Source organism: Pseudomonas sp. GM74 (assembly GCF_000282455.1).
Classification (GTDB): domain Bacteria; phylum Pseudomonadota; class Gammaproteobacteria; order Pseudomonadales; family Pseudomonadaceae; genus Aquipseudomonas.
This window is the reverse complement of sequence record NZ_AKJG01000064.1, coordinates 1-56,501: the sequence shown is the minus strand read 5'-3', so window position 1 is coordinate 56,501 and position 56,501 is coordinate 1. Positions and strand designations below refer to the sequence as shown.

At 61.3% G+C, this 56,501-nt stretch carries 53 protein-coding genes and 1 riboswitch (1 of these 54 running past the window's edge); of the genes, 31 read left to right on the top strand and 22 right to left on the bottom strand.

The genetic code is table 11. The features are described 5' to 3' along the window. The 9 genes in view from mdcA to madM are tightly spaced (at most 57 nt apart) and all read left to right on the top strand, a layout consistent with a single transcriptional unit that may run on beyond the window. On the top strand, positions 1–1,558 hold the 3' portion of the coding sequence (mdcA, locus tag PMI34_RS13225) for a malonate decarboxylase subunit alpha (RefSeq protein WP_008050304.1). It extends 113 nt beyond the left edge of the window; 1,558 of the gene's 1,671 nt are visible here — the last part of the coding sequence; the start codon falls outside the window, past its left edge; the stop codon is at positions 1,556–1,558. Next, positions 1,558–2,433 (top strand): triphosphoribosyl-dephospho-CoA synthase, encoded by an 876-nt coding sequence (locus PMI34_RS13230; protein WP_008050302.1) that lies wholly within the window; start codon positions 1,558–1,560, stop codon positions 2,431–2,433. Before mdcA ends, PMI34_RS13230 begins: the two co-directional genes overlap by 1 nt. After that, positions 2,433–2,732, top strand: coding sequence for a malonate decarboxylase subunit delta (locus PMI34_RS13235; protein WP_008001147.1), 300 nt, complete (start codon positions 2,433–2,435; stop codon positions 2,730–2,732). The genes PMI34_RS13230 and PMI34_RS13235 overlap by 1 nt, the downstream gene beginning before the upstream one ends. After that, positions 2,725–3,576, top strand: coding sequence for a biotin-independent malonate decarboxylase subunit beta (locus tag PMI34_RS13240; RefSeq protein ID WP_008050298.1), 852 nt, complete (start codon positions 2,725–2,727; stop codon positions 3,574–3,576). Before PMI34_RS13235 ends, PMI34_RS13240 begins: the two co-directional genes overlap by 8 nt. After that, complete coding sequence (gene mdcE / locus PMI34_RS13245) at positions 3,573–4,376, top strand: biotin-independent malonate decarboxylase subunit gamma (protein ID WP_008050290.1); 804 nt, start codon at positions 3,573–3,575, stop codon at positions 4,374–4,376. The genes PMI34_RS13240 and mdcE overlap by 4 nt, the downstream gene beginning before the upstream one ends. Beyond that, complete coding sequence (locus tag PMI34_RS13250; protein ID WP_008050289.1) at positions 4,370–4,990, top strand: malonate decarboxylase holo-ACP synthase; 621 nt, start codon at positions 4,370–4,372, stop codon at positions 4,988–4,990. The genes mdcE and PMI34_RS13250 overlap by 7 nt, the downstream gene beginning before the upstream one ends. Then, a complete protein-coding gene (gene mdcH, locus PMI34_RS13255) occupies positions 4,987–5,898 on the top strand; it encodes a malonate decarboxylase subunit epsilon (RefSeq protein WP_008050287.1) in 912 nt (303 codons plus the stop codon). Before PMI34_RS13250 ends, mdcH begins: the two co-directional genes overlap by 4 nt. A 57-nt stretch (positions 5,899–5,955) precedes the next feature. After that, positions 5,956–6,372, top strand: a complete 417-nt coding sequence (madL, locus tag PMI34_RS13260) for a malonate transporter subunit MadL (RefSeq protein WP_008050285.1) — start codon at positions 5,956–5,958, stop codon at positions 6,370–6,372. Between the two features lies 1 nt (position 6,373). Further along, positions 6,374–7,138, top strand: a complete 765-nt coding sequence (gene madM, locus PMI34_RS13265; protein WP_007987763.1) for a malonate transporter subunit MadM — start codon at positions 6,374–6,376, stop codon at positions 7,136–7,138. A 111-nt stretch (positions 7,139–7,249) separates the two neighbouring features. Here the strand turns inward: madM and PMI34_RS13270 are convergent, their stop codons facing one another. After that, positions 7,250–8,164, bottom strand: coding sequence for a LysR family transcriptional regulator (locus PMI34_RS13270; RefSeq protein ID WP_008050284.1), 915 nt, complete (start codon positions 8,162–8,164; stop codon positions 7,250–7,252). Between the two features lie 131 nt (positions 8,165–8,295). Here PMI34_RS13270 and trhA point away from each other — a divergent pair, with 131 nt between their 5' ends. Beyond that, positions 8,296–8,913: a PAQR family membrane homeostasis protein TrhA gene (gene trhA, locus PMI34_RS13275; RefSeq protein ID WP_008050283.1), complete on the top strand. Its 618-nt coding sequence runs from the start codon at positions 8,296–8,298 to the stop codon at positions 8,911–8,913. A 121-nt stretch (positions 8,914–9,034) separates the two neighbouring features. Here the strand turns inward: trhA and PMI34_RS13280 are convergent, their stop codons facing one another. Further along, positions 9,035–9,952 (bottom strand): LysR family transcriptional regulator, encoded by a 918-nt coding sequence (locus PMI34_RS13280; protein WP_008050282.1) that lies wholly within the window; start codon positions 9,950–9,952, stop codon positions 9,035–9,037. 109 nt (positions 9,953–10,061) lie between these two features. Here PMI34_RS13280 and PMI34_RS13285 point away from each other — a divergent pair, with 109 nt between their 5' ends. The 3 genes from PMI34_RS13285 to PMI34_RS13295 are packed head-to-tail and all read left to right on the top strand — an operon-like array spanning position 10,062 to position 12,613. Further along, positions 10,062–11,303, top strand: a complete 1,242-nt coding sequence (locus PMI34_RS13285) for a D-amino acid dehydrogenase (RefSeq protein ID WP_008050281.1) — start codon at positions 10,062–10,064, stop codon at positions 11,301–11,303. Between the two features lie 27 nt (positions 11,304–11,330). Then, positions 11,331–11,681 carry a RidA family protein gene (locus PMI34_RS13290; RefSeq protein ID WP_008050280.1) on the top strand — a complete coding sequence of 117 codons (351 nt, stop codon included), beginning with the start codon at positions 11,331–11,333 and terminating at the stop codon, positions 11,679–11,681. Positions 11,682–11,710: 29 nt separating this feature from the next. Then, positions 11,711–12,613, top strand: coding sequence for a transporter substrate-binding domain-containing protein (locus PMI34_RS13295; RefSeq protein ID WP_008050279.1), 903 nt, complete (start codon positions 11,711–11,713; stop codon positions 12,611–12,613). A gap of 57 nt (positions 12,614–12,670) precedes the next feature. Here PMI34_RS13295 and PMI34_RS13300 read toward each other — a convergent pair whose 3' ends face one another. Both PMI34_RS13300 and PMI34_RS13305 read right to left on the bottom strand, forming a co-directional pair. Continuing rightward, entirely contained in the window at positions 12,671–13,390 is a 720-nt protein-coding gene (locus PMI34_RS13300; protein WP_008050278.1) for a 16S rRNA (uracil(1498)-N(3))-methyltransferase, read from the bottom strand. A 145-nt stretch (positions 13,391–13,535) separates the two neighbouring features. Further along, entirely contained in the window at positions 13,536–14,942 is a 1,407-nt protein-coding gene (locus PMI34_RS13305; RefSeq protein ID WP_008050276.1) for an adenosylmethionine--8-amino-7-oxononanoate transaminase, read from the bottom strand. Between the two features lie 223 nt (positions 14,943–15,165). Between PMI34_RS13305 and PMI34_RS13310 the strand changes: the two genes are divergently transcribed. The 3 genes from PMI34_RS13310 (at position 15,166) to PMI34_RS13320 (ending at position 18,351) form a co-directional block, all read left to right on the top strand. Next, a complete protein-coding gene (locus tag PMI34_RS13310) occupies positions 15,166–16,914 on the top strand; it encodes a flavin monoamine oxidase family protein (protein WP_008050275.1) in 1,749 nt (582 codons plus the stop codon). Positions 16,915–17,179: 265 nt separating this feature from the next. After that, complete coding sequence (locus tag PMI34_RS13315) at positions 17,180–17,731, top strand: cytochrome b (protein WP_008050274.1); 552 nt, start codon at positions 17,180–17,182, stop codon at positions 17,729–17,731. A 32-nt stretch (positions 17,732–17,763) separates the two neighbouring features. Further along, entirely contained in the window at positions 17,764–18,351 is a 588-nt protein-coding gene (locus tag PMI34_RS13320) for a YceI family protein (RefSeq protein ID WP_008050272.1), read from the top strand. 245 nt (positions 18,352–18,596) lie between these two features. On the opposite strand, the gene PMI34_RS13325 is transcribed toward PMI34_RS13320, so the two are convergent. The 4 genes from PMI34_RS13325 to ahcY all read right to left on the bottom strand — a co-directional run bounded on the left by PMI34_RS13325 (position 18,597) and on the right by ahcY (position 24,133). Continuing rightward, positions 18,597–20,456, bottom strand: coding sequence for a DEAD/DEAH box helicase (locus tag PMI34_RS13325; protein ID WP_008050271.1), 1,860 nt, complete (start codon positions 20,454–20,456; stop codon positions 18,597–18,599). 222 nt (positions 20,457–20,678) lie between these two features. Continuing rightward, positions 20,679–21,497 (bottom strand): substrate-binding periplasmic protein, encoded by an 819-nt coding sequence (locus PMI34_RS13330; RefSeq protein WP_008050266.1) that lies wholly within the window; start codon positions 21,495–21,497, stop codon positions 20,679–20,681. Between the two features lie 191 nt (positions 21,498–21,688). After that, entirely contained in the window at positions 21,689–22,534 is an 846-nt protein-coding gene (gene metF / locus PMI34_RS13335) for a methylenetetrahydrofolate reductase [NAD(P)H] (RefSeq protein WP_008050265.1), read from the bottom strand. 189 nt (positions 22,535–22,723) lie between these two features. Then, positions 22,724–24,133 (bottom strand): adenosylhomocysteinase, encoded by a 1,410-nt coding sequence (ahcY, locus tag PMI34_RS13340; RefSeq protein ID WP_008050264.1) that lies wholly within the window; start codon positions 24,131–24,133, stop codon positions 22,724–22,726. Between the two features lie 23 nt (positions 24,134–24,156). After that, a riboswitch (S-adenosyl-L-homocysteine riboswitch) is annotated at positions 24,157–24,256 on the bottom strand. Positions 24,257–24,446: 190 nt separating this feature from the next. Here ahcY and PMI34_RS13345 point away from each other — a divergent pair. Together PMI34_RS13345 and PMI34_RS13350 are read left to right on the top strand one after the other, a co-directional pair. Then, entirely contained in the window at positions 24,447–24,851 is a 405-nt protein-coding gene (locus tag PMI34_RS13345; RefSeq protein WP_008050263.1) for an acyl-CoA thioesterase, read from the top strand. 175 nt (positions 24,852–25,026) lie between these two features. Then, a complete protein-coding gene (locus PMI34_RS13350) occupies positions 25,027–25,923 on the top strand; it encodes a formate/nitrite transporter family protein (protein WP_008050262.1) in 897 nt (298 codons plus the stop codon). 3 nt (positions 25,924–25,926) lie between these two features. On the opposite strand, the gene PMI34_RS13355 is transcribed toward PMI34_RS13350, so the two are convergent. Further along, complete coding sequence (locus PMI34_RS13355; protein WP_008050261.1) at positions 25,927–27,096, bottom strand: MFS transporter; 1,170 nt, start codon at positions 27,094–27,096, stop codon at positions 25,927–25,929. 317 nt (positions 27,097–27,413) lie between these two features. Here PMI34_RS13355 and PMI34_RS13360 point away from each other — a divergent pair, with 317 nt between their 5' ends. Continuing rightward, a complete protein-coding gene (locus tag PMI34_RS13360) occupies positions 27,414–28,247 on the top strand; it encodes an EamA family transporter (RefSeq protein WP_008050259.1) in 834 nt (277 codons plus the stop codon). A 31-nt stretch (positions 28,248–28,278) separates the two neighbouring features. Further along, on the top strand, positions 28,279–28,662 hold the full coding sequence (locus PMI34_RS13365) for an MAPEG family protein (RefSeq protein WP_008050258.1): 384 nt from the start codon (positions 28,279–28,281) through the stop codon (positions 28,660–28,662). A gap of 146 nt (positions 28,663–28,808) precedes the next feature. On the opposite strand, the gene mltA is transcribed toward PMI34_RS13365, so the two are convergent. Continuing rightward, positions 28,809–29,993, bottom strand: coding sequence for a murein transglycosylase A (gene mltA / locus PMI34_RS13370; protein ID WP_008050257.1), 1,185 nt, complete (start codon positions 29,991–29,993; stop codon positions 28,809–28,811). Between the two features lie 128 nt (positions 29,994–30,121). Between mltA and PMI34_RS13375 the strand changes: the two genes are divergently transcribed. Beyond that, positions 30,122–30,571, top strand: coding sequence for a c-type cytochrome (locus tag PMI34_RS13375; protein WP_008050255.1), 450 nt, complete (start codon positions 30,122–30,124; stop codon positions 30,569–30,571). A 158-nt stretch (positions 30,572–30,729) separates the two neighbouring features. On the opposite strand, the gene PMI34_RS13380 is transcribed toward PMI34_RS13375, so the two are convergent. The 4 genes from PMI34_RS13380 to PMI34_RS13395 form a co-directional block, all read right to left on the bottom strand. Beyond that, on the bottom strand, positions 30,730–31,125 hold the full coding sequence (locus PMI34_RS13380) for a DUF1090 domain-containing protein (RefSeq protein WP_008050254.1): 396 nt from the start codon (positions 31,123–31,125) through the stop codon (positions 30,730–30,732). 96 nt (positions 31,126–31,221) lie between these two features. After that, positions 31,222–32,901: an NAD-dependent DNA ligase LigB gene (ligB, locus tag PMI34_RS13385; protein WP_008050252.1), complete on the bottom strand. Its 1,680-nt coding sequence runs from the start codon at positions 32,899–32,901 to the stop codon at positions 31,222–31,224. Between the two features lie 285 nt (positions 32,902–33,186). Next, positions 33,187–34,377: a methionine adenosyltransferase gene (gene metK, locus PMI34_RS13390; RefSeq protein ID WP_008050251.1), complete on the bottom strand. Its 1,191-nt coding sequence runs from the start codon at positions 34,375–34,377 to the stop codon at positions 33,187–33,189. Between the two features lie 18 nt (positions 34,378–34,395). Beyond that, entirely contained in the window at positions 34,396–35,391 is a 996-nt protein-coding gene (locus tag PMI34_RS13395) for an ArsR/SmtB family transcription factor (protein WP_008050250.1), read from the bottom strand. A 261-nt stretch (positions 35,392–35,652) separates the two neighbouring features. Here PMI34_RS13395 and tkt point away from each other — a divergent pair, with 261 nt between their 5' ends. The 6 genes from tkt to fba all read left to right on the top strand — a co-directional run bounded on the left by tkt (position 35,653) and on the right by fba (position 41,967). Next, positions 35,653–37,650 carry a transketolase gene (gene tkt / locus PMI34_RS13400; protein ID WP_008050249.1) on the top strand — a complete coding sequence of 666 codons (1,998 nt, stop codon included), beginning with the start codon at positions 35,653–35,655 and terminating at the stop codon, positions 37,648–37,650. 180 nt (positions 37,651–37,830) lie between these two features. Then, positions 37,831–38,883 carry an erythrose-4-phosphate dehydrogenase gene (gene epd, locus PMI34_RS13405; RefSeq protein WP_008050248.1) on the top strand — a complete coding sequence of 351 codons (1,053 nt, stop codon included), beginning with the start codon at positions 37,831–37,833 and terminating at the stop codon, positions 38,881–38,883. Between the two features lie 12 nt (positions 38,884–38,895). Further along, positions 38,896–40,059, top strand: coding sequence for a phosphoglycerate kinase (locus tag PMI34_RS13410; protein ID WP_008050246.1), 1,164 nt, complete (start codon positions 38,896–38,898; stop codon positions 40,057–40,059). 34 nt (positions 40,060–40,093) lie between these two features. After that, positions 40,094–40,315: a hypothetical protein gene (locus PMI34_RS13415; protein ID WP_008050244.1), complete on the top strand. Its 222-nt coding sequence runs from the start codon at positions 40,094–40,096 to the stop codon at positions 40,313–40,315. A gap of 56 nt (positions 40,316–40,371) precedes the next feature. Next, positions 40,372–40,704 (top strand): MliC family protein, encoded by a 333-nt coding sequence (locus PMI34_RS13420; RefSeq protein WP_008050243.1) that lies wholly within the window; start codon positions 40,372–40,374, stop codon positions 40,702–40,704. Between the two features lie 198 nt (positions 40,705–40,902). After that, positions 40,903–41,967: a class II fructose-bisphosphate aldolase gene (gene fba / locus PMI34_RS13425; protein ID WP_007981624.1), complete on the top strand. Its 1,065-nt coding sequence runs from the start codon at positions 40,903–40,905 to the stop codon at positions 41,965–41,967. Positions 41,968–42,161: 194 nt separating this feature from the next. Here the strand turns inward: fba and PMI34_RS13430 are convergent, their stop codons facing one another. Then, positions 42,162–42,830, bottom strand: coding sequence for a polysaccharide lyase family 7 protein (locus tag PMI34_RS13430; protein ID WP_008050241.1), 669 nt, complete (start codon positions 42,828–42,830; stop codon positions 42,162–42,164). 322 nt (positions 42,831–43,152) lie between these two features. Between PMI34_RS13430 and PMI34_RS13435 the strand changes: the two genes are divergently transcribed. From PMI34_RS13435 to PMI34_RS13445, 3 genes are read left to right on the top strand one after another with little or no spacing between them, the layout of a single operon-like run. Continuing rightward, positions 43,153–45,276 (top strand): putative bifunctional diguanylate cyclase/phosphodiesterase, encoded by a 2,124-nt coding sequence (locus tag PMI34_RS13435; RefSeq protein WP_008050240.1) that lies wholly within the window; start codon positions 43,153–43,155, stop codon positions 45,274–45,276. A 45-nt stretch (positions 45,277–45,321) separates the two neighbouring features. Beyond that, positions 45,322–45,810: a YgjP-like metallopeptidase domain-containing protein gene (locus PMI34_RS13440; RefSeq protein WP_008050239.1), complete on the top strand. Its 489-nt coding sequence runs from the start codon at positions 45,322–45,324 to the stop codon at positions 45,808–45,810. Positions 45,811–45,847: 37 nt separating this feature from the next. After that, positions 45,848–46,144, top strand: coding sequence for a winged helix-turn-helix domain-containing protein (locus PMI34_RS13445; RefSeq protein ID WP_008050237.1), 297 nt, complete (start codon positions 45,848–45,850; stop codon positions 46,142–46,144). A gap of 97 nt (positions 46,145–46,241) precedes the next feature. On the opposite strand, the gene PMI34_RS13450 is transcribed toward PMI34_RS13445, so the two are convergent. Next, positions 46,242–46,694 carry a GNAT family N-acetyltransferase gene (locus tag PMI34_RS13450; protein WP_008050236.1) on the bottom strand — a complete coding sequence of 151 codons (453 nt, stop codon included), beginning with the start codon at positions 46,692–46,694 and terminating at the stop codon, positions 46,242–46,244. Between the two features lie 257 nt (positions 46,695–46,951). Here PMI34_RS13450 and PMI34_RS13455 point away from each other — a divergent pair, with 257 nt between their 5' ends. Then, on the top strand, positions 46,952–47,689 hold the full coding sequence (locus PMI34_RS13455; RefSeq protein ID WP_008050235.1) for a substrate-binding periplasmic protein: 738 nt from the start codon (positions 46,952–46,954) through the stop codon (positions 47,687–47,689). Between the two features lie 139 nt (positions 47,690–47,828). On the opposite strand, the gene yccS is transcribed toward PMI34_RS13455, so the two are convergent. The 6 genes from yccS to PMI34_RS13485 form a co-directional block, all read right to left on the bottom strand. Further along, a complete protein-coding gene (gene yccS / locus PMI34_RS13460) occupies positions 47,829–50,012 on the bottom strand; it encodes a YccS family putative transporter (RefSeq protein ID WP_008050234.1) in 2,184 nt (727 codons plus the stop codon). A 263-nt stretch (positions 50,013–50,275) separates the two neighbouring features. Then, positions 50,276–51,454, bottom strand: coding sequence for an NAD(P)/FAD-dependent oxidoreductase (locus PMI34_RS13465; protein WP_008050233.1), 1,179 nt, complete (start codon positions 51,452–51,454; stop codon positions 50,276–50,278). Between the two features lie 180 nt (positions 51,455–51,634). Next, positions 51,635–52,972 (bottom strand): ATP-dependent RNA helicase DbpA, encoded by a 1,338-nt coding sequence (dbpA, locus tag PMI34_RS13470; protein WP_230853210.1) that lies wholly within the window; start codon positions 52,970–52,972, stop codon positions 51,635–51,637. Between the two features lie 231 nt (positions 52,973–53,203). Then, positions 53,204–54,631 carry a multidrug transporter subunit MdtD gene (gene mdtD, locus PMI34_RS13475; RefSeq protein ID WP_008050232.1) on the bottom strand — a complete coding sequence of 476 codons (1,428 nt, stop codon included), beginning with the start codon at positions 54,629–54,631 and terminating at the stop codon, positions 53,204–53,206. Between the two features lie 133 nt (positions 54,632–54,764). Further along, positions 54,765–56,102 carry a TldD/PmbA family protein gene (locus PMI34_RS13480; protein WP_008050231.1) on the bottom strand — a complete coding sequence of 446 codons (1,338 nt, stop codon included), beginning with the start codon at positions 56,100–56,102 and terminating at the stop codon, positions 54,765–54,767. Beyond that, a partial coding sequence (locus PMI34_RS13485) for a metallopeptidase TldD-related protein (protein WP_008050230.1) occupies positions 56,102–56,501 on the bottom strand: 400 nt, incomplete at its 5' end. The genes PMI34_RS13485 and PMI34_RS13480, both read right to left, overlap by 1 nt.

Sequence of the window (56,501 nt, the reverse complement as noted above, 5' to 3'; positions counted from 1 at the left end):
CATCGTCGCGGCGCTGGAGGCGTTGATCCTCCCGGGCGACCGCGTGGTGCTCGAAGGCAACAACCAGAAGCAGGCGGATTTCCTTTCACGTTCCCTGGCCAAGGCCGACCCCGAGAAACTGCATGACCTGCACATGATCATGCCCAGCGTCGGGCGCTCCGAGCACCTGGACCTGTTCGAACGCGGCATTGCACGCAAGCTCGACTTCTCTTTCGCTGGCACCCAAAGCCTGCGCATCAGCCAGTTGCTCGAAGACGGCCTGCTGGAAATCGGCGCTATCCACACCTACATCGAACTCTACGCACGGCTGGTGGTTGACCTGATTCCCAACGTCGTGCTCTCGGCCGGTTTCATGGCCGACCGCGCCGGTAACATCTATACCGGGCCGAGCACCGAAGACACCCCCGCACTGATCGAACCGGCGGCCTTCAGCGACGGCATCGTCATCGTCCAGGTCAACCAGTTGGTGGACGATGTCAGCGACCTGCCACGGGTGGACATCCCGGCGTCCTGGGTCGACTTCGTGGTGGTGGCCGACAAACCGTTCTACATCGAACCGCTGTTCACCCGCGACCCGCGGCACATCAAGCCGGTGCACGTGCTGATGGCGATGATGGCGATCCGCGGCATCTACGAAAAACACAACGTGCAGTCCCTCAACCACGGCATCGGTTTCAACACCGCAGCCATCGAGCTGATCCTGCCGACCTACGGCGAATCCCTCGGCCTCAAAGGCAAGATCTGCCGCAACTGGACGCTCAACCCGCACCCGACCCTGATTCCCGCCATTGAAAGCGGCTGGGTCGAAAGCGTGCACTGCTTCGGCACCGAACTGGGGATGGAGAACTACATTGCGGCGCGGCCGGATGTGTTCTTTACCGGGCGCGACGGCTCCCTGCGTTCCAATCGGATGTTCAGCCAACTGGCCGGGCAATACGCCGTGGACCTGTTCATCGGCGCGACTTTGCAGGTCGATGGCGATGGTCATTCCTCCACCGTCACTCGCGGGCGCCTGGCCGGTTTCGGCGGGGCACCGAACATGGGCCACGACCCGCGCGGTCGTCGCCACGGTACACCGGCCTGGCTCGACATGCGCAACACGGATGTCGCCGAACCGATGCTCGAGCGCGGCAAGAAACTCGTGGTGCAGATGGTCGAAACCTTCCAGGAGGGCGGCAAGCCGACTTTCGTTGAAACCCTCGATGCAGTCGATGTGGCGAAGAAAAGTGGCATGCCACTGGCGCCGATCATGGTTTACGGCGACGACGTGACCCACCTGTTGACCGAAGAAGGCATCGCCTACCTGTACAAGGCGCGCTCGCTGGAAGAACGCCAGGCGATGATCGCCGCCGTCGCCGGGGTGACCGCCATCGGCCTGCGCCACAACCCCAAAGACACCGCGCGCATGCGCCGCGAAGGCCTGATCGCCTTGCCCGAAGACCTCGGCATCCGCCGCACCGACGCCACTCGCGAACTGCTCGCGGCGAAAAGCGTGGCCGACCTGGTGGAGTGGTCCGGTGGCCTCTACAACCCGCCCGCCAAGTTCAGGAGCTGGTAATGCACGCACTTAACCTGCAACCCAAAAACCTGAGCCTGGCCGAACGGCTGGCGGACCTGGCGGTGGACGCACTGATCGACGAAGCTGATCTGTCGCCGAAACCGGCACTGGTCGACCGTCGCGGCAATGGCGCTCACACCGATTTGCACCTGGGGCTGATGCACGCATCGGCGCTGTCCTTGTGGCCGGCCTTTAAGGAAATGGCTGAAGCCGCCATCGAGTTCGGCGAAATCGGCTTGCCCCTGCGCGAAGCCGTGGGCCGCATCGGTCGCGAAGGCGAGCAAGTGATGCTCGACACCACCAACGGCGTGAACACCCATCGCGGTGCGATCTGGGCCTTGGGCCTGTTGATCACTGCCGCAGCGCTGCAACCTCAATCCTGCAGCGCCAATAGCGTGGCGCTGCGAGCTGCGCGGTTGGCCTTGCTTGACGACCGTTTTGCACCACGTTCGCTCAGCCACGGTGCGCAAGTCGCCCAACGCTACGGTGCTCGCGGTGCCCGTGAAGAAGCGCAGCTGGGTTTTCCGGCGGTGACCCAACGTGCGCTGCCACAACTGCTGCGCAGCCGCGCCGCCGGTCATGGCGAGCAGAACGCCCGGCTCGATGCGCTGCTGGCGATCATGACGAATCTGGCCGACACCTGCGTGCTTTACCGCGCCGGTGAAGAAGGCCTGAACACCATGCAACTGGGCGCCCGGGCGGTGCTCGATGCGGGTGGCAGTGCCAGCCTCGGTGGACGTCGCCGTTTGCACGAGCTGGACCAACAACTCATCGCGTTGAATGCCTCGCCCGGCGGCGCTGCCGACCTGCTCGCAGCCTGCCTGTTTATCGACCGTATCGCGTCTGGCGACGGCCTCATCCAGGGAGTGTTTTGATGGAAACCTTATCCTTTGAATTCCCCGCCGGGCAGCCGCCACGCGGTCGTACCCTGGTGGGCTGTGTCGGCTCTGGCGATCTGGAGGTGCTGATCGAACCGGGCCAAGCCGGCAAGCTGACAATCAACGTGCAGACCTCGGTCAATGGCAGCGAACAACGCTGGCAGCATCTGTTCGCACGGATGTTCGACGGTCAGACGCCGCCGGCGATGGCCATCGACATCCACGATTTCGGCGCGACTCCCGGCGTAGTGCGCCTGCGCCTGGAACAGGGCTTCGAGGAGATCGGCCATGACTGACAGCGCATCCCTGCTCAACAAGCACAGCTTCGTCGAACTCGGTGCGCGGCAACGGGCCAAGGTCCTGCTCGACGCCGGCACTTTCCGCGAACTGCTCGACCCCTTTCAACGGGTCATGTCGCCGTGGCTGTCGCGCCAGGGCGTGGTGCCGCAAGCCGACGACGGCGTGGTGATCGCCAAGGGCAACCTCGATGGTTTGCCGGTGGTGATCGCGGCCATTGAAGGCGCGTTCCAGGGCGGCAGCCTCGGTGAAGTCGGCGGAGCAAAAATTGCCGGTGCGCTGGAACTGGCCGCCGAAGACAACCGCAACGGCATCCCGACCCGCGCCGTGCTGCTGCTGGAAACCGGCGGCGTGCGCTTGCAGGAAGCCAACCTCGGCCTGGCAGCCATTGCCGACATTCACGCGGCGATTGTCGAGTTGCAGCAGTTCCAACCCGTGGTCGGTGTGGTGGCGGGCAGCGTCGGTTGCTTTGGCGGCATGTCGATTGCCGCCGGGTTGTGCAGCTATCTGTTGGTGACCCAGGAGGCGCGACTCGGCCTGAATGGTCCGCAGGTGATCGAACAGGAAGCCGGACTCGAGGAGTACGACTCCCGCGACCGGCCCTTCATCTGGAGCCTGAGCGGTGGCGAGCAGCGCTTCGCCAGTGGTCTGGTGGATCGCTATGTTGCCGACGACGTGGCGCAGATTCGCCAGCAAGTCGGCGAGTTGCTCCAGCAAGGTTTGCCGGCGCAACCACGTAGCCAACAGGCCGAGCTGTTCCTGCAGCGGTTGGCGCGTCTGGACGCCGAACCGCAAATCGAGCCGTCCGTGGTTCGCGATCTGTACCAAGGAGAACGCCCATGAGTTCGTATTCTCTGCGAGGCTTGAAATGGTTCAACGCCTTGAGCGCCGGGGCGAAAGCGGTCGAGGGATTGCCGGCTTCGCTGAAGGTCGCGGACGGTGCGCTGGGCGATCAGCCTGTGCGTTTCATCACGGTGGTGGCCGACCCGGAAAACCGCTTCGTCCGTGCACGCAATGGCGAAGTGGGCTTGCTCGAAGGCTGGGGCCTGGCCAAGGCCGTGGATGAAGTCATCGCCGCCGATCAGCACAAGGCACGTAAACGCGCCCTGGTCGCCATCGTCGACGTGCCGAGCCAGGCTTATGGTCGCCGCGAGGAAGCCCTCGGCATTCATCAGGCGCTGGCCGCAGCGGCGGGCAGTTATGCCCGTGCCCGTCTGGCCGGCCATGCAGTGATCGGTTTGCTGGTGGGCAAAGCGATGTCCGGGGCGTTTCTGGCCCACGGCTATCAGGCCAATCGCTTGATCGCCCTGCGCGATCCGGGGGTGATGGTGCATGCCATGGGTAAGGCGTCGGCGGCGCGGGTGACCTTGCGCAGCGTCGAAGAGCTGGAAACCCTGGCCGCCAGCGTGCCGCCGATGGCCTATGACATCGACAGCTATGCCAGCCTCGGGCTGCTGTGGGAAACCTTGTCGGTTGAGCAGATCGAGCAGCCGACTGCAGCGGATCTGGCGCGGGTGACCGAGTGCCTGGGTCAGGCGATGGGCGATATCGCCGGGAAGGGTGCAGATCTCAGCGGTCGTCTCGGTGCGGCCAATCGTGCGGCGTCGAGCAAGGTTCGCCAATTGTTGAGAGCACAGTGGTGAATGCGCTTCTGGCTCACGACCTGCTGTGGGGCATGACCCCGCGGCAGTTGCCAGCGGATGCCCCGACCTGGGTGATCGACTCGATCATTGCCGGCCAGCCGGTGGTGGTCCGTCGCGCCTTGAGTGCGGCGGGGCAGGTGGCGGTGGGCGTGCGCGGACCGTTGCGCGAACAGCGATTTGCGGCGCTTATGGACGTCTCCGCCATCACGCGCCGGGTGCGGCCGGAAGAACTCTGCCATGTTCAAGGCCTGCGTGATTTCCCGGCGCTGTGTGCCTTGGCGCAACTGCGCTCGCACCTCGATGAGAGTGGCTGGGTCTGGGGTGTCAGCGGCAGCGCCGGATTCGAATTGGCCAGCGGGTTTGCCGCGTTGCACCAAGGCAGCGACCTCGACCTGATCCTGCGGACGCCACGTCCGTTGAGTCGTATCGACGCTCAGGCGTTGGTGGCCGTTCTCGACACCGCCGTATGCCGCGTGGACCTGCAGTTGCAGACACCGTCGGGTGCCGTTGCCTTGCGCGAATGGGCCGGTGCTTCGTCGCGGGTCCTGCTGAAAAATGCCATTCAAGCCACTCTGGTTACTGATCCGTGGAATCCACAGGAGCAAGCAGCATGAGTAGCTTGCTGGTGTTCCCCGGCCAGGGCGCGCAACAACCCGGAATGCTGGCTCGTTTGCCTCGGGAAACGTTGGTCGAGGCGAGCGATCTGCTCGGTGAAGATGTGACGCAGCTGGATTCTGCCGAAGCATTGCGCTCGACAAGGGCGGTTCAGCTTTGCCTGCTGATCGCTGGCGTCGCCGCTTCACGCCAGTTGATCATGGCCCCGGACTATGTGGCCGGCTTGTCGATCGGCGCTTATCCGGCGGCAGTGGTGGCCGGTGTCTTGAGTTTCAACGATGCGTTGCATCTGGTCAGCCTGCGCGGTGAGCTGATGCAGCAGGCTTATCCACAGGGCTACGGCATGACCGCGATCATCGGTCTGGATCTAGCCGCGGTGGAAGGATTACTGGCACGGGTGCACAGCGCGCTAATGCCGGTTTATCTGGCCAATATCAACGCCGATAACCAGGTGGTGATTGCCGGTAGCGATGCTGCGATGAAAGCGGTGGCCGAGTTGGCGAAAGGTTGCGGAGCTGGCCTGGCCAAGCGTCTGGCGGTGAGCGTGCCGTCCCACTGCCCATTGCTTGAGGCACCCGCGCAACGGTTGGCCGAAGCCTTCGCCAAAGTGCCGCTGCAATCGCCGAAGATCGGTTACCTGAGCGGCAGTCGCGCGCGTCCGCTGATCAAGCCGCAAGCGTTGCGCGACGACCTGGCCTTCAACATGTGCCGCATCGTCGATTGGCGCGGCACGGTACAAAGCGCCTACGAGCGCGGCGTGCGTCTACAGATCGAACTGCCGCCCGGTGCGGTGCTGACCGGGCTGGCGCGCCGGGTGTTCGAGCAGGGCACCGTGATTGCCTTCGACGGTGCCCGGCTCGATACCCTGCAGGCGCTGATGCGTGAGGAGGGAAGCCGCCACTCCTAAAACTCAGGCTTCGAACAACAAAAACAACATTCGAAATGCACTTTGAGGACTACAACAATGATTATTTACGGTGTGGCGCTGTTGGCGATCTGTACGCTGGCAGGGGTGATCATGGGTGACATGCTCGGGGTGTTGCTGGGTGTGAAATCAAACGTCGGCGGCGTCGGGATCGCGATGATCCTGCTGATTTGCGCACGGTTGTGGATGCACAGGCGTGGCGGCATGACCCGGGAGTGCGAGATGGGTGTCGGCTTCTGGGGCGCCATGTACATCCCGGTGGTGGTGGCGATGGCGGCGCAACAAAACGTGGTCACGGCGCTGCACGGTGGTCCGGTGGCGGTGCTGGCGGCGATCGGTTCGGTGGTGGTTTGCGGTTGCACCATTGCCCTGATCAGCCGGACCCACAAAGGCGAACCCTTGCCCGATGAACCGGCGGATGTAACGCAGGTTGGCGCACCGGCAGGAGGTCGCTGATATGTGGGAACTCTTTGAGAAAGGCCTAGCAACTAACAGTCTGGTCACCGCATTCGCTTTCGTCGGCATCATCATGTGGGTGTCAGTGATTCTCTCCAAACGCCTGACCTTCGGACGGATTCACGGCTCTGCCATCGCTATCGTCATTGGCCTGGTACTGGCCTGGGTCGGTGGTACGATGACCGGCGGGCAAAAAGGCCTGGCGGACTTGACGCTGTTTTCCGGTATCGGGTTGATGGGCGGCGCGATGCTGCGGGACTTCGCCATCGTCGCCACGGCGTTCGAGGTGCAGGCCACCGAAGCGAAAAAGGCCGGTTTGATCGGTGTGATCGCGCTGCTGTTGGGCACGGTGCTGCCGTTTATCGTCGGCGCGTGCATGGCCTGGGCATTCGGTTACCGCGATGCGGTGAGCATGACCACCATTGGCGCCGGTGCAGTGACTTACATCGTCGGGCCGGTGACCGGTGCGGCCATTGGTGCCAGTTCCGATGTGGTGGCGCTGTCGATTGCCACCGGCCTGATCAAGGCGATTCTGGTGATGGTGGGTACACCGATGGCGGCGCGCTGGATGGGCCTGGACAACCCGCGTTCGGCGATGGTGTTTGGCGGGCTGGCCGGCACTGTGAGCGGCGTGACGGCGGGGCTGGCGGCGACAGATCGGCGCCTGGTGCCTTATGGCGCGTTGACTGCGACCTTCCACACCGGGCTTGGGTGCTTGCTCGGGCCTTCGCTGTTGTTCTTCATTGTTCGCGGGATTGTTGGGTAGCCACAAATCCTGAGTCGTCAGATCCGACGCCTTCGCGGGCAAGCCCGCTCCCACAGGTGCTGTGCAAATCCTTGTGGGAGCGGGCTTGCTCGCGAAGGGTGCGAATCGGTTTCAGGCCTGGCGATTGGCATACATCCGGCACTCCGCCAGCAACGCCAGCAGGTTCGGATCACGCTCCTTGGCTTTGAGGAACACCACGCCAATGTGCTGCTGCAACCGGTACTTTTCCTGCAACGGGATCAGCTTCACCCGGTTCTCGTACACCCCAGCAATTCGCCCCGGCAGCAACGCATAACCCACGCCCGAACTGACCATGCTCAGCAGGGTAAAGATGTCGTTGACCTGCATCGCCACCTTTGGCTCGAACCCTGCCTGCTCGAATACCCGCTTGCCGTCCTGATGGGTGGCGAAGCCCTGGGTCAGGGTGATGAAGGTTTCGTCGCGGACTTCGGCCAGGTCGACTTCGGTGCGCTGGGCAAACTTCGAGTCGGCGGGTGTGGCGAGGAAGATGTCGTCGGAAAACAGCGGGATCTGCTCGCAATCCGGGTCGTTGACGCTGTCATCCAGCGACACCAGGATCGCATCGACTTCCATGTTCTTGAGCTTGTAGAGCAGGTCGATATTGGAGCCCAGAATCAGGTCGATGTTGAGCTCGCTGCGGCGGATCTTCAAACCCATGATCAGCTGCGGCACGGTCTTCACCGTCAGTGAATACAGCGAGCCCAGTTTGAAACGTTCGGCGGAAAATCCGGCGGCTTCGCGGGTCAGACGCACGCTTTCGACGACATCCTGAATCAGCTTCTGCGCCCGCTCTTCCAGCACATATGCGCTTTCCAGCGGCGTCAGGCTGCGGCCTTCGTGCTTGAACAACGGGCAGCGCAGGGCGCTTTCCAGGGAGTGGATCGCCCGATGCACGCTGACGTTGCTGGTCTGCAACTCGGCAGCGGCCCGCGCCAGGTTGCCGGTGCGCATGAAGGCCAGGAACACCTCGAGTTTTTTCAGGGTCAACTCTTCATCGATCAGCATGGGGCGGACTCTTTCTGGAATGACTCGATTGTGCCCAATTACACCGGGTGCGTCGTACAGAAACATTGCGCTTTTACACTTCAAGCCTGAGCCTTGCGCTCTGCAGCAATGAAATTCGAGGTGAGCAACGCATGTATCACGGGGAAAGACTGAACGCCTGGACGCATTTGCTCGGGGCTGTGGCGGCGTTTATCGGCGGGGTGTGGCTGATTGTGCTGGCCAGTCTCGACGGCAGCCCGTGGAAGATCGTCAGTATGGCGATCTACGCTTTTACCTTGCTGGTGCTGTACAGCGCGTCGACCGTGTACCACAGCGTGCGCGGGCGCAAGAAAGCGATCATGCAGAAGGTCGATCACTTTTCGATCTATCTATTGATCGCCGGCAGCTACACGCCATTCTGCCTGGTGACCCTGCGCGGGCCGTGGGGCTGGACCTTGTTCGGGATTGTCTGGGGACTGGCGCTGATCGGCATCCTGCAGGAGATCAAGCCGCGTTCGGAAGCGCGGATTCTGTCGATCGTGATTTATGCGGTGATGGGCTGGATCGTGCTGGTGGCGGTCAAGCCACTGCTCGCGGCGCTGGGCGGCGCCGGGTTTGCGTGGCTGGCTTCAGGCGGGGTGCTGTACACCGTCGGGATTATCTTTTTTGCCCTCGATCATCGCCTGCGCCATGCCCACGGGATCTGGCATCTGTTCGTGATCGCCGGGAGTTTGCTGCACTTTGTGGCGATTCTGTTCTACGTCCTGTAAATCACCACAGTCCTCTGTGGGAGCGGGCTTGCTCGCGATGACGGCGTGTCAGTCGATCGAAATGTTGATTGATCCACCGCCATCGCGGGCAAGCCCGCTCCCACAGGTTGCTCATCAGGCTTCAGGGTTGCGCAGGACTCAGGTTCTCCAATTGCTCCCGGGCGCGGCGGCTGAAGATCTGCAACAGGTCATTGAGCGTGTGCGGCAGTGGTTCGCTGGTGCGAGTCACGGCGTACAGGGTGATCGGCAGTGGCGGGGCCAGCGGGCGGATGGTCGTGGTGCCCGGTGATGCGCCGAGGGCGGTGAACGGGTCGATCACCGCCAGGCCGGCACCGGATTCCACCATGGCCCGGGCCAGTGAATAGGTCTGTACGGCGATGCGTATCCGGGGCGGCGGTTCGACCGCTTCCAGGTAACTGTCGAGCCGCGCGGCCAGTGGATCGGCGCTGGATAAGCCGATCAGCGGCGCATCCGCCAGCGCCATCAGCGGCAACGGTTTACCCACCTCTTCCTGAGGCCAGTAACCCCTCGGCGCCAGCGCCACCAGCACGCCGGACGCCAGCGCCTGGGCCTTGAGCCCCGGGTGATCCGGGCGTTGCAGGGTCAGGGCGACATCCACTTCGCGCATCAACAGGTTCTGCACCAGTTCACGACTGTGGGCGCTGGAAAGTTCGCAAACGATGTCCGGGTAACGCCCGGTCCATTCGTGAATGGCCGGTGGCAGCAATGACAGGGCCAGCGCCGGGGTGGCACCGATGCGCAGGCTGTGGCCAGGCTCGCGGCGCAGGCTCTGCGCCAGGCGTCGCACGCCTTGCAGGCTTTCGCTGACCTTGTCCACTTCGCGCTCCAGTTCCAGCGCTTCCGGCGTCGCCTGCAACTTGCCGCGCACCCGCAAGAACAGCGGAAAACCCAATTGTTGCTCGGCGTGCTGCAACACCTTGCTCACCGCCGGCTGCGAGACGTGTAGCAATTGTGCGGCAGCGCTGATCGAACCGGTCTGGCGGATGGCCTGGAAAATCTCGATATGGCGAAGGCGCATGGCAAGTCCATAACCTTTGTTTATGGGTTTGCCATCTTTATGCATTGTTCATCGTCTGTCACCTGGCTCTAACCTTGGCCTCGTCTTAACAACGGTTTTAAGGACGGACATGGCTCAGCGTGTGTGCATCATCGGTGGCGGCGTGATTGGCCTGGCAACGGCCTATGCGCTGGTGCGCGACGGCTTCGAGGTGACGGTGATCGAGGCACGGGACTCGCTGGGCAGCGAAACCAGCTTCGCCAACGGCGGCCAGTTGTCCTATCGCTATGTCGCGCCCCTGGCCGACGCCGGTGTGCCTTTGCAAGCCATCGGCTGGATGCTGCGCGGCGACTCACCCTTGAAGCTGCGCCCGCGCTTCGACCCGGCCCAGTGGCGCTGGATGGCATCGTTTCTCGGCGCCTGCCGCCGCTCGGTCAATCGCGAGAACGCCGCGCACTTGCTGCGCCTGGCGCTGTTGAGCCAGGACACATTGAGATCCTGGCGCGAGGACGATGGACTGGCGGGATTCCAGTGGCGGCGCAATGGCAAGCTGGTGACTTTCCGCCAGAACAGCAGCTTCGAGCATGCGCGCCAGGGCCTGGCCGACCCGCAGCAACAGCAAGTGTTGTCGCCGGCCGAATGCGCGCAACTGGAACCGGTGCTGATCGATGCGCCCTTTGTCGGGGCGATCTACACCCCGGACGAAGAGGTCGGCGACTGCCACGGTTTTTGCCGGCAACTGGCCGCCCGGCTGCAAGCGTCCGGCCGTTGCGAGTTTCGTCTCGGGCAAGCGGTGACCGGCATTCGCCACAGCAACGGCAGCGTCAACGCCATCGAACTGGGCGAGCAAGTGCTGCCGGTCGATCAACTGGTGATCGCCGCCGGTCATCGCAGTCCGCTGTTGGCGCTGCCCGGGATGCAACTGCCGCTTTATCCGCTCAAGGGCTACAGCCTGACCGTGCCAATTCTCGCCGGTCATCGGGCGCCGGACGTGAGCATCACCGACTACGACCGCAAGATCGTCTACGCCCGCATCGGCGAGCAATTGCGAGTGGCGGCGATGGTCGACATCGTCGGCTTCGACCCCGCTTTGGACCCCAAGCGCCTGGCATTGATCAAGCGTCAGGCCCATGACACCTTTCCCAATGCCGGCGCCTATGACGAAGCCGTCGAGTGGGCCGGCATGCGCCCGGCCACCCCCAGCGGCGTGCCGTTGCTGGGTGCGACGGCGTATCGCAACCTGTGGCTCAACCTCGGCCACGGCGCGCTGGGCTTCACCCTGGCATGCGGCAGCGGGCGCTTGCTCAGCGAACTGATCGGCGAGCGCGAGCCTTCCATCGACTTGCGCGGTTTCAACCACCGGGCCGCCTGAATAGCGATTTCTGAAGAGGACACTGTAATGACCATTACCCGACTGCACAGCAATCCGCGCCTGTCCGGCGCCGTGACCTTTGGCGAGCTGGTGTTTCTCTCCGGGCAGGTGCCGGGCGATGCCCGGGATGCCGGCGACCAGACCCGCGAAGTACTGGCGAAAATCGATACCTTGCTGGCCGAGGCGGGCAGCGACAAGGATCATCTGCTCAGCGCGACCATTTACCTCAAGAACATCACCGAGGATTTCGCCGCAATGAACGAGGTCTGGTCGGCCTGGCTGTCGCCGGGGCAGGCACCGAGCCGCACCACCGTGCAGGCCGAACTGGCCCGACCGCAGGTGCTGGTGGAAATCACCGTCATCGCTGCACGCGTCTGATAAACCAACACCCACAACGGAGAATAACAATGCAAAAAATCACGTTGCTCGCTTGTACCCTTGGCCTGTTGCTCGGCAGTCAGGTTCAGGCCAATGAAGCGCCGCTGACCGGCACCCTGAGCAAGATCGCCAGTGCCAACAGCATCACCCTGGGTTATCGCGATGCTTCGGTGCCGTTCTCCTACGTGGGTGACCACAGCGGCAAGCCGATGGGGTACTCGGTGGATCTGGCGGGCAAGATCGTCGAGCGCATCCAGCAGCAACTGGCGCTGCCAGACTTGAAGGTGAAGTACAACCTGGTGACCTCGCAGACCCGTATTCCACTGGTGCAGAACGGCACCGTGGACCTGGAATGCGGCTCCACCGGCGTGACCGCCGAACGGCAGAAGCAGGTGGCGTTCTCCTATGGCTTCATCTACGTAAAGGGCCAGTTGCTGACCGCGAAGGACAGCGGGATCAAGAGCTTCGCTGACCTGCGCGGCAAGAACGTGGTGACCACCGCCGGCACCACCAACGAGCGCTTCCTGAAAAGCTACAACGTCGATCACAAGATCGACATGTTCGTGATCAGTGCCAAGGACCACGGCGAGGCCTTCCAGATGCTGCAATCGGGCCGGGCGGCGGCGTTCTACATGGACGACGCGCTGCTCTATGGCGAGCGCGCCAAAGCCAATGACCCGCACAAGTGGGTGGTGGTCGGGGAGGAGCAATCGCGGGAGATCTACAGCTGCATGGTGCGCAAGGACGATCCGCAGTTCCTGGCGCTGGTCAACGGCGCGTTGGCGGATCTGTACAGTTCGGGCGAGATCAATGGCATCTACAAGCGCTGGTTCGAGCAGCCGATCCCACCGAAGGGTTTGAACCTTGAGTTCCCGATGACCAGCGAACTCAAGGCGATCATTGCCAAGCCAGTGAGTGATCCGGTGCAGTAGCAGCCAGATCGGCCTCTAGACCGTGTCGCGGCGATCCGACTTGCTCGCGAAGAGGCACTAGAAGTCACCCCAGAGTTGCTGGGCCACCGCCAGCGCAACAACCGGCGCCGTCTCGGTGCGCAATACCCGCGGCCCCAGCCGTGCTGCATGGAATCCGGTCGACTTGGCCTGATCGACTTCGGCATCCGACAACCCACCCTCCGGACCGATCAGGAATGCCAGGCTTGAAGGTTTGGCATGGCTCACCAGCGGCTCGGCCACCGGATGCAGCACCAGCTTCAACTCGGCTTGCGTCTGCTTCAACCAGTCAGCCAGCAACAGCGGCGGATGAATCACCGGTACTCGCGAGCGCCCGCATTGTTCGCATGCGCTGATCGCCACCTGGCGCCAGTGCAGCAGGCGTTTGTCGGCGCGCTCGTCCTTGAGGCGGACTTCGCAGCGGTCGGTGAAGATCGGGGTGATTTCAGTGACGCCCAGTTCCGTGGCTTTCTGGATCGCCCAGTCCATGCGTTCACCCCGGGACAGGCCCTGGCCGAGATGGATCTGCAGCGGCGACTCGACCTGCCCGGCGAAGCTTTCGTCGACCTGCACCACCACGCGTTTTTTGCCGACCTCGACCAGCCGGGCGCGAAACTCCTGGCCCGAGCCGTCGAACAGTTGCAACACATCACCCTCGGCCATGCGCAGCACACGGCTGATGTAATGGGCCTGGGCTTCGGGCAACTCGTGCTCGCCGATGCTCAGGGGGGCGTCGATGAAGAAGCGGGACAGTCTCATGCGGGGTCTCTGAAAAAGGTGTGAAAGTCTGGGGGGCGTCATCGCGGGCAAGCCCGCTCCCACAGGTGCTGTGCAAATCCTTGTGGGAGCGGGCTTGCCCGCGATGACGGTAGTCCAGTCAGCGCTGAAGCTTAGGTGAAATCAATCAACCCGGATCACGGAACCCCGGATGGAAGTCCTTCGGCACCGCCACGCTGACGCTGTCACGGGTCGCAATGTCGATCCCTTCGCTGGCCACTTCGGCAAGGAAGTCGATCTGCTCCGGGGTAATCACATAGGGCGGCAGGAAATACACCACGCTACCTAACGGGCGCAGTAAAGCACCGCGTTCCAGGGCGTGCTGGAACACCTTCAGGCCACGACGTTCCTGCCATGGATAAGCTTCCTTGGTGGCCTTGTCCTTGACCATCTCTATGGCCAGCACCATGCCGGTCTGGCGTACTTCGGATACGTTCGGGTGGTCGACCAGATGCGCCGTCGACGAAGCCATGCGCTGGGCCAGGGCCTTGTTGTTCTCGATGACGTTGTCTTCTTCGAAAATATCCAGGGTCGCCAGGGCCGCCGCGCACGCCAGCGGGTTGCCGGTGTAGCTGTGGGAGTGCAGGAAGGCGCGCAGGGTCGGGTAGTCGTCGTAGAACGCGCTGTAGACTTCGTCTGTGGTCATGCACGCCGCCAGCGGCAGATAGCCGCCGGTCAGGGCCTTGGACAGGCACAGGAAATCAGGGCGGATGCCGGCCTGTTCGCAGGCGAACATCGTCCCGGTGCGGCCGAAGCCGACGGCGATTTCGTCGTGGATCAGGTGCACGCCGTAGCGGTCGCAGGCTTCTCGCAGCAGCTTGAGGTACACCGGGTGGTACATGCGCATGCCGCCGGCGCCCTGGATCAGCGGCTCGACGATCACCGCCGCGACCGTGTCGTGGTTTTCGGCCAGGGTCTGCTCCATGGCGGCGAACATGTTGCGCGAATGGTCTTCCCAGCTCATGCCCTCAGGGCGCAGGTAGCAGTCCGGGCTCGGTACCTTGATGGTGTCCATCAACAGCGCTTTGTAGGTCTCGGTGAACAGTGGCACGTCGCCCACCGACATCGCCGCCATGGTTTCGCCGTGGTAGCTGTTGGTCAGGGTGACGAAGCGTTTTTTGTTCGGCTGACCGCGATTGAGCCAGTAGTGAAAGCTCATTTTCAGCGCGACTTCGATGCAGGACGAGCCATTATCGGCGTAGAAGCACCGGGTCAGGCCTTCCGGTGTCATCTTCACCAGGCGCTCGGACAACTCAATCACCGGTTGATGACTGAAGCCGGCAAGGATCACATGTTCGAGCTGATCGACCTGATCCTTGATGCGTTGATTGATCCGCGGGTTGGCGTGCCCGAACACATTGACCCACCAGGAGCTGACCGCATCGAGGTAGCGTTTGCCTTCGAAGTCTTCCAGCCACACGCCTTCCCCGCGTTTGATCGGGATCAGCGGCAGTTGTTCGTGATCTTTCATCTGGGTGCAGGGATGCCACAACACGGCGAGATCGCGTTGCATCCACTGATTATTCAGGCCCATTTTCACTCTCCTGGAGGCGGTCCGTGACCTGCGCGGACAAACAATCGGGCAAGCCTATGCAATGCGTGCCACGGGGACAACCCATTGTGTCGAATCAGCTACTTCGTTCAGGCCGAAAGACGTTGCTGGCAGGTGCCTGATGGCTGACGTATCCTTCGCGGTTCTTGAGCCGTCTGGCTCGCAAAAACTGCTGTTTTCCTCGTGTAATTCCGGAGTTCGCTGAATGTCTGTCGGTTGGCTGCGCGCCTGTGCGCTGGTGATGTTGGGGCTGTTCAGCGTATCTGCGCTGGCCAAGGATAAAACCGCGATCGTGATCGGCGGCGGCCTGTCGGGCCTGACTGCCGCGTACGAGCTGCAGAGCAAGGGCTGGCAGGTCACCCTGCTGGAAGCCAGGTCGAGCCTGGGCGGCCGTTCCGGCATGGCCACCAGCGAGTGGATCGGCAACGACAAGACCCAGCCGGTGCTGAACAAGTACGTATCGAACTTCAAGCTGAGCACCACGCCGGCCCCTGAATTCGTGCGCACCCCAAGCTACCTGATCGATGGCGAGTATTTCTCTGCCGCCGATCTGGCGACCAAACAGCCGGCTACCGCCGAGGCGCTCAAGCGTTTCGACAAGACCGTGGACGATCTGGCGCGTTCGATCGACGACCCGCTGAACCCGGCCGCCAACAACACGCTGCACGCGCTGGATCAGATCAACGTGTCGAGCTGGCTCGACAAGCAGAACCTGCCGGCCACCGCCCGCCAGTTGATCAACCAGCAGATCCGTACCCGCTACGACGAACCTTCGCGCTTGTCGCTGCTGTACTTCGCGCAGCAGAGCCGCGTCTACCGTGGCGTCTCCGATCGTGACCTGCGCGCTTCGCGCCTGGTCGGTGGCAGCCCGGTGCTGGCCCAAGCCCTGGTCAAGCAGCTGAAAACCATCAAGACCAACGCCCCGGTCTCGGCGATCATTCAGGACAAGGACGGCGTGACCGTCAAAGTCGACAGCGTCGGCTATCAGGCTGACTACGTCGTGTTGGCGGTGCCACTGCGCGCCCTGAACAAGATCCAGATGACCCCGGCGCTGGACGCCCAGCACCTGGCGGCGATCAAGGGCACCAACTACGGCTGGCGCGACCAGATCATGCTGAAGTTCAAGACGCCGGTGTGGGAAAGCAAGGCGCGCATGTCCGGCGAGACCTTCAGCAACGCCGGCCTGGGCATGTTGTGGATCGAGCCTGCCCTGAAGGGTGGCGCCAACGTGGTGATCAACCTTTCCGGCGACAATGCGCGAGTGATGCAGGCATTCGGCGACAAGCAGATGGTCGATCAGGTGTTGATCCGTCTGCACGCGTTCTATCCACAGGCACGCGGTTCGTTCACCGGTTATGAAATCCGTCGCTACAGCAGCGACCCGTCCACCGGCGGCGCCTACCTGGCCTTCGGTCCGGGCCAGATCAGCAAGTTCTGGCGCCTGTGGGAACGCCCGATTCAGCGCGTAGCCTTCGCTGGCGAACACACCGACACTCTGTACCCCGGCACCCTGGAAGGCGCGCTGCGTACCGGTCAACGTGCAGCCGGCCAGGTTGAAGACCTGGCGGCGGGCAAGTCGTTTGAACCGGCGAAAGTGGGTCCGGCTGCCGCAGCGGTGGGCGCCGGTGCGGTGGTGGCGAAGAAAGGCAATTTCTTCAGCAACCTGTTCGGCGGCTCGGATGACGAGAAGAAGCCAGAGCCAGTCAAGGCACCTGAGCCGGTAGCACCTGTTCCTGTGCCGGCACCCGCCCCGGCTGTTGCACCGGCTCCGGTCGAAGCACCGAAGCCAGCAACCCCGGCAAAAGCCGAGCCGGCCAAGAAGGCTGCGGCGAAACCGGCTGCCAAGACCGAGGCGAAAAAAGCCCCGGCCAAGGCACCGGCCAAGAAAGCCGAACCGGCGAAGAAACCGGCTGCCAAATCTGCTGCAACCCCGGCAACGGATACCAAGGCGTAATAAGCCCCGGGCATAAAAAAAACGCGGCGTAAATGCCGCGTTTTTTTATGCCCGGAGAAATCCGGCACACAAACGAATAAACATTTGGTAAGAAGTGTTGTTGAATTGGGCTACGTTTTTGTACACACATTGGCCTTTAATCTTTTCTTAACTCGCCTGTTTCAGACTCTTGATCGTATTTCTCGATATTTCAAAGCAAAATTTTCCGCTTTAATTCGATAGATAACTCGATAGTCTTGGGCCAGCACTTACAGGGATCTAGGCAATGCAGCTACGTAACTCTACCTCCCGCTACGGCTGGGTCAGCATCTTCATGCATTGGGGCGTGGCAGTGGCCGTGTTCGGTTTATTCGCCCTCGGGCTGTGGATGGTCGACCTCGGTTATTACGACCCTTGGCGCAAGGCTGGGCCGGATCTGCACAAGAGCATTGGCTTGATCTTGCTGGGGGTCATGGTATTGCGCGTGTTGTGGCGCTTCATCAGCCCGCCGCCGCCAACCCTGGCCAGCTACAGCCGCATGACGCGACTGGGCGCCATGTTCGGTCATGCCTTTCTGTATTTCTGTCTGTTCGTTGTGATGATTGCCGGTTACCTGATTTCCACCGCAGAAGGTGCCGGGATTCCGGTGTTTGACTGGTTTGAAGTGCCTGCCCTGGTTTCCGGGCTGCCGGACCAGGCAGATGACGCCGGTGCGATTCACCTCTACCTGGCGTGGGTGCTGGTAATTTTTTCCGGCCTCCATGCGTTGGCAGCATTGAAGCACCACTTTATCGACCGTGATGTGACCCTCAAGCGAATGCTGGGTCGCAAAGCCTGAAGTTCAACCTCGACTCCCAAGGAAAACAAAGCATGTTGAAAAAGACTCTCGCCGCTCTGGCAATCGGTTCGGCCCTGTTGTCCGCCGGTAACGTAATGGCCGCTGACTACGTGGTCGACAAAGAAGGCCAGCACGCCTTCGTCAACTTCAAGGTCAGTCACCTGGGCTACAGCTACATCACCGGTACTTTCAAGGACCTCGACGGCAAGTTCAGCTTCGACGCTGCCAAGCCTGAAGACAGCAAGATCGAGTTCAACGTGAACACCGCCAGCGTCTTCACCAACAACGCTGAACGTGACAAGCACATCTCCAGCAAAGACTTCCTGAACGCCAGCAAAGCCACGTTTGTGTCCACCAGCGTCAAACCCACTGGCAAAGACGCTGCGGGCAAGGACACTGCTGACGTGGCTGGCGACCTGACGATCCTCGGTGTAACCAAGCCAATCGTGGTCAAGGCCACTTTCCTGGGCGAAGGCAAGGATCCATGGGGCGGCTACCGTGCAGGCTTTGAGGGTACTTTCAGCCTCAAGCGTTCCGATTTCGGCAAGCAGAAAGACCTGGGCCCATCGTCCGATGCGGTTGAGATGTACGTGACCTTTGAAGGTGTCAAAGCGAAGTAATTTTCGCTCTGACATAAAAACGCCCCTGATCGAAAGGTCAGGGGCGTTTTTTATTGGCGTACGTTATCTGCCAGGCAATGCAAACCCTGTGGGAGCGAGCTTGCTCGCGATAGCGGTGTATCAGTCGACATCCCTGTTGGCTGAACCGACGCCATCGCGAGCAAGCTCGCTCCCACAGGTTTTCGCGTCGTGTATAAAAATGCCCCGGCTCTTTCGAACCGGGGCATTTTCATTGCAGCGATAACTCAGCGATTGCGGGTCAGCAGCGCTGGTTTTTCACCACGAGGACGGCTTGGCAGTTGATCCAGTTGCTCAGGTGTCGGGAAGCGGTCAGCCTTCGACTCCTTGTGCATGATCTTCGGCGCGGGACCGCGCGGGTTCTGCACGGCAGGTTCCGAGCGCGGCTGGTCGTCACGGGCCGGACGGCGATTGCGCGAATCTTCGCGGCGGGCCTGGCCGTCGCGCGGTGCGCCACTGCGAGGACCGCTACGTTTGGCCGGTGGGGTGCCGGTGCTGGCACCATCGCTGTTGCGCGGACCGTTCTGGCGACCTTGTGGCTTGCCGGAACGTGGAGCGCCCGAACCTGCCGCGGTGCCCTGTGCCGGAGCACCCGGACGGCGACCACGGCCTTGTGCGGGTTTCTGCTGCGGTACGTAGTCGACGCGGTTACCGAAGTTATCGATATCGTCGTCCAGGAACTCGTCCGGAGCACGGTCAGCGGCGGCACGAGGAGGCTGCGACGGACGCTGTTCGCGAGCCGGAGTGCCTTCACGTGGCTTTTGCTGACGGGCAGGGCGCTCGCCGGCCGGTTTTTCCTTGCCCTTGTCCTTGCCTTTGTCCTTGCGACCGCCGCCGCCACCGCTGCCGTTCGGACCGTCGCCGCGCGGGCCACGTGGATTGCGTGGGTTGCGCATGTCCGGACGCTCGCGCACTTCAGGCTTTTCCGCCTCGATGGTGCTTGCATCGAAGCCCATCAGGTCGCCGTCGGCGATTTTCTGCTTGGTCATGCGTTCGATGCTTTTCAGCAGTTTTTCTTCGTCCGGGGCTACCAGCGAGATCGCCTCGCCCGAACGACCGGCACGGCCGGTACGACCGATACGGTGCACGTAGTCTTCATCGACGTTCGGCAGTTCGAAGTTGACCACGTGTGGCAACTGGTCGATGTCCAGGCCGCGAGCGGCGATGTCGGTAGCCACCAGGATGCGCACGGTGCCGGCCTTGAAGTCGGCCAGGGCTTTGGTACGGGCGTTCTGGCTCTTGTTGCCGTGGATCGCGACGGCGCTCAGGCCGTGCTTGTCCAGGTACTCGGCCAGGCGGTTGGCGCCGTGCTTGGTGCGGGTGAACACCAGTACCTGTTCCCAGGCGCCGGCTGTGATCAGGTGCGCCAGCAGCGAACGCTTGTGGCTGGCCGGCAGGCGGAATACGCGTTGTTCGATACGCTCGACCGTAGTGTTCGGCGGCGTGACTTCGATGCGTTCCGGGTTGTGCAGCAGCTTGCCGGCGAGGTCGGTGATGTCCTTGGAGAAGGTTGCCGAGAACAGCAGGTTCTGGCGTTTGGCCGGCAGACGGGCCAGGACCTTTTTCACGTCATGGACGAAGCCCATGTCGAGCATGCGGTCGGCTTCGTCCAGCACGAGGATTTCCACGTGGGACAGATCGACGCTGCCTTGGCCGGCCAGGTCGAGCAGGCGGCCAGGGCAGGCTACCAGCACGTCTACGCCACGGGACATGGCCTGAACCTGCGGGTTCATGCCGACGCCGCCGAAGATGCAGGCGCTGACGAACTTCAGGTCACGGGCATAGACCTTGAAGCTCTCGTGCACCTGGGCCGCGAGTTCGCGAGTCGGGGTCAGGACCAGTACGCGCGGTTGGCGCGGGCCGTGACGCTGGGATTTGTCCGGGTGACCGTTGGGAAACAACCGTTCCAGAATCGGAAGGGCGAAGCCGCCGGTTTTACCAGTACCTGTCTGTGCCGCGACCATCAGGTCGCGACCTTGCAACACGGCGGGAATGGCCCGCTGTTGCACCGGAGTAGGCTCGGTATAGCCCGCTGCCTCGATGGCGCGGACTAAAGCCTCGGAGAGACCGAGGGAAGCAAAGGACATGAGTAATCCTGTTCTAGTTAGGGCTTGGCCCAATGGGAGTCTTGCCTGGCGCGAATCGCGTTTAAGAGGACGCAATCCCGTCCGGTCCTGCTGGGTCTCGAAGGCTCGTCTGCAAGCGCTCGCGCGGGCTGAAAGCTGCGCAGTAGCGGGGTTGAGATGCCTTTAACGGTTCCGAGCGTCCGGGCGTGAGCCTGGCGGGAAGGCCGGAGTATAACAGAGCAATCACTGCGCGCCGCTTTCCTGCTGCTCAACGGTTTTTTCCGCGGCAGCCGTGGCCTTTTCAGCCTTCACGCTGGCTGCCGGTTCCGCGCCGTAGCGGGCACTCAGTTCAGCGTAGGCGGGTTCGCGTTTGAAGCGTTTGAGTTCGGCGCCGAAGCGCTGCACCAGCAGATCCATGCCCGCATTGCGCCGCACCGCGAGAAACTGGCTTTGCTGGCTGATGATCGTGGGGTTTTCGGTGATCTTGTCGCGGATGCCCAGTTCGTCGAGCAAATGCTGGCCGACGCGGCGATCGGTAATCAGCAGGTCAATCCGCCCACGTACCAGTTTGCCGAAGTTGGCTTCATGGGTCGGGGCCGGCTCGCGGGTGAACAGCGTCGAATCGCTGAAGTCCTTGCTGTACAGGTAACCCGGCGAGGTGCCGATGGTCAGGCCCTGCAAGTCATCGAGGGTGCGAAACGGATGGGGCCGTTCATTGGCGTAGAACATTACGAACTGGACTTCAGACAGTGGCTCGCTGGGGTAGAGCAGGGTTGCGTCGCGTTCATCGCTGTGAAAGATGTCCAGCGCGCCGTCGGCCTGGCCTGACTCCAGCATCGACAGGCAGCGTTTCCATGGCAGGAACTGCCACTCCACTTCGATGCCCAGGCGCTTGAAGACAATGGCGGTGGTTTCGTAGTCCAGGCCCAGGGATATGCCGTTGTTGTCTTCGTATACGTAGGGCGCCCAGGGTTCCGTGACAATGCGCAGCTTCTCGCCCCGGGCGGTGAGGCTCAGGCAAGTGAAGACAAGCACGGCGATTAGTTGCGTGATCAAAGGCATGAGCTGAGATTACGACGAGAAACCGGAAAGAGCCAGAAACTGACCGCAGATGCTCTAACTCCGTGGATTGCCGCACATTAATAGTGCATTGAAAGCAAAAGATCGCAGCCTGCGGTAGCTCCTGCGGGATTAAACATTCCGTTGCAGGAGCTGCCGCAGGCTGCGATCTTTTAATCGTGCGTTAACGACTTTTAACGCGGCAACTTCAGGTTGTTCCACACCGCCAGGCTCGCTTCAGCCTGGTTCAGGGTGTAGAAGTGCAGCCCAGGAGCGCCACCCTGCAGCAGTTGTTCGCACATCTCGGTGATGACCTGTTCGCCAAAGCGCTGAATGCTCTGGGTGTCGTCGCCGTAGGCTTCCAGTTGCTTGCGGATCCAGCGCGGGATTTCCGCACCGCAGGCATCGGAGAAGCGCGCCAGCTTGCTGTAGTTGGTGATCGGCATGATGCCCGGCACGATCGGGATGTTCACGCCCAGCGCCCGCACGCGTTCCACGAAGTAGAAGTAGCAGTCGGCGTTGAAGAAGTACTGGGTGATCGCACTGTCGGCGCCAGCGTTGGCCTTGCGCACGAAGTTGGCTACATCGTCTTCGAAATTGCGCGCTTGCGGATGCATTTCCGGGTAAGCGGCAACTTCGATGTGGAAATGATCACCGGTTTCTTCACGAATGAACTCAACCAGGTCATTGGCGTGGCGCATTTCACCGCTGGCCATGCCCATGCCCGAAGGCAGGTCACCGCGCAGGGCGACGATACGCTTGATGCCGGCGGCCTTGTACTGGGCCAGCAGGCCGCGCAGGTCATCCTTGCTGTCGCCCACGCAGGACAGGTGCGGAGCGGCAGGGATTTTGACTTCGCTTTCGAGCTGCAACACGGTGTTTAGCGTGCGATCACGGGTCGAACCACCGGCACCGTAGGTGCAGGAGAAGAAATCGGGGTTGTAAATGGCCAGCTGGCGAGCAGTGGCGAGCAGCTTTTCTTGCCCAGCATCGGTCTTCGTAGGGAAGAACTCGAAGCTGTAGCGACGATCTTGGGACATGGAGGAAACCTCCAGCTACAAGCTGCAAGCCACAAGCTGCAAGAGAAGCGGAGGTGCGCTCGTCTCTTGTGCCTGGAGCTTGCTGCCTGACACTGTTTTGGCAAATTGGGGCAAAGCTGCGGGCTTCGTGCGGCAAGATCGGCTTTTGGCCTGTGCTTGCCGCTTGAAGCTCAAAGCTTGCAGCTGCTCTTAGTAGCGGTAAGCGTGCGGCTTGAACGGACCTTCGACGGTCACGCCGATGTAGTCGGCCTGGGTCTTGGTCAGTTGAGTCACGACGCCGCCGAAGCCACGGACCATTTCCAGGGCCACTTCTTCGTCGAGTTTCTTTGGCAGTACTTCAACGGTCAGGCGCTCGGCTTTCTGGGCTGGCGACAGGTCGGCGTACTTCTGGCCGAACAGGAAGATCTGCGCCAGAACCTGGTTGGCGAACGAACCGTCCATGATGCGGCTCGGGTGGCCGGTGGCGTTACCCAGGTTAACCAGGCGGCCTTCGGCCAGCAGGATCAGGTAATCGTCGTTCTGTGGGTCGAAATCGCCAGCGCCGGTACGGTGGATCTTGTGAACCTGCGGCTTCACTTCTTCCCATGCCCAGTTCTTGCGCATGAAAGCGGTGTCGATTTCGTTGTCGAAGTGACCGATGTTGCAGACAACGGCACGCTTCTTCAGGGCCTTGAGCATGTTCGAGTCGCAAACATTGACGTTACCGGTGGTGGTCACGATCAGGTCGATCTTGCCCAGCAGCGCCTTGTCGATGCTCGCTTCGGTACCGGTGTTGATACCGTCGATGAACGGCGAAACCAGTTCGAATCCGTCCATGCAGGCTTGCATGGCGCAGATCGGGTCGACTTCGGAGACTTTGACGATCATGCCTTCCTGACGCAGGGACTGGGCCGAACCCTTGCCCACGTCGCCGTAGCCGATGACCAGCGCTTGCTTGCCGGACAGCAGGTGGTCGGTGCCGCGCTTGATCGCATCGTTCAGGCTGTGACGGCAGCCGTACTTGTTGTCGTTCTTGCTCTTGGTCACCGAGTCGTTGACGTTGATGGCCGGGATTTTCAGCTCGCCCTTGGCCAGCATGTCCAGCAGGCGGTGAACGCCGGTGGTGGTTTCTTCGGTCACGCCGTGGACGCGGTCCAGAACGGCTGGGTACTTCTTGTGCAGCAGCTCGGTCAGGTCGCCGCCGTCGTCGAGGATCATGTTGGCGTCCCAAGGCGCGCCATCTTTCAGGATGGTTTGCTCCAGGCACCACTCGTACTCTTGTTCAGTCTCGCCTTTCCAGGCGAAAACCGGGATGCCGGCAGCGGCGATGGAAGCGGCGGCCTGATCCTGAGTCGAGAAAATGTTGCAGGACGACCAGCGCACTTCGGCACCCAGGGCAACCAGGGTTTCGATCAGCACGGCAGTCTGAATGGTCATGTGGATGCAGCCGAGGATCTTCGCGCCCTTGAGCGGTTGCTCTTCGGAGTACTTGCGACGCAGACCCATCAGGGCTGGCATTTCGGACTCGGCGATGATGGTTTCGCGACGGCCCCAGGCAGCCAGGGACATGTCGGCGACTTTGTAATCGGTAAAATCTGCAGGCGTGATAACAGCGCTCATGAAGAGCCTCCATTCGTAATGTATGCGAATGGGCGCCGTTGTGCGTTTAGTGTCTGGCTTAAGGCCAGGCAACGCCCCATCCGAGCCTGACAGGTCTAGCCTGCTGCAGCGCCCCTCGGACAGGTGGCGGGAAAACGGTATCAAGTGATGATTACCGTTTTGAAACGGGGGCGATTATAGCTTTCTTTGAGCGGCAAGTTGCAAGCTGCAAGCGACAAGTGAGAGCAGGATGGTTTTTTACTTGCAGCTTGTGGCTTGAGACTTGAAGCTGGGGGGCATCCACCACCATCGTTCAAACGCCTCGGAGCCCCCTATGAATTTCCACACCCGCAAATGGGTAAAGCCCGAAGACCTCAACCCCAATGGCACGCTGTTCGGCGGTAGCCTGCTGCGCTGGATCGACGAAGAGGCGGCGATCTACGCCATCGTTCAGTTGGGCAACCAGCGTGTGGTCACCAAGTACATTTCAGAAATCAACTTCGTCAGCGCTTCGCGCCAGGGCGACATCATCGAACTGGGCATCACGGCGACCGAATTCGGCCGCACTTCGATCACCCTGACGTGTGAGGTGCGCAACAAGATCACCCGCAAGAGCATCCTCACCGTTGAAAAAATGGTGTTCGTGAACCTCGGTGAAGACGGTTTGCCGGCGCCACACGGCCGGACCGAGATCAAGTACGTCAAGGACCAGTTCCAGGATGATGACGCCGGTCAGTAACATCGGCGTTGCTTTCTTCGCGAGCAAGCCCGCTCCCACAGGTACAGCGCCATCCATGTGGGAGCGGGCTTGCTCGCGAAAGCGGTTCTGTATTCACCGAAGAATTGTCTGCCTACTGAACAGTCGTGAACCCCGCGTGTCGTAGCTAAATAGCTCGCCACCGGATGCGCATCCCATGAACTCGGCACAAGACGGCAAGACCCCGAACCTTTCGGCGCACGAAGAGCACGAAGTCGAAAAGAGCCAGCCGCCCCGCGCCGCGGTGCTGCACGAGATCATCCGTACCCAGGGCGATCAGGAACTGGACCGCAGCATTGCCGCGTTGTGGTGGTCGGCGCTGGCGGCGGGGTTGACCATGGGCCTGTCGCTGATGGGCATGGGGTTGCTCAATTCGCGCCTGCCGGATGGCGAAGGATTCAAGGTGATCGCGAGTTTCGGTTATTGCGTCGGTTTTCTCGCAGTGATCCTGGCCCGTCAGCAACTGTTCACCGAAAACACCCTGACCGCCGTACTACCGGTAATGACCAAGCCGACACTGACCAACTTCGGCCGGCTGCTACGGCTGTGGACGGTGGTGCTGGTCGGCAACCTCTGCGGCACCTTGCTGGTGGCGTACGTGATGCTGGAGCTGCCGATTTTCGACAGCAAGACCGATGTCGCCTTCCTCGATATCGGTCGCAAGGTCATGGAGAACCACGCCAGCCAGATGTTCGCCAAGGGCATCGTTTCCGGATGGATGATCGCGACCATGGTCTGGATGATCCCGTCCATGGAGAGCGCCAGGATGTGGATCATCATCCTCATCACCTACCTCATGGCGCTGGGGGATTTCACCCACATCGTGGTCGGTTCGCTGGAGGTTTCGTATCTGGTGTTTGCCGGTGAGTTGCCGTGGAGTGATTTCTGGCTGGTGTTCGCCGGGCCGACGCTGGCGGGGAACATCATCGGAGGCAGTTTTATTTTCGCACTGATCAGCCATGCGCAGATTCGCAGCGAAAGCGGGTCGCCGAAGCAGTCGGCGGATCGGAGCGAGGCGCCAGATCCGCAACGGATCAAAAAACCATCAAGGTGATATTCAGCCCACCATATCGAGTGCAGCCGCACCACGACGCTGGCGATAGATGAAGAACAACGCAGTCACCACAGTCAGCCCGCTGACCAGTGCGCCGGTCCAGGGCAGGTCCGCCAGGTCGGCGCCGCTGGCTACCACCAGCCCGCCGATCCAGGCGCCGGCCGCGTTGCCCAGGTTGAAGGCGCTCTGGTTCAGGGTCGAACCCAGGTTGGGCGCTTCGTGGGCCTGATCGATGATCAGCAGTTGCAGGATCGGGCACAGCGCGAAGGCAAACGTTCCCCACAACACCAGTGAGATTGCCGCCGGGATCACCGAGTGGCTGGTTTGCGTGAACGCCGCCAGTACCACCAGCACCGCCAGCGCCATGCCCACCAGCGAAGGCAGCAAGCGGCTGTCCGCCAGACGACCGCCGAGCATGCTGCCGGCGGTCAAACCCACGCCGAACAACAGCAACATGATGGTGACGCCGTGGGGACTGACGCCGGTGATGTCCTGCAGGATTGGCGCAATGTAAGTGAACACACTGAACAGGCTGGTCGAGGCCAGCACGCTCATGCCCAGGGCCAGCAGCACGTTGGCCTTGCCCAACACCTTGAACTCGCTGGCCAGGTTGGCCTTATCCATCGCGATGCTTTTCGGCAGCCAGATCCATTGCGCAATCGCCGCCAGAACCCCGATCACCGACACCGCCCAGAAGGTCGAGCGCCAGCCCGCGTATTGCCCGAGTGCGGTGCCCAGTGGCACGCCGAGCACATTGGCCAGGGTCAGGCCGGTGAACATCATGGCAATCGCCTGAGCTCGTTTGTTGGGGGCCACCAGCCCGGCGGCCACCACCGAACCGATGCCGAAAAATGCGCCGTGGCACAGTGCCGTGATCACGCGCGCGGCCATCAGCGTGGCGTAGTTCGGCGCGAGCGCGCAGAGCATGTTGCCGAAGATGAACATCAGCGTCATGCCCAGCAGAGTGGCCTTGCGCGGCATGTTGGCGGTGCCGACCGCGAGGATCGGTGCACCGAACACCACGCCCAGGGCGTAGCCGGTGATCAGCAATCCGGCATCGGGAATGCTCACGCTGAGGTCACGGGCGACATCGGGCAAAAGACCCATGATGACGAATTCGGTTGTGCCGATGCCGAAGGCGGCAACAGCGAGGGCAAGCAAAGCGAGTGGCATGCGCAAGGTCTCTGTCGGTAGTCTTGACGCTGTGATCAGGCATACGCAGGCCGACGACCGTTCTCGAGGAGAGCGGGCCAGGCAGAATTTTTATTGGAATTGGTCTGTGCGCAACTGAGTGCGGCGTGGTCGCTTGCAGTATAAACAGCCACTGAAATATGGCGAATCAATTCTCTGCGCGGATTCTGCAGGAGCGAGTTTGCTCGCGAAAGACGTCAAGGCAACGCGTTGATTCAGACAGCACGCGTTATCGTTAACGTCCATCGCGAGCAGGCTCGCTCCTACGGGGATCGTGGAGACAACAAAAGGAGTAGGCCGTGCTTGCGACGGCGTTGGTGTTGGTGGCGGCGCTGTTGCATGCGGCGTGGAATACCCTGATCAAGTTCAGTGCGGAGCGACTGTTGGTGGTGGCCTGCATGGACAGCGTGGCGCTGCTCTTTGTCGCGCTGATGCTGCCTTTCCTGAGCGTGCCGCCACTGGAGATCTGGCCGTGGATCCTGGCGTCGGCGGCGTTCGAGTTGCTCTATCGCTATTTGCTGATCCAGGCCTATCGGGTCGGCGACCTCGGCCTGGTCTATCCATTGATGCGCGGCCTGTCACCGTTGGTGGTGCTGGCGCTGACGCTGATCTTTGCCGGGGAAGTACTGACCCATCAGCAGATTTTCGGCATCCTGCTGATCCCGTTCGGCATGCTGTGCCTGCTCTGGCAGGGCGGCGGCGGTGCGCGTTTGCCGTGGTCGATGTTGCCGGTGGTGGCGCTGATCGGCCTGTGCATCGGTTGCTACACCTACATCGACGGGCAGGCATTGCGGCGCTGGTCCCATCCACTGGATTACCTGGTCTGGGTCACCTTGCTCAGTGCCTGGCCGTTTCCGCTGTTGGCGTTGGTGCGCAAACGACCGGCGTTCATGTTGTTCTGGCGCGAGCAGTGGCGATTGGGCCTGGCCGTCGGGTTCTGCGTGTTGTTCAGCTACGCTCTGGTGCTGTGGGCGATGCAATTGGGCTCGATCGCAGAAGCGGCGGCGTTGCGCGAGATCAGTGTGATCCTGGTGGTGCTGTTTGGCATGCGTTACCTGAAAGAACCTTTTGGCGGGCCGCGCCTCCTGGCCTGTGGGCTGGTGCTGATCGGTATATTGGTCATGAAATCTTGACTGTTCTGAAACGTGAGGAAGGGACTGCTTTATGACGGTTGCTCTGTGGTGCATTTTGATCGCGATTTTCCTGCCGTATGTGTGTGTGGGCGTGGCCAAGATCAGTGGCGGGTTCAGGTTGAGAGACAACCATGATCCCCGGGACTTTCTCGATTCGCTGGAAGGTTTGGGCAGGCGCGCGAATGCGGCGCAACTGAACAGCTTTGAGGTGACCCCGGCGTTCGCTGCGGCGGTGATCGTGGCGCATCTGGCCGGCAATGCCGAACTGGTGACGATCAACGTGATGGCCGTGTTGTTCATTACAAGCCGCCTGCTCTACATCATTTGCTACCTGGCGGACTGGGCGACGCTGCGGTCGTTGATGTGGTTCGTGGGGATGGCGTTGATCGTGAGTTTTTTTGTGGTGTCGGTCTAAAAGATCTTCAGGTTTTTCGCCGGCCTCTTCGCGAGCAAGCCCGCTCCCACATTTTGATTTTCAGCGGACACAAAATCTGTGTTCGACGGTGATCCAGTGTGGGAGCGGGCTTGCTCGCAAAAGCTGTCTGTCAGGCGATGCGGGACTCAAGGATTGGCTTTGACCGCATCCGCCACCTGCGGCACTTGCGGCAACACCGCACCTTTGGGCCAGAGCATCCAGATCTGCCCTTGCTGTTTCATGTCCCCGGCCAGTTGCCCGGCCGCATCGCCGGTGCCCCAGAACAGATCCGCCCGAACCTCGCCGGCAATGGCGCCGCCGGTGTCCTGTGCTGCCACGGGGCGCACCAGGGCCGTGCCGTCCGGTCTGGTGGTGGACAGCCACAACAGGCTGCCCAGCGGAATCACCTTGCGATCCACCGCCGCGCTGTAACCGGCGGTCAATGGTACGTTCAGCGAGCCGCGCGGACCTTCGTTGCTGTCCGGGTTGCGGGTGAAGAACACATAGCTGGGGTTGCTGCCGAGCAGTTCGGGAATGCGCGACGGATTGGCCTTGGCCCAGGTGCTGATGGCGCCCATGGTCACGTCCTCTTTTTTCAACTCTCCCTGTTCCACCAGCCAGCGGCCGATCGGTCGATACGGATGGCCGTTCTGATCGGCGTAGGCAATGCGCAACTGGCGACCATTGTCGAGCTGGATACGGCCCGAACCCTGGATTTGCAGGAACTGCAGGTTCATCGGATCGGTCAGCCAGGCCACGACCGGCGCCTTGACCCCTTTGCTCTCGATGGTTGCTGCATCGTCGTACGGCTTGAGCACGCGACCTTCGAGTCGCCCGCGCAGGCGCTTGCCCTTGAGTTCCGGGTAAATACTGTCGAGGGCGACGATGATCATGTCTTCGGGGACGCCATAGACCGGGACATTGGCAACGCCGGTCTGGGTCAGACTGCCGGGGTAAACCGGTTCGTAGTAACCAGTGATCAAGCCGTTGGGGTTGTCGTTGGCGGCGCGCAGGCCATAGACATCGAGGTTCTGTTTGAGAAAACCACGAATGTCGCTGGCGGTTTGCGGCACGTTGGCAGCTGCGGCGCAGGTGCCACCCCAGACCGGGTCGGCCTTGAGTCGGGTGCAGGCGCTGCGCCACGATCCGAAACCGGCGACCAGGTCGCTGTCGGACACAGCCGGCAGCGCCTCCCATGTGGCGCTGGAGTAGGTGGCCAGGGCGTGGGTTTTCGGTTGTTGTTTGTCGCCACCGGTGCAGCCTGCGAGCAGGGCCACCATCGGCAGTGTCCAGGCCAGGCTGTGACGCCAAGCCTTGAAACAGCTATTCATGGAGTGATTCCTTTGCCGGTTGCCTGAGCGCTCCATGTGCTCAAGCAACCCTTGTTGATAATAGGGCTATTGGTCTTTGCCGATGACGCGAGGATACTGGCCGCCGTTTCCCGTGACCTGAAGCCACCATGACTCTTAAAAGACTTTCTGTTGTATTGCTGGCCTGCCTGACGTTGACCGCTTGTGGCGGTGTCGACCCCAACTCGCCGCTCGGCCAGCGCAAGGCCATTTTCAAACAGATGCTCAAGACTGGCGAAGACCTGGGCGGCATGTTGCGTGGGCGCATTGCGTTCGATGGTCCGAAGTTCGCCGAGGGCGCGGTGAAGCTCGATTCGTTGTCCCGTGAGCCGTGGCAACATTTTCCGCAAGTGCGCGAGGAAGATCACACCAGCGCCAAAAGCGATGTCTGGGAGCAACAGACACGCTTTCAGGCAATGGCCCGCGACCTTGAAAGCGCCACCGGTGAATTGGTGATCGCCAGCCAGGTTCAACCCTACAAGGCCAGCAACCTGGGGCCGGCGGTGCAGAAAGTCGAAGATGCTTGCAGTGCTTGTCATAAGGCGTTTCGGGATCATTGATTGATGTTGTTCGGTCTGACGCCTTCGCGAGCAAGCCCGCTCCCACATTGAATTTCGGTTGGCACAAATGTTGTGTTCACTGAAGAGTCAATGTGGGAGCGGGCTTGCTCGCGAAGGCTGCTTCGGCAACACCAAAGATCTTTGTTCGTTATCCGTTCTTATTTATCCAGCTCATCCAATGCGTTCTGCAATTCCTTGCGGGCATCGGCCAGTTTGTCTTTGCGCTTGTTGATCTTGTCGGGGTCGCCTTTGCTCATGGCCTTGTCGAGGTCCACCTGACGCTTGCTGACTTCGTGCTTGGCGTCGAGCACCTTGTTTTCCCGTTCCTTCTTCAGCGAGGCGTCGGTGCAGTTGGCTTCGACTTCGCTCAGGGCTTTTTCCAGGCCGGCCTGCTGGTCGGCATTGCCGTGGGCCTTGGCCAGTTCGATCTGGTTGACGATCCCTTGCTTCTTGGCGGCGCAACCGGTCAGCCCTGGTGCTTCCTCGTCCGCTATCAACGGGGTGGCCAGCACGCTGCAAAGGGTCAACAGGGCGAGCGGTGAAAGAAATTTCATAAAAGCTCCATGTAGGAAAGCAAGCAGGCCAGTGTGGCAATGGCTTGTTGGAGCCCAGCGGTCCCGTGGGGTTCCCGGTGGGCGCAGGGCCGGCAGCTAAAAGCCGTCTATCCCCGCATCACGTAACGTTTCACTCAAGGCCAGGACCTGCGGATCGTGGAAAAAAGCGCTCAGTTGCGCCGCGCGCCCTGGTCCGATACCGGCCTCGGCCCGCCATTGTTCGATGTCACGCTGCGCCAGTACCTGCCATGAGTCGCCGAGATGCGCCTGGCCTGTCGGCGGTAATCCCAAGGCTTTGAGCCAGTGTGCGAACGGTCGTTGCCGGGCCTGATTGAAGCCGTCTGCAAGACGAGCCGCACTGCGCTCGCCGAAACCGTCAATGGTAGCAAGCTCTTGGGTATCGAGGGTCAACCAATCCAGCAGACCTTTCAGGCGACCTGTTGCAAGAAGTCTTTCCCAGGTCCCCGGACCCACATTGGGCAGCGCCAGGCCTTGTTTGCTGCTGAGCCAGGTCAGACGCGCGAGAAACTGGCTCTCACAGCCCTGAGTCGGCTGCCAGCAACTCAATGGATGAAAGTCCTCTGCCAGCGGTGCGTTCAATTCGGCGCGTACGCTGCTGCGCAATACAACGCTATCGAGCCTGGGTATGGTCAGCCCGGCCAGGCTGATGGCGACCTGATCGCCCGGACGTATGTCCAGCGCCTGCCAGCGTTGCAACGAACCGACGCTGACGTGTTTGATCTGCCGGTCATCGAGCTGCACCGGGTCCAATTCAAGTACCGGAGTGATCCGCCCGGTCCGGCCGATTTTGAAGTGAACCTGGCGGACTTCGGCCAGAGCCTGGGCGAAGGGGTATTTCCAGGCGATGGCCCAGTAGGGTGACCTGGCCTGCCAGCGTTCGGCGGCTGGGCGCTGGTTCTGGCGCAGGACGATACCGTCGCTGGCAAAGGGCAGGGGGGAGCTATACCAGTGCTCGCGCCAGCGTTCGGCATCGACGACGGAGGTGATGGGCTGGCTGTATGCCGTGGTACTGGGGAATCCCAGCGCAGTCAACGCCGCTGCACGCTCGGGCACGCTCGCCGGCCCTTGGGGCCAGTCCCAGACAAACAAGTCGATGTTTGCGGCCTGTTCGGCGCTCAAGACCTTGCGTGCCATCAGGCCGGCCACCGAGCCACGAGCATTGAGGCTGCCGGCCCTGGCTTGCACGTGATCGGTCAGGCGCCAATACAGTTCTCCTTGCACGATCAAGTCCCGGGCCTGCGATAGCCGTTGCGGGATGCCCGGAATCTGCCGTGCAGGAGCGGTCCAGTCCTGACCGCTCTCGCCGTCGCCTCGGCTGATTGCCTGGGTCAGCAGGCCGTTACGATAAACCAGGGTCACCGCCACGCCATCGATTTTAGGCTGGACCCAAACGTCCACCCGGTCACGCAGCCAGTTTTCCACGGCGAGCCGATCGTGCAGTTTGTCCAGGCCGGTGTGGGCGATCGGGTGGGGCAGCGTGCCGCGTGCAGTGCGCAAGGGGTCTGCGGGCGGGCTCAGGTTGAAGCAGTGGCGCCATTGGGTGAGTTGCGCGCGGGACTGGTCGTAGAGTTCATCGGCGACCAGTGAGCGTCCCTGACGGTGATAGCTGTCGTCCCATAAGTCGATCTGCTGTTGCAGTTTGCCGACTTCAATCAGTGCACGTTCGGGTGGCCAGTCCGGGCACTCGGTTGCGCTGGCGATCAGACAGGTAAAGGTCAGTAGAGCGGCGAAAAACAGGCGCAGGTCGGGGAGCATCTTGAGCGTCCTTGCTCGGTGAGGTGCTTGAAGGCTAGGTCAGTATCGGTTGGCGCAGCGAGGGGGTGTTTTGCCGGGTATTTCTGGTGTCTGTGCTGGCCTCTTCGCGAGCAAGTCGAATCGTCGCACCGCCGCTCCCACAGTAGACGGAGGTGTACTGACTGACTCATAACCCTGTGGGAGCGGGCTTGCCCGCGAAGGCCGCGACGCGGTGTAAAGCGAATCCCCAATAGAAAGCCCCGCAAGGCGCGAACCGTGCGGGGCTTCGGGTGTTGCGGGGAAGTCTTACAGGCCGGCAGCAGAACGCAGGGCGTCGGCGCGGTCGGTTTTTTCCCAGGTGAACGTGGTGAAGGTGTCGTCACCCACGGTCTTGGTCGCCGGGGTGCGGCCGAAGTGGCCGTACGCAGCGGTTTCCTGGTACATCGGGTGCAGCAGGTCGAGCATGGTGGTGATCGCGTATGGACGCAGGTCGAACACTTCGCGAACCAGTTTGACGATCTTGTCGTCGCTGATCTTGCCGGTGCCGAAGGTGTTCAACGAGATCGAAGTCGGTTGAGCAACACCGATCGCGTAGGAAACCTGGATCTCGCAACGCTCGGCCAGGCCGGCGGCAACGATGTTCTTGGCCACATAACGACCGGCGTAGGCTGCCGAACGGTCAACCTTCGATGGATCCTTGCCGGAGAACGCGCCACCGCCGTGACGGGCCATGCCGCCGTAGCTGTCGACGATGATCTTGCGACCGGTCAGGCCGCAGTCACCCACCGGGCCGCCAATGATGAACTGGCCGGTCGGGTTGATGTGGAACTGGGTGTCCTTGCTCAACAGTTCGGCAGGCAGCACGTGCTTGACGATCAGCTCCATTACGCCTTCGCGCAGGTCGTTGTACGACACTTCAGGGTTGTGCTGGGTCGACAGAACGACGGCGTCGATACCGACAACCTTGCCGTTTTCATAACGGCAGGTCACTTGCGACTTGGCGTCCGGGCGCAGCCAAGGCAGCAGGCCGGATTTACGGGCCTCGGCTTGCCTTTGCACAAGCTGGTGCGAGAAAGTGATCGGTGCAGGCATCAGCACGTCGGTTTCATTGCTGGCGTAGCCGAACATCAGACCCTGGTCGCCGGCGCCCTGATCTTCAGGCTTGGCACGGTCGACACCCTGGTTGATGTCTGGGGACTGCTTGCCGATGATGTTCATCACGCCGCAGGTCGCGCCGTCGAAGCCAACGTCGGAACTGGTGTAGCCGATGTTGGTGATCACGTCACGAACGATCTGCTCCAGGTCAACCCAGGCCGAAGTAGTGACTTCGCCGGCGATGATCGCCACGCCCGTTTTCACCAGAGTCTCGCACGCCACACGGGCGAACTTGTCTTCAGCAATGATGGCGTCCAGCACCGCATCAGAAATCTGGTCGGCGATTTTGTCCGGATGCCCTTCAGACACGGACTCGGAGGTGAAAAGGGAGTATTCGCTCATCTCGATGTTTTCCTGAAATTACCGATGGTGAGTGTCGCCAGCCGGTCGCTGAAAATGGCGGACCTGGATCTGGAAACCATTACGTAAGCCTACATAGAGGCTTTCCCCGGGAACGAGTCCCGCAGCGGTGGCCCAACGGGCCAGATCGTCCTGTTCAAACCCCAGCCAGAGATCACCGCAGGCCTCCTTGGCCCAACTCTGGTTGTGGCTACATAACTCTGTCACTAGCAGGCTACCGCCTGATTGCAGCAAATTGGCCATGTGCTTGAGCGCATCGGCCGGCGCGGCGAAATGGTGCAGCACCATGTTCAGTACAACGCAATCGGCCTTGAGGCTGACGCCGTTCAATGCATCGGCCAGTTGCAGGCTAACGTTAGTCAGCTTGTCGCGATCGCAGACCTGGCGCGCCAGTTCGAGCATCGCGCTGCTGTTATCCAGCGCCGTGACTTGCGCGAAGCGGCGCGCCAGTTCCGGCAGGAATGCGCCGTCTCCGGGGCCGACTTCAATGGCCGTGGCGTCTTTGTCGAAGCTCAGTTTGTCGAGCAGGGCCACCACGCTTTCGCGGTATTGCGGCAGGCCGGCGATCAAGTCTTGCTGGGCGCGAAACTTCTCCGCCACCCGTGAGAAAAAGTCCTGGCTGGCGGCCGCCCGTTGCCCATGGACCTGTGCGATGCGCGACTGAACGTCGGCCGGCAGTGTCAGGTTGTCCACTTCTTCGAGCAGTGCTGCGTGTAGTTTGCCGCCCAGCAGTTCGGTGTGGGGCAGGGCGCGACGGTAGAAAATCGCGTTGCCTTCGCGGCGCGTCGCCACCAGGTCGGCCTGGGCCAGTACCTTGAGGTGGTGGCTCATGCCTGACTGGCCGATGCCGAAGATCTGCGCCAGTTCCAGTACGCCGAACGAGTCGTTGGCCAGTGCGCGCAATACATTCAACCGCAGAGGATCGCCGCCAGCCTTGCACAAGGCTGCCAGCTCATCGCAATCGTCATGTTGAATGGAGGGCACGCGTAAATTCATAAGGCCGGCAGTCTAGTCATGGGCCGAAGGCATCGCAAGAGCAATATCAAAAAGTTTTGATATTGCTCGATAGATGGCACTTCTTGACGTTAGCTTCTGTCAACAAACGGATGGCGGAAAGGTTTCATCAAGCGAAACCGTCGTTATCCATTGGAAAAACGCCTTCAGATGACTATCTGTCATTGCCCCGAAGCGTCCCGGTGAGGGAAAATGCTCGCCTTTTTTCCGTTTCGTTTTATTCAAGCCCCCAGGAGAACAGCGATGCCTAGCCGTCGTGAGCGTGCCAACGCCATTCGTGCCCTCAGCATGGATGCCGTGCAAAAAGCCAACAGCGGCCATCCCGGTGCCCCGATGGGTATGGCGGATATCGCCGAGGTACTTTGGCGCGACTACCTCAAGCACAACCCGAGCAATCCATCGTTCGCCGATCGTGACCGCTTCGTGCTGTCCAACGGCCACGGCTCGATGCTGATCTACTCGCTGCTGCACCTGACCGGCTACGACCTGTCGATCGATGACCTGAAGCAGTTCCGTCAACTGCACAGCCGTACCCCGGGCCACCCGGAGCTCGGCTACACCCCGGGCGTAGAAACCACCACCGGTCCATTGGGCCAGGGCCTGGCCAACGCCGTGGGCTTTGCCCTGGCTGAAAAAGTCATGGCGGCGCAGTTCAACCGTCCTGGCCACAACATCGTCGACCACCACACCTATGTGTTCCTGGGTGATGGCTGCATGATGGAAGGCATTTCCCACGAAGTCGCTTCCCTGGCCGGTACCCTGGGCCTGGGCAAGCTGATCGCCTTCTACGATGACAACGGCATCTCCATCGATGGCGAAGTCGAAGGCTGGTTCACCGACGACACGCCGAAGCGTTTTGAGTCCTACAACTGGCAAGTGATCCGCAATGTCGACGGTCACGACCCGGAAGAGATCAAGACGGCGATCGACACTGCACGCAAAAGCGATCAGCCAACCCTGATCTGCTGCAAGACCACCATCGGTTTCGGTTCGCCGAACAAGCAAGGCAAGGAAGATTGCCACGGCGCCCCACTGGGCGACGCGGAAATTGCCCTGACCCGTGCGGCGCTGAAATGGAATCACGGTCCGTTCGAAATCCCGGCCGATATCTACGCCGAGTGGGACGCCAAGGAAGCCGGTCGCGCCGTGGAAGCCGAGTGGGATCAGCGTTTCGCTGCCTACTCCGCAGCATTCCCTGCCGAAGCCAGCGAACTGGTACGTCGTCTGAGCGGTGACCTGCCGGCTGACTTCAGTGAAAAAGCCTCGGCCTACATCGCCGAAGTGGCTGCCAAAGGCGAAACCATCGCCAGCCGTAAAGCCAGCCAGAACGCCCTGAACGCGTTCGGCCCGCTGCTGCCTGAGTTCCTCGGCGGTTCGGCTGACCTGGCCGGTTCCAACCTGACCCTGTGGAAAGGCTGCAAAGGCGTTACCGCCGAAGACGCCAGCGGCAACTACATGTACTACGGCGTGCGCGAGTTCGGCATGACCGCGATCATGAACGGCATCGCCCTGCACGGCGGCCTGGTGCCTTACGGCGCGACTTTCCTGATGTTCATGGAATACGCCCGCAACGCAGTGCGCATGTCGGCCCTGATGAAGCAGCGTGTGATCCACGTCTACACCCACGACTCCATCGGTCTGGGCGAAGACGGCCCGACTCACCAGCCAATCGAGCAACTGGCCAGCCTGCGCTGCACGCCGAACCTCGACACCTGGCGTCCGGCCGACGCCGTTGAATCGGCAGTGAGCTGGAAGTCCGCACTGGAGCGCAAGGACGGTCCTTCGGCCCTGATCTTCTCCCGTCAGAACCTGCAGCACCAAACCCGCAATGCGATTCAGATCGAAGAGATCGCGCGTGGCGGTTACGTGTTGAAGGACTGCGCGGGCGAGCCTGAGCTGATCCTGATCGCCACCGGTTCGGAAGTCGGCCTGGCCGTTCAGGCCTTCGACAAGCTGACCGAGCAGGGCCGCAAGGTTCGCGTGGTTTCCATGCCGTGCACCAGCGTGTTCGATGCCCAGGACGCCGGCTACAAGCAGGCGGTCTTGCCGTTGCAGGTCAGCGCCCGTATCGCCATCGAGGCTTCCCATGCGGACTACTGGTACAAGTACGTGGGCCTGGAAGGTCGCGTGATCGGCATGACCACCTACGGCGAGTCGGCGCCTGCGCCGGCCTTGTTCGAAGAGTTCGGCTTCACCCTGGAAAACATCCTGGGTCAGGCTGAAGAGCTGCTGGAAGACTGATCCAGAAAAGATGTCGTCTGGACTGACGTCTTCGCGAGCAAGCCCGCTCCCACAGGGGATTTGTTGTGTGACACAGACAGTGTTCACAACTCTGACCCAATGTGGGAGCGGGCTTGCTCGCGAAAGCGATAGCCCGGACGCCATCGCACTAACGGATTCACCACGGTAATCGAGAACCCCATGCCTCAACCGCGTCCTTACAAAGTTGCACTCAACGGCTACGGCCGGATTGGTCGTTGCGTCTTGCGTGCGTTGTTCGAGCGAGGCGAAAAGGCCGGGTTCGAGATTGTCGCGATCAACGATCTGGCGGACATGGCCAGCATCGAATACCTGACACGTTTCGACTCCACCCACGGGCGTTTTCCCGGTGAGGTGAAAGTCGATGGCGATTGTCTGCATATCAATGGCGACTGCGTGAAGGTCCTGCGCAGTGCCACCCCCGAAGGCATCGATTGGGCGTCCCTGGGCGTCGATCTGGTGCTGGAGTGCTCCGGCGCTTATCACACTCGCGAAGACGGCCAGCGTTTCCTCGACGCCGGCGCCCCGCGTGTGCTGTTTTCCCAGCCGATGGCCAGCGAGACGGACGTCGACGCGACCATCGTCTACGGCGTGAACCAGGATTGCCTGACTGGCGACGAGTTGCTGGTGTCCAACGCGTCCTGCACCACCAACTGCGGCGTGCCGCTGTTGCGCCTGCTGAACCAGGCCATTGGTCTGGATTACGTGTCGATCACCACCATTCACTCGGCGATGAACGATCAGCCGGTCATCGATGCCTATCACCACGAAGACCTGCGCCGTACCCGTTCGGCGTTCCAGTCGGTGATTCCGGTGTCCACCGGTCTGGCGCGTGGTATCGAACGCCTGCTGCCGGAACTTGCCGGACGAATTCAGGCCAAAGCCGTGCGGGTGCCGACGGTCAACGTGTCCTGCCTCGATATCACGATGCAGACCGCCACCGCGACCGACGCCACCGAGGTCAACCGGATCCTGCGCGAAGCCGCCACCAGCGGCCCGCTCAAAGGCCTTCTGGCTTATACCGAGTTACCCCACGCAAGCTGTGATTTCAACCATGACCCACATTCGGCGATCGTCGATGCCAGTCAGACCCGCGTTTCCGGCCCACGGCTGGTGAACATCCTGGCCTGGTTCGACAACGAATGGGGTTTTGCCAACCGAATGCTGGACGTTGCAGAACACTATCTGCAAACAGCAACTTCAAAAAAACCGTAGGAAGTGCGACCCATGACCGTGTTGAAGATGTCCGACCTCGATCTGCAAGGTAAGCGCGTATTGATCCGCGAAGACCTCAACGTCCCAGTCAAGGACGGTGTTGTCACCAGCGATGCGCGTATCCTGGCCTCGCTGCCGACCATCAAGCTGGCCCTGGAAAAAGGCGCGGCCGTGATGGTCTGCTCGCACCTTGGCCGTCCGACCGAAGGCGAGTTCTCGGCCGAGAACAGCCTCAAGCCAGTCGCTGACTACCTGAGCAAGGCCTTGGGCCGCGAGGTGCCACTGGTGGCTGACTACCTGGGCGGCGTCGACGTGAAAGCCGGCGACATCGTGCTGTTCGAAAACGTGCGCTTCAACAAAGGCGAGAAAAAGAACGCCGACGAACTGGCCCGGCAATACGCCGCCCTGTGCGACGTGTTCGTGATGGACGCCTTCGGCACCGCTCACCGTGCCGAGGGTTCGACCCACGGCGTGGCCAAGTTCGCCAAAGTCGCTGCCGCCGGCCCGCTGCTGGCCGCTGAACTGGACGCACTGGGCAAAGCCCTGGGCGCCCCGGCCCAGCCAATGGCAGCCATCGTCGCCGGCTCCAAGGTGTCGACCAAACTCGACGTGCTGAACAGCCTGAGCCAGATCTGCGACCAGTTGATCGTCGGCGGCGGTATTGCCAACACCTTCCTGGCCGCTGCCGGTCACCCGGTCGGCAAATCCCTGTACGAGCCGGACCTGCTGGACACTGCTCGCGCCATCGCCGCCAAGGTCAGCGTGCCGCTGCCAGTGGACGTGGTGGTTGCCAAGGAATTCGCCGAAACCGCCGCTGCGACCGTCAAGCTGATCGCTGACGTCGCCGATGACGACATGATCCTGGACATCGGCCCGCAGACCGCTGCCAACTTCGCCGAGCTGCTGAAGTCGTCCAAAACCATCCTGTGGAATGGTCCGGTCGGTGTGTTTGAATTCGACCAGTTCGGTAACGGCACCAAGGTGCTGGCCCAGGCCATCGCAGACAGCGCGGCGTTCTCCATTGCCGGCGGTGGCGACACCCTGGCTGCCATCGACAAATATGGCGTGGCCGAGCAGATCTCCTACATTTCTACCGGTGGCGGCGCGTTCCTCGAGTTCGTCGAAGGCAAGGTGCTGCCAGCCGTTGAAGTCCTGGAAAGCCGGGCCAAGGCCTGAGGGTCGCCCGTTTGACCAGGCAGGGAGTGTTGAAATGGTCAAGACGTTAGCGCTGTTGATCGTCGCGGGTTCACTGGCGGCTTGCGGGAGTAACCCGAAGGCCACTGCGGAACCGGCGCCGTCCGAGTCGGAAAAAGGCTGCTACCAGGCCGACTGGCAGGCCGAAACCAATCCGGTGCTCAACAAGCGCTCCGGGCCCGAGGGCCTGGACAAATACGAGACCCAGGCACCCGCCAAGGAACATGGCTGCCCTTGATGGGTCTGACTCATTACTCAGGGCTGGCAGCGTGCGCCGCCAGTCGAGGGACACGGATGAAAGGTTTTATCGCCGTTACGGCGCTGGCGCTGTTGGCCGGTTGTGCTCAGTTGAACCTGTTCCAGTCGTCCGTGCCTGTGGATAGCTGGACCACCTGGACCTGCGACAGCCAGGCCAAAGTGCTGTGGCGCTACACCGACGACAGCCGCAGGGAAGTCGACGTGCGCCTGGGCGGTGCCGATCAGGTCTACCGCCTGAAGCAGGAGCCGGGTGCATCGGGTTCGCTGTACAGCAATGACATGCTGGCGTTTCACATAAAAGGTGAGGAAGGCCTGGTTTACTGGGTCGCCACCAATGATTTGATCGGCCGTGGCTGTAAGGCTGGGTAACACGATTGATTTGACGTACAGAGATCCAAATGTGGGAGCAAGCCCGCTCCCACAAGGGTTCTGTGCAGTTGTTGAGATTTAGGCGACACCCAAATTCGCAGTCCGGGCCTAACCCCCGATCTGCAAAAACTTGAATAGCCGCCGCCGCTCCGGCAGGCTGGCACGATTAACGACCCTCAACCGGGAGAGACACACACAATGGCACTTATCAGCATGCGCCAGATGCTGGACCACGCAGCCGAGTTCGGCTACGGCGTTCCAGCCTTCAACGTCAACAACCTTGAGCAGATGCGCGCCATCATGGAAGCCGCTGACAAGACTGACTCCCCGGTGATCGTCCAGGCTTCGGCCGGTGCTCGCAAATACGCCGGCGCACCGTTCCTGCGTCACCTGATCCTGGCAGCCATCGAAGAGTTCCCCCACATCCCGGTGTGCATGCACCAGGACCACGGCACCAGCCCTGACGTCTGCCAGCGCTCCATTCAACTGGGCTTCAGCTCGGTGATGATGGACGGTTCTCTGGGCGAAGACGGCAAGACCCCGACCGACTACGACTACAACGTGCGCGTGACCCAGCAGACCGTGGCCATGGCTCACGCCTGCGGCGTTTCGGTAGAAGGCGAGTTGGGCTGCCTGGGTTCGCTGGAAACCGGCATGGCCGGTGAAGAAGACGGCATCGGCGCCGAAGGCGTTCTGGATCACAGCCAGATGCTGACCGACCCGGAAGAAGCCGCTGACTTCGTAAAACGCACTCAGGTCGATGCCCTGGCCATCGCCATCGGCACTAGCCACGGCGCCTACAAGTTCACCAAGCCGCCTACCGGCGACGTGTTGGCGATCGACCGTATCAAAGAGATCCACAAGCGCATTCCGAACACTCACCTGGTGATGCACGGTTCGTCTTCGGTTCCGCAAGAGTGGCTGGCGATCATCAACCAGTACGGCGGCGACATCAAGGAAACCTACGGCGTACCGGTTGAAGAAATCGTCGAAGGCATCAAGCACGGCGTGCGCAAGGTCAACATCGACACCGACCTGCGTCTGGCATCCACTGGCGCAATGCGTCGCCTGATGGCCACCAACCCGAGCGAGTTCGACCCGCGCAAGTTCTTCGGCGCCACTGTCACCGCCATGCGCGACGTGTGTATCGCTCGCTACGAAGCCTTCGGCACTGCCGGCAACGCTTCGAAGATCAAGGCGATCTCGCTGGAAGGCATGTATCAGCGTTACCTGAAAGGTGAGTTGAACGCCAAGGTCAACTAAGACCGGGCGTTAAGCTTCATCAATAAAAAACCCGCCGAAAGGCGGGTTTTTTTGTGGGCGATGATCCATCGTCGACGCGGTCAGTGTGGGAGCGGGCTTGCTCGCGAAAGCGGTGTGTCATTCAACGTCAATGTCGCCTGACATTACGCCTTCGCGAGCAAGCCCGCTCCCACAGGGTCAACGGTGCCTCGACATCATTGATTGTGATCGATATCCAGCTTGCTGAAGGTCACTTTGCCGCCTTCAGTGGTGTACCCGGTGTTGTCCTGTACATAGACCCCGGCCTTGAAGTACAGCGGTTTGTCACGCCAGGTTTCGCTGATTTGCGTATCCCATTGATAACCTGCCGCGCTGATGCCCAAGGCGCCACCGGGGCTGAGGTGAATGAGGTAGTTGAACTCCTGGTCGAGTTTCACCCCTGTCGCAACGATGATCACCCGGCCTGTATCGTCATAGGGATGCATACGGACCTTGGCGACGATATTGCCGGTGCCTGTACTGGTTTTGTATTGGTATTCGACCTTCACCAGAGGTTTCTGGCTTTGATAGGCATGGATCTGGCCGATGACGATCTTCCCGGAACTCGGCACCTGATTTACTGCCAGAGTGGCATACAACAAATTGTCGGCCTCCGGGTAATACCAGTTTTTCAACGTGCCGTTGCTGTAGGTTTCACGCAATTCGGTGCGCGGATAAATCGCGTTTTCGGTACGGGAGCCGGTCACGGGTGTCCAGAAAAACAATGTGCCGGTGTCGGAATGGAAGTATTGATCCTTGAAGCCATCCACCAGTTTGGCGGTTTCGACGGTGTACGGCGGGCTGCCAACGGGAACGCTGAGGTTCCAGGTTGCGAGATCGATCATGTCGGTTCTTCCACTGGGTTCATGCTGCACGGGCGTGCCAGAAGCTCTAGACCGCGCCTTTGGGGCGGCCTTTATAAGCGTAGCGGGGGATTTTGTTAATGCCCGTCTGACGGGTGGTTGACGTCAACATCCTGTCGAAATGCCATCTTTTCGGTTTTCATCGGACTGAGCATTCGACCGTTAGTCGGTAAAAAGACACAATGATTAAATGATGGCTCACTGACACCTTCTGCTTTCGCAGAACGGGGTCTAGAGTGAAGGCACAGTATTTGTCCGGTTTTCACGAGAAACCGGCCTGACACCCCGCAATTAGAGAAGCAGCATGGAATGCGCGCAACCCACGCCAGTAGAAGGCGGCTCAACCCTTTTAGTCGTCGACGATTACCCTGAAAACCTGATCAGCATGCGCGCGTTGTTGCAGCGCCAGGGCTGGCGGGTCATTACTGCCACCTCGGGCTTCGAGGCCCTCGGCTTATTGCTTGAACACGATATAGACCTGGTGCTGCTGGACGTGCAGATGCCGGGCATGGACGGTTATGAAGTGGCGCGCCTGATGCGCGGTAGCCAGCGGACCCGTCTGACGCCGATCATTTTCCTGACCGCCAACGAACAGTCCCAGGACGCCGTGATCAAGGGCTATGCCAGTGGTGCGGTGGATTACCTGTTCAAACCGTTCGACCCACAGGTCTTTACGCCCAAGGTCCAGGCGTTGCTTGAACACCAGCGTAACCGCCGGGCCCTGCAGCGCCTGAGTCATGATCTGGAAGCCGCCCGTGCCTTTAATGCGTCGGTGCTGGATAACGCGGCCGAAGGCATTCTGGTATTGGGGGAGGACGGTCTGATTCGATTTGCCAATCCGGCGATCTCACGGTTGCTCAATGCCCCTGTGCAGGAACTGCAAGGCAAGGAGTTTCTGGACTACCTGCAAAAACCGCATATCCCGATCTGGGCCGATTCCGAGTTGCTTGCCGGATACAAACGCGGCGAAACCCTGCGCCTGCACGATGCCCAGCTGCGAACCGCGCCCGGCCAGCAAGTGCCGGTGGCCTTGTCCTGCGCGCCATTGCCCGCCGAGCAACACGCGATGGTCGTGACCGTGCTGGACATGTCGGTGGTGCGCCATCTGCATCAGCAACTGGAATTTCAGGCGGTCACCGATCCGCTGAGCGGATTGCTCAACCGCCGGGGTTTCTACCAGACCGTAGAGAACCTGCTGCTGCGCGGTGAGCGATCCGACAGTTCCTGGGTCTTGATGTACCTGGATCTCGACGGCTTCAAGCGAGTCAATGATTCCCTCGGGCACGATGCTGGCGATCGGGTGCTGCGCTGGGTTTCCGAACAGTTGAAGGCTTGTCTGCGGCCCTTCGACATCCTGGCGCGGATGGGCGGCGACGAATTCACCGCGCTGCTGGATCTGGAGTTCCCCGAGCAGGCGGCGAAGATTGCCGAGAAGCTCATTGAGCGAGTGTCGATCTGTCAGCAGATCGACGGCCTCGATATCGCCCTGGGTGCCAGCATCGGCATTGCCACGTTCCCGGATTGTGGGGCCAATCTCGACGGGATGCTTCGGGCGGCCGATATCGCCATGTATGAAGCCAAGCGTGCCGGCCGCCAGCAGTATCGCTTCTACGATCACGAAATGAACGGCCGGGCGCGCACGCGGCTGATGCTGGAAGAAAGTGTGCGCACGGCCATCGAGAACCGCGATTTCAATCTGGTGTATCAGCCTCAGGTTGCGATTGCCGACGGGCGGATTCGTGGCTTCGAGGCCTTGCTGCGCTGGCAGCATCCGAGCGTTGGCGATGTCCCTCCGGGGCTGTTTTTGCCATTGCTGGAGGAAGCGCGGCTGATCAGTCGCCTGGGCAGCTGGATCTACCATCGCGGCGCCGGGCAACGCAAAGCCTGGGAATCCCTGTTTGCCGAGGACCTGGTACTCGGCGTCAGCTTGAGCAGTACGCAGTTCGGCTTGCCCAATCTGGTCACCGAGTTGCGCCAGGTGCTGGAGCGCCATGGCCTGCAACCGCATCATCTGGAAGTCGAGGTCACGGAAGAGGCCTTGACGCAAAACCCCGAAGAAGCCCGCAAGCAATTGCGCCTGCTGCACAGTCTGGGCGTACGAGTGGCATTGGATGACTTCGGGGCCGGCCCTTGTTCCCTGAGCCACTTGCGCGACCTGGCGCTGGATACCCTCAAGATCGACCGTCATTTGATCGCCCGGCTCCCGGAGTCGGCAAAGGATGCGGCGCTGGTGCGCAGTGTGATTGACCTGTGCAAGCAGTTCGGGATGCTGGTGATTGCCGAAGGGGTGGAGACCGTCGCGCAGTATGAATGGCTGCAAGCCAATGGCTGTGAGTATGTGCAAGGTTTTCTGGTAGCCCGGCCGATGATGGCCGAAGACACAGGGGCCTTTGTCCAGCCGTTTGACTGGAGCGCGCTGGCTCGCTGAATTCGCTACACTGGCGACCTTTTAGTGACCTGTAATGCCGCCCCGATGACCGCGTTGAAATATCTCCAGGCTTATCCCGCTACCCTGCAGGATCAGGTGCGCCAGCTGATCGCCGACGGTCGGCTGGGCGATTACCTGAGCCAGCGTTATCCGCAAAAGCACGGTGTGCAGAGCGACAAGGCGCTGTACACCTATGCCCTGGACCTCAAGCAGGAATACCTGCGTAATGCCCCGGCCATCGACAAGGTGCTGTTCGACAACCGTCTGGACCTGACCCACCGTGCCCTTGGCCTGCACACCACGATCTCCCGGGTGCAGGGTGGCAAGCTCAAGTCCAAGAAAGAAATCCGCATCGCTTCGCTGTTCAAGGAAGCGCCTTGCGAGTTCCTGAAAATGATCGTGGTGCATGAGCTGGCGCACTTCAAGGAATCGGACCACAACAAGGCATTCTACAAACTGTGCGAGCACATGCTGCCGGGTTATCACCAGGTGGAATTTGATGTGCGGGTGTACCTGACGTGGCGGGATCTGTAGGCGCTGCCGCAGGCTGCGATCTTATAAGGAGCATCAGATGGACGTGAGCAAGACCAAGAGCAGCTTCTACCGCCGGTTGTACGTGGCGTACCTGATCGACAGCGGGCTGGCCAGCAGCGTCCCGACGCTGACCGAGGTCACCGGCATGCCCCGGCGCACGGCACAGGACACCATCGCGGCGCTGGCGGATCTGGACATCATTTGTGAGTTCGAGCAGGAGGAAGGTGCGCGCAACCATGCGGGGCGCTATCGGATTCGCGAGTGGGGGGCGATTGATCGCGGTTGGATCGAGCGTAATCTGCGGCAGATCAAGGCGGTGCTGGAGTATCCCTGAAATCTTTCAGTGGTTTGACTGACGCCTTCGCGAGCAAGCCCGCTCCCACACGGGACCGCATTCCAGTGTGGGAGCGGGCTTGCTCGCGAAGAGGCCCTTACGGACGACGCATTCCGATATGCGGAATGCCATCCTCGACAAACTCCTCACCCGCCACGACAAACCCGTACCGCCTGTAATACCCCTGCAAATGCGTCTGGGCCGAGAGGTAGATCGGCGTTTGCGGCCAGCGTTCTTCAATCTGCTTCAATGCCTGCTCCATCAACGCATGTCCAAGCCCGGCGCCTCGTGCGTGTGGGGCAATGATCACCCGACCGATCACTACGTCCCCGCCTTGCAGGTCCGGGTCGAGCAGCCGCAGATAGGCCGCCAGTTGATTGCTGTCCCAGGCCATCAAGTGACAAGTGTCACCTTCCAGGTCCTGGCCATCCACGTCTTGATAAGCGCATTGCTGCTCGACGACGAACACTTGCGCACGCAACTGCAAAATGGCGTACAGCTGCTCCTTGCCCAGGTCACTGTGGTGTTTGCAGATCCAATCGACTGTCATGTTTTGATTCCCTGAAAACGTCGTTCCGATACTAAGCGCACTCACGCCAGAAGTCTTTATGGCGGGAGAATCTGTGACAAAGGCCAAAATGCCATCATTCATTTTTCGCGCGGATGTCTTCTTTGTGTAATCTGGATCGAAGCGCTGTGCTATGGCTTCGATGAGCTAATGTTGAGTACCCGGGCCTCGCCGGTACAGGGGCTTTGGGGTTTTGGCTGAAAACACGTCGGGCAACCCGCCCGCTAAGGATTTCTGGCATGCCGCGAATGCATCGAGCTTTTGCCTTGATTGGATTGCTGTTGCTGGTTCAGGGAGCGGCAGCGGAAAAGCTGCGGCTGGTCGCTGATGTCTGGCCACCCTTTACCGATGCCACGCTCGTCAACGGTGGTCTGGCGACGGACATTGTCAGTACCGCGCTCGCCAGGGCCGGCTATGCCAGTGAATTCGAGCAAGTGCCCTGGGCACGGGCCTTGATGGGATTGGGCGAGGGCCGATACGACGTGCTGGTCAACGCCTGGTACTCGGAGGAACGGACCAGGCTTGGCCAGTTCTCCGGCGAGTACCTGCTCAATCGCGTGCGCTTTCTCAAGCGCAAAGACGCGCCCATCGAATTCAACACCCTGCAGCAATTGCACACATATCCGATTGCCATCGTGCGTGGATACGCTTATTCGCCCCCGTTCGACAACGACGACTCATTGCAGAAAATCCCCGTGCACAGTTTCGCCATGGCGGTGCGCATGCTCGCGGCCGACCGGGTCAAGCTGACACTGGAAGATGAATTCGTCGCCCGCTACTACCTGGCCCGTGAGTCGCCCAAGGTGCGAAACGCCGTGGAGTTCCTGCCCAAGCCATTAAGCGAGAACAGCCTGCATATCATGGTCAGCCTGAAGAATCCCGAGCATGCGCGGATCGTCGCCGGTTTCGACCGGGAGATCGCGGCGATGAAGGTGGACGGGAGTTATGAAAAGTTGATCAAACAGCACGGGATGTGAGTGGACAGATCTGGGTTCTGCGCTGTTATTGATGGCCTCTTCGCGGGCAAGCCCGCTCCCACAGGGGTTCAGTGAGCGACGTAAATCCAGTGTGGGAGCGGGCTTGCCCGCGAAGGGGCCCGCTCAGACAACACAGATCTCATTCCTCACTGGAGTCCTTGATGAGATGCGCCGCCAATGTCCTCAACGGCCCCAACTGCCGGCAGATCAGCGCCAGTTGCGTCTGCACCAACCGCTGACCCTCATCGATTTCATCCGGCATCTGTTCCAGTTCATTGGCCAGTGCCTCTTCTTCATCGCTCTGAATCTCGATCGAACACTTGCTCGCCAGCCCTTGGGCGATTGCGTCGATGCTGGCGGCCAGTTTCGCCCCGGCCCCTTCGATCAAGTGCTCGCGTACGTCCGCCGGCAGCTGGGTTTCCCGGTGCGCGCCAAGGCCCGACAGGTAGCTGAGCAGCGTGTGTGACAGCACCAGGAAGCGGAAACCCACGTCCGCTTCCTTCCGGAAATGCCCTGGCTCCATCAGCATGTTGGCCAGCGTGGTCGACAGCGCAGCGTCGGCGTTGTGCGCGTTGCGGCGAGCCAGGCGGTAAGCCAGGTCGTCGCTTTTGCCCGCCGCGTATTGCTGCATGATCTGGCGCAGGTAAATGCTGTTGCAGGCCAGGGTGTTGGCCAGCACCTTGTTCAGGCGTCGGCCCTGCCAGTCCGGGAGGAACAGGAACACCGCCAGCCCGGCGATCAGGCTGCCGAGCAAGGTATCGAACAGCCGTGGCAGGAACAGCCCGTAACCGTCACCCACCTGGTTGAAGCAGAACAGCACCATCAGGGTGATCGCGGCCGTCGCCAGGGTGTAGCGGGTGGTGCGATTGGTAAAGAACACCACCCCGGCGGCAATGGCGAAACACGACTGGATCAGCGGGTTCGGGAACAGGTCGAACAGCGCCCAGGCCAGAGTCAGGCCGATGGCGGTGCCGATGATCCGCTGACCGAGTTTGCGGCGGGTGGCGCCGTAGTTCGGCTGGCAGACGAACAGCGTGGTGAGGATGATCCAGTAGCCTTGGGACGGGTGAATCAAATGCACCATGGCGTAGCCGATGCTCAAGGCCAGGGGCAATCGCAGGGCATGGCGGAACAGCAGCGAGGTCGGCGTCAGCTGCGTGCGCAAGCGAAGCCACACGTCCTTGAGGCTGTGCGGCGAACGGTCGAGCAGGCTGCTGTCGGTGGCGTCGGCCAGGGCGTCGGGGTTACTGGCATCGCTGAGCAGGCGGTCGAGAGTACCGAGGTTGGCCGCCAGTGCCCGCAGTGAACGCAGCAAGCCGCGCCAGGCCGGGTTGCTCTGGATGCGCAGGTGTTCGAGGGAGGCATCGAGGTCGCTCAGGGCTTCGGCGAAACTGGCGTCATAGGTGAACGGCTGGCGCATCTGGATCGATTCGGCCAGGGCCCGGCAGGCCTTGCCTTGCTGGCGCAGCAGGCGTTGGCAGCGGAACAGCACGTCGCTGTGGAAGAAGGCATCGGCCAGGGCGTTGTAAGGGTAGTGCGACGAACTGGCGCGTTCGTGGATGTCCTGGGCGAGGAAGTACAGTTTCAGATAGCGGCTGACTTTCGACCCCGGGCGACCGTTGCCGACCCGATGCAGGATGATCTCCTTGGCGGCATTCAATGCCGCCACCACCCGGCCGTTCTGCTGGGCCAATTCCAGGCGCCGCGCCTCCACGTCCATCTGCCGGATCGGCTCGAACAGCGAGGATTTGAGCTTCAGGTAAAAGCCCAGCTCGCGGAACAGGCGTGCCAGGCTCTGTTGCACCGGCTGATTGGAAAACAGCGCCTGCCACAACACCGAGAGCACGCCGTACCAGGCTGCGCCGGCCACCAGCAGCAACGGCTCGTGCCAGACATCGGTGACCGCACCGCCACGCTGGTCCACGCCGATCATGGTGTAGACCGACAGGATCAACGTCGCCGAGGCAATCGCACCATAGCGCTCGCCCAAGGCGCCGAGCATGGTCAGGCAGAACGCGGCCAGGGCGAAGGCGATGATAAACAGCGAGGGGTAGGGAAAGAGCAGTTCGACGGAAAGGGCGGCAACCGCGAAACACACCAGCGTCACGGCCAGCGCGTTGAGACGGCCCTGCCAGCTGTCGTCGGTCTCGGCCAGGGCACTGGCGATAATCCCCAGGAACAACGGGATCAACAGGCCCATTTCATCCTGATACCAACACAGCGCCATGGTGCCGGTCAGGGCAATGAATACCCGCACGCTGTAGCTGAATTTATCCAGCGCCCAAAGGCGACGCAGAGACTGGCGGAACGAAGTCGATGACATGAAATGCGAAGGCCTTCCGAGGCAATGACGCTAAATTGAGCCACTAATGACGCCGACGCAATGGCGCCGATCACATCAGGCAGCAAAATCTGTTCCTTTGAGCATTGGTGATCTGGGTTGATCACAAGTTTTGTGGCTGACCGAGAAACCTGTGGGAGCGAGCTTGCTCGCGATGGCGGCCTGTCAAACAACATCTATTTTGAATGTGCGGGCCTCATCGCGAGCAAGCTCGCTCCCACAGGGGGATTGTGTAGGTTTCTGGATCAGACGTACTGCGCAGCCGCGTAGCCCGAAGCCCACGCCCACTGGAAGTTGAACCCGCCCAGATGCCCGGTCACGTCCAGCACTTCACCGATAAAGTACAGCCCCGGGCTTTTCAGCGATTCCATGGTCTTGGACGACACTTCATTGGTGTTGACGCCGCCCAGGGTCACTTCGGCGGTGCGATAGCCTTCGGTGCCGGCGGGCACGACTTTCCAGCTCGCCAGTTTCTCCGCGATATCGGCCAGTTCCGCGTGGGTGTACTGCTTCATCGGTTTGGAGACGAACCAGTTGTCCGCCAGCAGGTTGGCCATCTTCTTGGTGAAGATTTCACCGAGCAGGGTTTTCAGCTCGCTGTTGGGGCGTTCGGCCTGTTGCTGTTGCAGCCAGCTCGGTACGTCGTGATCCGGCAGCAGGTTGATCTCGACGGTATCGCCGGATTCCCAGAACGACGAGATCTGCAAAATCGCCGGGCCGCTGAGGCCGCGGTGGGTGAAGAGGATGTTCTCGCGAAAGCTCTGGTCGTTGCAGCTCACCAGGCAATCCACCGACGTACCGGACAGCTCAGTGCACAAGGCCTTGAGCTGATCGGTGATGGTGAATGGCACCAGGCCGGCGCGAGTCGGCAGCAGCTCGTGGCCGAACTGCCTGGCCACCTGGTAGCCGAAACCGGTGGCGCCCAGGGTCGGGATCGACAGGCCGCCGGTGGCGATCACCAGGGATTCACAGGTGATTTGGCCGAGCGTAGTGTCCAGCAAATAGCCCTGCTCGAGTTTCTCGATGGTCTGGATCGAGGTGTCCAGGTGCAGGCTGACGCCGACCTGATCGCACTCGTTGAGCAGCATCTCGAGGATGTCGCTGGATTTGTTATCGCAGAACAGCTGACCGAGTTTTTTCTCGTGGTACGGCACGCCGTGCTTGGCCACCATGCCGATGAAGTCCCACTGGGTATAACGGGCCAGGGCGGATTTGCAGAAGTGCGCGTTCTGCGAGAGGAAATTGCCCGGTTCTGTGTACATGTTGGTGAAATTGCAGCGGCCACCGCCCGACATCAGGATTTTCTTGCCGGCCTTGTTGGCATGGTCGAGCAACAACACCTTGCGCCCGCGCCCGGCGGCAGTCAGTGCACACATCAACCCTGCGGCGCCAGCGCCAATGATCACGACTTCGGTAGAGCGCAAAACGGTGTCCTCTCAGTGTTCACCACAAAACAAACTGTGGGAGCGGGCTTGCTCCGGGCGGCGTTCCGACGAAAGCGGTGTATCAGTCACCAAATAGATCGACTGACAGATTGCATTCGTCGGAACGCCGCCCGGAGCAAGCCCGCTCCCACAGGGGATCTTCGTTGGTTGGAAGATCGTTTACAAAATGCGAACGCGCAACGAACGGCCCTTGATCTTGCCGTCGTTCAAACGCTGCAAGGCCTGCTTGGCGACGCCGCGCTCCACGGCCACATAGGCCTGGAAGTCGAATATCGCGATCTTGCCGACCTGGGCACCGGGGATGCCGGCGTCACCGGTCAGTGCGCCAAGAATGTCGCCTGGACGAACCTTGTCCTTGCGGCCGGCAGCGATGCACAGGGTGCTCATCTGCGGCAACAGCGGACCACCACCCTTGGAAGTGAGGTTGTCCACCTGATCCCAGGTCAATGGTGTCTTCTGCAATTGCTCGATAGCCTGGGCGCGCTGCGCTTCGGACGGCGCCACCAGGCTGATCGCCAGGCCTTTCTCTCCGGCGCGACCAGTACGGCCGACACGGTGAATGTGGATTTCCGAATCACGGGCCAGCTCGACGTTGATCACCATGTCCAGCGAGTCGATGTCGAGGCCGCGGGCGGCGACGTCTGTCGCCACCAGCACCGAAGTACTGCGGTTGGCGAACATCGCCAGCACCTGGTCGCGGTCACGCTGTTCCAGATCGCCGTGCAGGCCGACGGCGGAAATGCCTTTGGCGGTCAGGTGATCGACGGTTTCCTGAACCTGCTGCTTGGTGAAGCAGAAGGCCACACAGGAGGCCGGGCGGAAGTGGCCAAGTACCTTGGTCACCGCGCTCATGCGGTCATCCGGGGAAATCTCGTAGAAGCGCTGCTCGATCTGCGTGTCGTCGTGGAACGCCTCGGCCTTCACCTGCTGCGGGTTGCGCATGAACTTCGAGGCCAACTGCTTGATGCCTACCGGGTAGGTGGCGGAGAACAGAAGGGTCTGGCGGCGCTCCGGTGCCTGCATGATGATTTCTTCGATGGAATCGTAGAAACCCATGTCGAGCATGCGGTCGGCTTCGTCGAGGATCAGGGTGTTCAGGCCGTGGAGTACCAGCGAACCCTTGCGCAGGTGCTGCTGGATGCGCCCCGGGGTGCCGACGATGATGTGCGCGCCGTGTTCCAGCGAAGCGATCTGCGGGCCGAGGGACACGCCGCCGCACAGGGTCAGGACCTTGATGTTGTCTTCGGCACGGGCCAGGCGACGGATTTCCTTGGCGACCTGATCAGCCAGCTCGCGGGTCGGGCACAGGATCAGCGCCTGGCAACCGAAGTAACGCGGATTGATCGGGTTCAGCAGGCCGATGCCGAAGGCGGCGGTCTTGCCGCTGCCGGTCTTGGCCTGGGCGATCAGGTCCATCCCCTTGAGGATCACCGGCAAGCTTTGCGCCTGGATCGGCGTCATCTGGGCATAACCGAGGGAGTCGAGGTTAGCCAGCATGGCGGCGGACAGGGGCAAAGTATTAAATTCGGTGGCGATGGTGGTCACGGGACTGGCCTGCAAAACAAAATGTCGCGCAGTGTACCAGTCCCGTGCTCTTCACCTGCAAATTCTGGACGAATAGTCGTAGCAGCTGCCGAGGCACGAGGCTGCGTTGCGTGTCCGCAGGACCGCCCTCCGGGGGCCGCTACGCAGCCCGACGCAGCCTCGTGCCTCGGCAGCTGCTACAAGTCAGTGCTCGATATCGTGCTCACGGCTGGCCATCCGTCGGCCATCCTTTGGTGAAAGTTGCGAGAAGATGGTTGCAGCCAACATGGCCATGATCCCGACAGTCACAAACGTCAGCTGGAATGCGCCCAGCACCGTCTCCACGCCATCATTACCAATCTCCGCCGTAAAGCCACCGAGCAATGCGCCGGCGCACGCAACGCCCAGGCTCAGGGACAATTGCGCGACCACCGACAGCAGGCTGTTGCCGCTGCTGGCGCTGGCATCGTCGAGGTCGATCAGGGTCACGGTGTTCATCGCGGTGAACTGCAAGGAGTTGATCGCGCCAAGGATCGCCAGCAGGCACAGCAGCAGCCAGTACGGCGTCTGTTCGCTGACCAGGCCCATGCTCGCCAGCATGATCCCCAGCGCCAGGGTGTTGCCGGTGAGCACGATGCGGTAACCCAGGCGTTCGATCAACGGCCGCGCCACCCACTTGGCGATCATCGCCGCCGCCGCCAGCGGCAGCATGCTCATCCCGGCCTGGGACGGCGAATAGCCCAGCGCCACTTGCAGCAACAACGGCACCAGAAAGGGCAGGGCGCCGCTGCCGAGGCGTGCGAACAGGTTGCCGAGAATGCCCACGGCAAAGGTCCTGGTCTTGAACAGCGACGGCGCGAACAACGGGTTCTCGATATGCCCGGCACGCAGCCAGTATGCCGCCAGGCACGCCATGCCACCGAACAGCAGCAGCATCACCCGCAGGTGCGGCAGGTGCAATTCACCCAGGCCTTCCATGGCGATGGTGATCAGAATCATCGCCGCGCCGAACAGCACGAAGCCCAGGCTATCGAAGCGCGTGCGTTCGGAACCGCGCAGGTCCGGGATGAATTTCCACACAGCGTAGCAACCGACCAGCCCCACCGGCAGGTTGATCAGAAAGATCCAGTGCCAGGTCAGGTATTGCACCATCCAGCCGCCCATCGTCGGGCCGATCAAGGGGCCGAGCAGCCCGGGAATGGTGATGAAGCCCATGATCCGCACCAGTTCCGAACGCGGATAGGCGCGCAACACCACCAACCGCCCAACCGGCAACATCAACGCGCCGCCCAGGCCCTGGATCACCCGGGCCCCGATCAGCATGCTCAGGCTGCTCGACAATGCGCAGAGCAGCGAGCCGAGGCTGAACAGCAGAATCGCACTGAAGAAAATTTTACGGGTGCCGAAGCGATCGGCGATCCAGCCGGACGCAGGAATCAGCAAGGCGACCGTGAGCATGTAGGCGATGATCACGCCCTGCATGCGCAATGGATCTTCGGCCAGGTCCCGGGCCATGGCGGGCAGGGCGGTGTTGAGGATAGTCCCGTCGAGGGACTGCATGAAGAAGGCAATGGCGACGACCCAGGGTATCCAGCGGGCGGTCACAGCGTCGAGAGGCGGGCGGTTGGGCATGGGACCTCTTGTGGTGGTCAGGTAACCGGACCCTGTGGGAGCGGGCTTGCCCGCGAAGAGGTCGTCACATCCAACATCAAGGTCGACTGACCTACCGCTTTCGCGGGCAAGCCCGCTCCCACAGGTATTGTGTTTACAGTGTCAGGGTCAATCGGCTGACCAGCGCCCCCGGCAACAACGCCGAAGCCGTCGCCCGCTGGCTGTAGGTACTCGCCGACAGCAATAACTCCCGCTCTGCGGTCAACGCTTCCAGTTGCGAACCGAGCAGACTGAAGGCGCTGTCATCGAAACGCATGGTGTTGACCGGCGCCTGAATCTCTCCGTTCTCGACCCAGAATGTGGCAAACCGGGTCATGCCGGTCAGGCGTGCGGCCGGTTGATCCGAGAAGTTCAGGTACCACAGGTTGCTGATGTACAGCCCCGTGCCCAGTTGCTTGAGGATGTCTGCGTCAGGCAATGCCCCGGCCTTCATGTTCAACGCGCTCGGTGATTCACCGCCGCTGGCGCCATTGGCGGTCAAGCCGTATTCGGCAGCACTGCGCGAGCCGACCAGTCGTGCCCCGGCCTTGCCGTCGACGATCAACCCCAGATCGCTGCGCGGGTAACCCTCATCGGAAAACGCCGGGCTCAGCGACCCGCTGACTTTTTCATCCAGCGAGACCAGCGGGCTGAACGCGCTATCGCCACCGTAGAGCTTTTGCAGCGGGCTGCTTTTGCTGGCAATCGACTGTGCCGAGAAACCGCCCCAGCACAGCATGCCCATGATTTCTTCCAGCGCCGCCGGTGCCAGGTAGGCGCGGTACTGGCCGGGCGGCAAAGTGCGCAGCGGCCGGCCCAGAAATTCAAGCTGCTCGCGGGCTTGCTGGAAGCGTCTGGCAAAGCCTTCGCTGTTCCAGTCGTGCCCGGCGTAGCTGGCTTTCACGGCCTGGCCGTTCTCGTGGAACAGGCTGAAGTCGAAGTTGAAACTGTTGGCCTGATGCCAGCCGAAGGCGCCCGAAGAACTGGCAAAGCCACGGCTGATCGGCCCGGCAGCGTAGAACCCGACAAGATCCAGGCCTTCGGCGGCCTGGGTGATTTGCTCTACCACCTGTTCGGTGTCCGGCAGCGGATGCGACTGCACGTTGTTGCTCTGCCAGCCGTTGTAGTTGAGCAGCAAGTAAGGATCCTGAGGCAGCAGCGGCAAGGTTTCCCGCAGCTGTTGCAGGCCTTCGGTCAAACGTTGCAGATCAACCTGGGGATCGCCGGCCAGGGTGATGTTCAGGTCGGCATGGCGGCCTTCGTTGATCAGTTTCAGGCCGATACTCGCCTGCTGCACCTGACCGGCCTGGCGCACCTTGGCGTGGTTGAAGCGCACGAAGGCCGACGACTCGGCGGCGTAGCTGAGGGTGAACTGCTCGGGCTCGTGAAGCGCTGCACGCAGGCTGTTGACCAACGCCTTGAACGACTCGGCCTGGCTTTTTGAAGGATTCATCAGGCGTCTCCTCCGAATACATCAACGTTGCTGAACACGCAGGCCGGCGACGCGTGGCCGACGCGGATCACCTGGTTCGGTTCGCCCTTGCCGCAGTTCGGTGTGCCGAGGACCTTGAAGGTACTGGCATCGCCGACAGCGCTGAGGCTTTTCCAGAACTGTGCGGAGATGCCCCTGTAATTGGGATTCTTCACCACGCCCTTGAGTTCTCCGTTTTCGATCAGTTGGCCCCACTCGCAGCCGAACTGGAATTTGTTGCGCGCATCATCGATCGACCATGAACGGTTGGTCGACATCAGCACGCCGTGTTCGATGCCGCCGATCAACTGCTCGATGGACTGATCGCCCGGCTCGATGTTGAGGTTGGCCATGCGGTCGATCGGCGGGGGGTTCCAGCCG

Coding starts and splice junctions, on each gene's coding strand:
- PMI34_RS13230 (WP_008050302.1), top strand. CDS start 1,558: ATGCACGCACTTAACCTGCAACCCAAAAACCTGAGCCTGGCCGAACGG.
- PMI34_RS13235 (WP_008001147.1), top strand. CDS start 2,433: ATGGAAACCTTATCCTTTGAATTCCCCGCCGGGCAGCCGCCACGCGGT.
- PMI34_RS13240 (WP_008050298.1), top strand. CDS start 2,725: ATGACTGACAGCGCATCCCTGCTCAACAAGCACAGCTTCGTCGAACTC.
- mdcE (WP_008050290.1), top strand. CDS start 3,573: ATGAGTTCGTATTCTCTGCGAGGCTTGAAATGGTTCAACGCCTTGAGC.
- mdcH (WP_008050287.1), top strand. CDS start 4,987: ATGAGTAGCTTGCTGGTGTTCCCCGGCCAGGGCGCGCAACAACCCGGA.
- madL (WP_008050285.1), top strand. CDS start 5,956: ATGATTATTTACGGTGTGGCGCTGTTGGCGATCTGTACGCTGGCAGGG.
- madM (WP_007987763.1), top strand. CDS start 6,374: ATGTGGGAACTCTTTGAGAAAGGCCTAGCAACTAACAGTCTGGTCACC.
- PMI34_RS13270 (WP_008050284.1), bottom strand. CDS start 8,164: ATGCTGATCGATGAAGAGTTGACCCTGAAAAAACTCGAGGTGTTCCTG.
- trhA (WP_008050283.1), top strand. CDS start 8,296: ATGTATCACGGGGAAAGACTGAACGCCTGGACGCATTTGCTCGGGGCT.
- PMI34_RS13280 (WP_008050282.1), bottom strand. CDS start 9,952: ATGCGCCTTCGCCATATCGAGATTTTCCAGGCCATCCGCCAGACCGGT.
- PMI34_RS13285 (WP_008050281.1), top strand. CDS start 10,062: ATGGCTCAGCGTGTGTGCATCATCGGTGGCGGCGTGATTGGCCTGGCA.
- PMI34_RS13290 (WP_008050280.1), top strand. CDS start 11,331: ATGACCATTACCCGACTGCACAGCAATCCGCGCCTGTCCGGCGCCGTG.
- PMI34_RS13295 (WP_008050279.1), top strand. CDS start 11,711: ATGCAAAAAATCACGTTGCTCGCTTGTACCCTTGGCCTGTTGCTCGGC.
- PMI34_RS13300 (WP_008050278.1), bottom strand. CDS start 13,390: ATGAGACTGTCCCGCTTCTTCATCGACGCCCCCCTGAGCATCGGCGAG.
- PMI34_RS13305 (WP_008050276.1), bottom strand. CDS start 14,942: ATGGGCCTGAATAATCAGTGGATGCAACGCGATCTCGCCGTGTTGTGG.
- PMI34_RS13310 (WP_008050275.1), top strand. CDS start 15,166: ATGTCTGTCGGTTGGCTGCGCGCCTGTGCGCTGGTGATGTTGGGGCTG.
- PMI34_RS13315 (WP_008050274.1), top strand. CDS start 17,180: ATGCAGCTACGTAACTCTACCTCCCGCTACGGCTGGGTCAGCATCTTC.
- PMI34_RS13320 (WP_008050272.1), top strand. CDS start 17,764: ATGTTGAAAAAGACTCTCGCCGCTCTGGCAATCGGTTCGGCCCTGTTG.
- PMI34_RS13325 (WP_008050271.1), bottom strand. CDS start 20,456: ATGTCCTTTGCTTCCCTCGGTCTCTCCGAGGCTTTAGTCCGCGCCATC.
- PMI34_RS13330 (WP_008050266.1), bottom strand. CDS start 21,497: ATGCCTTTGATCACGCAACTAATCGCCGTGCTTGTCTTCACTTGCCTG.
- metF (WP_008050265.1), bottom strand. CDS start 22,534: ATGTCCCAAGATCGTCGCTACAGCTTCGAGTTCTTCCCTACGAAGACC.
- ahcY (WP_008050264.1), bottom strand. CDS start 24,133: ATGAGCGCTGTTATCACGCCTGCAGATTTTACCGATTACAAAGTCGCC.
- PMI34_RS13345 (WP_008050263.1), top strand. CDS start 24,447: ATGAATTTCCACACCCGCAAATGGGTAAAGCCCGAAGACCTCAACCCC.
- PMI34_RS13350 (WP_008050262.1), top strand. CDS start 25,027: ATGAACTCGGCACAAGACGGCAAGACCCCGAACCTTTCGGCGCACGAA.
- PMI34_RS13355 (WP_008050261.1), bottom strand. CDS start 27,096: ATGCCACTCGCTTTGCTTGCCCTCGCTGTTGCCGCCTTCGGCATCGGC.
- PMI34_RS13365 (WP_008050258.1), top strand. CDS start 28,279: ATGACGGTTGCTCTGTGGTGCATTTTGATCGCGATTTTCCTGCCGTAT.
- mltA (WP_008050257.1), bottom strand. CDS start 29,993: ATGAATAGCTGTTTCAAGGCTTGGCGTCACAGCCTGGCCTGGACACTG.
- PMI34_RS13375 (WP_008050255.1), top strand. CDS start 30,122: ATGACTCTTAAAAGACTTTCTGTTGTATTGCTGGCCTGCCTGACGTTG.
- PMI34_RS13380 (WP_008050254.1), bottom strand. CDS start 31,125: ATGAAATTTCTTTCACCGCTCGCCCTGTTGACCCTTTGCAGCGTGCTG.
- ligB (WP_008050252.1), bottom strand. CDS start 32,901: ATGCTCCCCGACCTGCGCCTGTTTTTCGCCGCTCTACTGACCTTTACC.
- metK (WP_008050251.1), bottom strand. CDS start 34,377: ATGAGCGAATACTCCCTTTTCACCTCCGAGTCCGTGTCTGAAGGGCAT.
- PMI34_RS13395 (WP_008050250.1), bottom strand. CDS start 35,391: ATGAATTTACGCGTGCCCTCCATTCAACATGACGATTGCGATGAGCTG.
- tkt (WP_008050249.1), top strand. CDS start 35,653: ATGCCTAGCCGTCGTGAGCGTGCCAACGCCATTCGTGCCCTCAGCATG.
- epd (WP_008050248.1), top strand. CDS start 37,831: ATGCCTCAACCGCGTCCTTACAAAGTTGCACTCAACGGCTACGGCCGG.
- PMI34_RS13410 (WP_008050246.1), top strand. CDS start 38,896: ATGACCGTGTTGAAGATGTCCGACCTCGATCTGCAAGGTAAGCGCGTA.
- PMI34_RS13415 (WP_008050244.1), top strand. CDS start 40,094: ATGGTCAAGACGTTAGCGCTGTTGATCGTCGCGGGTTCACTGGCGGCT.
- PMI34_RS13420 (WP_008050243.1), top strand. CDS start 40,372: ATGAAAGGTTTTATCGCCGTTACGGCGCTGGCGCTGTTGGCCGGTTGT.
- fba (WP_007981624.1), top strand. CDS start 40,903: ATGGCACTTATCAGCATGCGCCAGATGCTGGACCACGCAGCCGAGTTC.
- PMI34_RS13430 (WP_008050241.1), bottom strand. CDS start 42,830: ATGATCGATCTCGCAACCTGGAACCTCAGCGTTCCCGTTGGCAGCCCG.
- PMI34_RS13435 (WP_008050240.1), top strand. CDS start 43,153: ATGGAATGCGCGCAACCCACGCCAGTAGAAGGCGGCTCAACCCTTTTA.
- PMI34_RS13440 (WP_008050239.1), top strand. CDS start 45,322: ATGACCGCGTTGAAATATCTCCAGGCTTATCCCGCTACCCTGCAGGAT.
- PMI34_RS13445 (WP_008050237.1), top strand. CDS start 45,848: ATGGACGTGAGCAAGACCAAGAGCAGCTTCTACCGCCGGTTGTACGTG.
- PMI34_RS13450 (WP_008050236.1), bottom strand. CDS start 46,694: ATGACAGTCGATTGGATCTGCAAACACCACAGTGACCTGGGCAAGGAG.
- PMI34_RS13455 (WP_008050235.1), top strand. CDS start 46,952: ATGCCGCGAATGCATCGAGCTTTTGCCTTGATTGGATTGCTGTTGCTG.
- yccS (WP_008050234.1), bottom strand. CDS start 50,012: ATGTCATCGACTTCGTTCCGCCAGTCTCTGCGTCGCCTTTGGGCGCTG.
- dbpA (WP_230853210.1), bottom strand. CDS start 52,972: ATGCTGGCTAACCTCGACTCCCTCGGTTATGCCCAGATGACGCCGATC.
- mdtD (WP_008050232.1), bottom strand. CDS start 54,631: ATGCCCAACCGCCCGCCTCTCGACGCTGTGACCGCCCGCTGGATACCC.
- PMI34_RS13480 (WP_008050231.1), bottom strand. CDS start 56,102: ATGAATCCTTCAAAAAGCCAGGCCGAGTCGTTCAAGGCGTTGGTCAAC.